Origin of the sequence: Roseicyclus salinarum (assembly GCF_029624655.1) — a bacterium.
GTDB lineage: Bacteria > Pseudomonadota > Alphaproteobacteria > Rhodobacterales > Rhodobacteraceae > Roseibacterium > Roseibacterium salinarum.
On the sequence record NZ_JARRSA010000001.1, the window covers coordinates 1 to 54,337 of the forward strand.

Below are 54,337 nucleotides of genomic sequence, written 5' to 3' on the forward strand. Positions count from 1 at the left end.
GCCGCCCGCGATACCCATTTCGGCGTAGCCGCTGATCGCGACGTCGGCCATTGCTACGCCAGCGGTTGCCACAAGGGCAGTCGTAGCGAAGAGAACCTTTTTCATGGTTTTTCCCTCGTGTTCACTTTGAAGGTGCACCTCAAGACGGTCATCCGAATTGAGTATGCCCCTCTCTCGCCCGTGGCCCCCTTGATTGCAAGAAAGCGCCGGGGGGCCGGAACATCTTGCGGGAGTCATGGTGCAGACATGTCACACACCCCTCCGGCGCACACCGGCGGAAGGTCCGGGTTGCGGGACATGTCCATTCGGCGGCCGCGTCCGCTCGCTGCCTGAGGCGCGCGCGGCGGCGGTCCGGGGCGGGATTCTCTCGACCCTTGCCGCCTTGCGCCGTGTTCTGTAGCTAGGGGCGCACAGATCGAGAGCCGGGGCAGAACCATGACGCGACCGCATATCCGCAAGACCAGGGCCATCGCGGCGGGGCTCACGGCCTCCGCCCTCCTGCTTACGGGCTGCGGCGGCTTCGGCCAGAACGAGATGTCGCCCGAGACGCGCCGCCAGCTGGAGGAAGCCGGAGCCATCGCTCCGAACGACCGCGACACGATCTGGGACCTCTTCAACAACCGCGACGATCCCAACGTCACGGTCGAGGTGAACCGCTACCTCTGGCAGGCCTCGCTCGAGATCCTCGATTTCATGCCGATCGAGGCCGCCGATCCGTTCTCGGGCGTGATCTCCTATGGATACGGTACGCCGCCCGGCGGCGGGCAGGCCTACCGCGCCACCGTCTTCGTGACCGACCCGGCGCTCGAGGCGCGCTCGCTGCGCGTCGCGCTGCAGTCGCGCAACGGCGCGGTCAGCCGGGAGACCGCGCGCCAGATCGAGGACGCCATCCTCACGCGCGCGCGCCAGATCCGCATTCGCGATGGCGGGCTCTAGACCCTTTCCACATCGCACCGTAAACACGCGCCGGGCCTGCAAGCCCGGCGTTTTCGTTTGATCCGAGGAAGTCCGATGTCCCGCTACGACCCCGCGACGCTGGAACCGAAATGGCAGAAGGCCTGGGACGAGGCCGGAACCTTCGTGGCGCGAAGGGACGAAAGCCGGCCCAAGTATTATGTGCTCGAGATGTTCCCATACCCCTCGGGGCGCATCCATATCGGCCATGTGCGCAACTACACGATGGGCGACGTGATCGCGCGCTACAAGAAATCGACGGGGCACAACGTGCTGCATCCGATGGGTTTCGACGCCTTCGGGATGCCGGCCGAGAACGCCGCGATGGAAAATGGCGGCCATCCCGCCGACTGGACCTACCAGAACATCGACGCGATGGTCGCGCAGATGAAGCCGCTGGGCTTCGGGCTCGACTGGAGCCGCATGTTCGCCACCTGCGACCCGGAATACTATGGCCAGCAGCAGGCTTTGTTCCTCGACTTCCTCAAGGCGGGCCTGGTCTACCGCAAGAACGCCGTGGTGAACTGGGATCCCGTGGACATGACCGTGCTCGCAAACGAGCAGGTGATCGACGGCAAGGGCTGGCGCTCGGGCGCGGAGGTGGAGAGGCGGGAACTCACGCAGTGGTTCTTCAAGATCTCCGACCATTCCGCCGAGCTTCTGGAAGCGCTCGACAGGCTGGACGACTGGCCCGCGAAGGTCAAGCTGATGCAGGCCAACTGGATCGGGCGCTCGCGCGGGCTGGAATTCGCCTTCGGCATGGTCGAGCCCACGAAGGGCCACGACCGGATCGACGTCTACACGACGCGGCCCGACACGCTTCTGGGCGCGTCCTTCGTCGGCATCTCGCCCGACCACCCGATCGCCAAGGAGCTCGAGGCGCACGACCCCGCCGTCGCGGCGTTCTGCGCCGAGGCGCGGCGCGGCGGCACGACCGAGGAGGCCATCGAAAAGGCCGAGAAGCTGGGCTTCGACACCGGGCTGAGATGCCGTCATCCCTTTGACACGTCGTGGGAATTGCCGGTCTACATCGCGAACTTCATCCTGATGGATTACGGCACCGGCGCGATCTTCGGCTGCCCCGCACACGACCAGCGCGACCTCGACTTCGCGCGGAAATACGGGCTGTCGGTGACCTCGACCTTCGAGCCGCTTGCGGGAGATCACCAAAGGCCCGAGGACGGCGGCGCGGCTTACGTTCCGCCCAAGACCGAGAAGGTGCGCTGGACGCTGCCCTTCGCATGGGACGCGGAGGCCACCGGCAACGAGGCCATCGACGCCGCGATTCGCTTCTGCGAGGAGAAGGGCGTGGGCCACGGCGTGACCAAGTTCCGCTTGCGGGACTGGGGCCTTTCGCGGCAGCGCTACTGGGGCGCTCCGATTCCCGTCGTGCATTGCGACGACTGCGGCACGGTCCCCGAGAAGAAGGAGAACCTTCCGATCGAACTGCCGCGCGACGTCTCGTTCGACGTGCCGGGCAATCCGCTCGACCGGCATCCGACGTGGCGAGACGCGCCCTGCCCCGCCTGCGGCAAGCCGGCGCGGCGCGAGACCGACACGATGGACACCTTCGTGGACTCGTCGTGGTATTTCGCCCGCTTCACCGCGCCCCGCGCCACGACGCCCACCGACATGGCCGAGGCCGAATACTGGATGAACGTGGATCAGTATATCGGCGGGATCGAGCATGCGATCCTGCATCTTCTCTATTCGCGCTTCTTCGCGCGGGCGATGCACATCACCGGCCACCTGCCCGAGAAGTGCAAGGAACCCTTCGACGCGCTCTTCACGCAAGGCATGGTCACGCACGCGATCTACGTCACGCGGGACGAGAAGGACCGGCCGGTCTACCATTTCCCCGAGGACGTGGAGGTCACGGAATCGGGGGCGCGACTGGGTGCGACGGGCGAGCCGGTCGAGGTGATCCCCTCGGCCAAGATGTCGAAATCGAAGAAGAACGTGGTCGACCCGGTGAACATCATCGCGACCTACGGCGCCGATACCGCGCGCTGGTTCGTCCTGAGCGACTCGCCGCCGGAACGGGATGTCGAGTGGACGGCCTCGGGCGCCGAGGCGACCAGCCGACACCTCGCGCGCGTGCATCGCATCGCCACCGAGATCGCGGCGGACGAAACGCCCGAGGGGCCCGGCGACGCGGCGCTCCTGCGCGAGATGCACCGGGCGATCTTCGACGTCACGAACGGCATCGAAAGCTTCGGGTTCAATGCGGCGATCGCCAAGCTTTACGCCTTCACCAACACACTTGGCCGGGCCGAGGCCGGGGCCGACGCGAAACGGGAGGCGATGAAGACGCTGGCGCAGCTGATGTCGCCGATGACCCCGCACCTGTCCGAGGAAATCTGGCACATGCTGGGCGGCGAGGGCCTGGTCGCCGAGGCGCCCTGGCCTGCCGCCGACGAGACCATGCTGGTCGAGGACACGGTCACGCTGCCCATCCAGGTCAACGGAAAACGCCGCTCGGAGGTCACGGTCGCGAAGGACGCGTCGAAGGAAGAGGTTGAAAAGGCGGCGCTGGCGGACGACGCTGTGCAGAGGGTCCTGGATGGCGGGACCCCCAAGAAGGTGATCGTCGTGCCGGGCCGGATCGTGAATGTCGTCCTCTGACCGCCGCAGCTTCCTCGCGCTTCTGGGCGCGCTGCCGCTTGCGGCCTGCGGCTTCACGCCGGTCTACGGACCCGGCGGGACGGGAGGCGCGGTGCGCGGCCGCGTGGACTTCGCCGATCCCGACTCGGCGCTCGAGTTCAGCCTCGTGGCGCGGCTGGAGGACCGGATCGGCCGGGCGGCGGGCGCGCAATACCTGCTCGACTACACGATCCGAACGAGGGAATCGGCGCTCGCCCTCACCGGGGCCGAGGACATCAACCGCATCAACATCAACGGAACGGCCACCTTCACGGTGACCGACACGGCGACGGGCGCGCAGGTGCAGTCGGGCGAAGTCACGACCTTCACCGCCTTCGCGAGTTCGGGTTCGCCCGTGGCGACGACCGCCGCGCGACGCGATGCCGAGCAACGCCTGATGATCGCGCTGGCGGACCAGATCGTGTCGCGCCTGCTGGCCGGGGCCGACGACTGGCCATGAAGCTGTCGTCGCGCGACGCCGGCGCCTATTTCAGGAAACCGGACGCCGAGGCCGCGGGCTGCCTGATCTACGGCGAAGACGCGGTGCGCGTGGCGCAGCTTCGCTCCGGCCTCCTGTCCGCGCTACTGGGACCGAACGCCGAGGAGGAGATGCGCCTGACGCGCATCGCCGCCGCGGATCTTCGCTCGGACACGGCAGCACTTCTGGATGCGGTCAAGGCCGTCGGCTTCTTTCCGGGGCCGCGCGCGGTGCTGGTGGAGCAGGCGACGGACGGGCTTGCCCCGGTCTTCGAGGGCGCGTTCTCCGAGTGGAAACCCGGCGATGCTCAGATGATCGCGACGGCGGGCGTGCTGACGAAACGCTCGGCCCTGCGAAAGCTGTTCGAAGGGGCGCGGAACGCCTACGTCGCCGCGATCTACGACGACCCGCCGGGCCGCGCCGAGATCGAGGAGCTTCTGCGCGCCGCCGGCGTGCCCGAGGTCGGCCGCGAGGCGATGGCCGACCTCGAGACGCTGTCGCGCACGTTGTCGGCAGGCGATTTCCGGCAGACGATCGAGAAACTCGGCCTGTACAAGCGCGGCGACGCGACGCCGGTTGTCCCCGCCGACCTCGACGCCGTGGCGCCGCTGTCGCGCGAGGCCGAGCTCGACGACATCCTGCACGCCGCCGCCGAGGCCGCGCCGGGCGCGATAGGACCGATCCTGACGCGGCTGAAGGCGCAGGGCGTCGCGCCCGTGACACTGTGCATCGCCGCCCTCAGGCATTTCCGCGCGCTGCACGCCGCCGCCTCCCATCCCGGCGGCGCGGAATCGGGCCTGTCCGCGCAGCGCCCGCCCGTCTTCGGCCCGCGCCGTGACCGGCTCAAGCGGCAGCTCGGACGCTGGCGGCGGCCGCAGCTTGAGACGGCGATCTCGATGCTGGTGGAAACCGATCTCGCCTTGCGCTCCTCGACCGAGGCACCGCAGATGGCGATCATGGAGCGCACGTTGATCCGGCTGGCGATGATGCCCGCCCGGACCCCGAGATGACGGCGCGAAAGCGGGAGGAAGGCATGACGGCTTATCAGGTCATTGGTTCGGTAAAGAGCCGCACGATGCGCGTCCTGTGGATGCTCGAGGAAATCGGCGCGAGCTACGAGCATGTGCCGGCCGCCCCGCGTTCGGACGAGGTGACGCGCTTCAATCCGGCGGGCAAGGTGCCGGTCCTCGTCGCCGACGGCGTGCCGATTTCCGATTCGGTGGCGATCATGACCTTTCTCGGCGACCGGCACGGCAAGCTCACCCATACGCCCGGCACGATCGAGCGCGCGCGGCAGGACAGCCTGACGCAGGCCATCATCGACGAATTCGACGCCCCGCTGTGGATGGCGGCGCGGCATAGCTTCATCCTCCCCGAGGACATGCGGATGCCCGGGATCAAGGACAGCCTGCGCTGGGAATTCGAACGCTCGCAGGAGCAGTTCCTGCCCCGCATGGCCGAGGACGGGCCGTTCCTCATGGGTGAGGAGCTGACGATCCCCGACATCCTGCTGGCGCATTGCATGGGCTGGGCGGTCGGCGCGAAGTTCCCCGTGACGGAACCCTTCCGCGAACACGCCCGCCGGATGCGCGAGCGCCCGGCCTTCGAGCGCGCCTCAGCCGCCTGACCTGGGCCAGCCGGCCGCGTGGCGGCCGGCATGAAGGCCCGTCGCAAGGCAGCCCGTGATGAGGTAGCCGCCGGTCGGCGCTTCCCAGTCGAGCATCTCGCCCGCGGCGAAGACGCCAGGCAGCGCGCGCAGCATCAGCCCCTCTTCCACGGCCTCCCGAGCGACGCCGCCCGCCGTCGAGATAGCCTCGTCCATCGGGCGGGGGCCCTGATGCGGGACCGGCAGCGCCTTGATCAGCGCCGCAAGCGCGGCGCCCTGGGGCAGGGGCCGCCCGAACTCCTGCAGGAGCGCGCGCTTGACCGGGTCGAGGCCCAGCGCCTGCGCCAGATGGCGCGACAGCGTGCGCTTGGCCGGCCTCGCCGCGAGACGCGCGGCGACATCGGACACGCTGCGGTCGGGCAGCAGGTCTACGAGGAAGGGCGCGCCGTCGCGGATGTCCGACGAGATCGCGTAGACGCCGCCGCCCTCCAGCCCCCGTTCCGACACGACGGCCTCACCGCGCACCGACCGGCCGCCCGCAATCAGGCGCACCGCCTTGAGCGGTTGGCCGAAATGCGGCGCCATGTGCGCGCTCCATGCCACGCGGAACCCCATGTTCGCGGGCCGGAACGGCGCAATCCGCACGCCCCTGTCCGCGAGGAACGGCGCCCATGCACCATCCGATCCAAGCCTGCGCCAGCTTGCCCCGCCCATCGCCAGCACAACCACGCAGGGCCGCAGACGGCGCCGCCCCTCAGCGGTCTCGAAGGCCCAGCAAGCGTCGTCCCACCCTGCCCAGCGCCAGCCCAGCCGAAGCTCGGCGTCGATCCGACCGAGCCACGCGCGCAGCAGCGGCGACGCCTTCATGACCTCGGGAAAGACGCGCCCCGTGGAGCCGGTGAAGACCGGCTGGCCAAGACCCTCCGCCCACGCGACCGCCTGTTCCGGGCCGAAGACGTCCAGCATGGGCCCGATCCAGCCGGACGCGGCGCCGTAGGCGGCCCGGAACGCCTCGGGCGGCTCGGATTTCGTGAAATTGAGACCCGATTTCCCGGCCATCAGGAACTTGCGCCCCGCGCTGGGTTTCGCCTCGGCGATCAGCACGCGGCGGCCTTCCCGCGCGAGGGTCTCGGCAGCCATGAGGCCGGCGGGTCCCGCGCCGATCACCAGCGCATCGATCGCCTCGGGGTTGCCGGGCGCGGGCGGCGATCCATGATCCCTAGCCATGACACCCGCCCCGCACAGCACGATGGACGAAGCGCCCGTATGCCCGCTTTGCGATCGCCCGATCCCGGCGCACGCGAAACAGAGCCTGCATCACCTTGTCCCGCGCCTGCGCGGCGGCAAGGGCGGGTCCACCGTTCTTCTGCACCAGATCTGCCACAACGAGATCCACGCCACCCTCTCCGAATCCGACCTCGCGCGGAGCTACAACACCGTGGAAGCGCTGCGCGCGCATCCCCGCATCGCGCGATTCGTGGACTGGATCGCGAAACGGCCGCCCGATTTCCATTCGAGGACGCCAGGCGCGCAGCGCGGATGGAAACGGCGCTGACATCGCCTCAGCCGTCGCACATCACCTTGATCCGGCGAAGGACATCCACGTCCCCGGCGCAGGCGTCCTCGGCGATGTCGCGCACGGTGGCGGCCAGATGCTCGTCCAGCACGATGCGGTCCACGAGGCCGAAGTCATAGGCTTCCTCGGCCGAGAACTTCTGTCCACCGAGCAGAAGCAGCTTGGCGCGCGCAGGGCCGACGAGATCGCGCAGCCGCCCCGGATCGGAGGGCTGCGGCAGGAACCCCAGCTTGGCCACAGGGTAGAAGAAGCGCGCGTCGGGCACGGCAACGCGGAGATCGCAGGCCAGGGCCATGCCGAAGGCGCCACCGGCGAGCGTTCCGTTCAGGGCCGCGATGGTCAGGCAGGGCAGCGCCGCGATCCCGCCCGAGACCTGTTCCCACAGCGGCGAGGTGGCGAGGCCCGCGCGCGCCTCGTCGAGGTCGGCCCCGGCCGAGAACACCTTGTCGCCCGCGCCGGTCAGGACCAGCGCGCGCAGCTCCGGCGCGCCGGCGGCCTCCTCGATGATCCCGACCATGCGCTCGAGCATCGCCGCGGTGAGCGAATTCGCCTTCTGCGGCCGGTCCAGGGTCACCGTCCACAGCGCGCCGTCCTTCGCCAAGCCGATCATGCGACAAGACCCAGATGCGCCCGGATACCGGGATCGCGCAGCGAGATTTCCTCGCCGAGGTGGGCGTCGGCGTCGCTCGTGCACATCCACGACAGCGCGACGGCCGGCCATTCCGGCGGGATGTGGTCGGTCCACTCCAGCCGGCTGACCGCGTTCACGCCCGAGGCCTTGATCTCCTTCTGCATCTGCGTGGCGACAGTTCCCGGCGACAGGCCCATCGCGCGGATCCCGGACTGCCCATGCTCGAGGTGCAGCGAGCGCGTCAGCATCGCCGCCCCGGCCTTCGACGCGCAATAGGCGCTCCAATGCTCCAGCGGATTGTGCGCGGCGCCGGAACTGACGGTGACGATCGTGCCGCCGCCCTGGCCCAGCATCGCGGGCAGAACCGCGCGCATCCCGTGGAAGACGCCCTTGAGGTTGATGTCGATGACCTGGCCCCAGCCGTCGGGATCGACCTCCTCGATCCCGGCGATAGGTTCGATGGCGCCTGCATTGTTGACCAGGATGTCGACGCGCCCGAACGCCTGCGCCGCCGCGCTGACCGCGGCCTCCACTTCCCAGTAGCGGGTGACGTCCACCGGCACGGCCAGCGCCGTCCGTCCGATCTCGCCGGCGAGTTCCGCGATCTCGTCGCGGCCCCGCGCCATGAGGACCACGTTCGCGCCCTGCCGCGCGAAGGCGCGCGCCGCCGCCGCGCCGATGCCTCGGCTCGCCCCCGTGATCAGCGCGGTCTTTCCGGACAGGTCGAAGCTTGATGTCTGCGCCTCTGCCACCTTGGCCTCCCGTAGCGGTTTTCGCATCTCCAACGTCAACTGCTACCGCTCCCGCCCCGCGGGAGCCACCCCATTTGCGGACGCCCCTATCCGGTTTTCCGGGTTGACGCAGCCAGCGGCGCGGGCCGAACATCCCGACGAAGTTCATTTTACCGAACGGAGCCCGTGACCGTCATGCCCCGCCTTTCTTCATGCATTTCCGCCCTCGCCCTGACGCTGGCCTCGCCCGCACTGGCGCAGGTCAGCGCCGAGGACATCTGGTCCGAGTGGCAGGCCGCCTCGGACGCCACCGGACAGGAGATGACCGCCGACGTCACGCAGACGGAGGATGGCCTCGTGCTGTCGAACCTGACCACCCGGATGGAGCAGGACGGCACCACCAGCATCGGCCGCGTCGAGCGCGTGACGCTGACGGAGCTGGACGACGGCACGCTGTCGGTCGAGATCGCGGATCCCTACACGCTCGAGGTCACGTTCCCGACCGAGACCGGGGGAGGCGAGGCGACGATCGAATTCCTGCTGTCGTTCGAGGAGCTCGACATCGTGGTGTCCGGCACCGCCGATGCGCGAAGCTATGCCTACAGCGCGGACGTTCTGAGGATCGTGAACGGCGCGATCTCCGGCCCGCAGCCCGGGCGCGCGCCCGAGATGGACCTCGAGATCGTGATGCGTGATCTCGCCACGACCTACGACCTGTTCGGAACGCCCGGCGACGCCCAGCGCTTCGAAAGCGACGGCACGGTCGGAAGCCTCGCCGCGCGGCTCGACCTTGCGCCGCCGCCGGTCGAGGACGGGCGGCTGAAACTCGCCTTCTCGATCGGCGGCATGAGTTCGACCTCGTCTGGCACGATCGTGGCGCTGGCCACGCTTCCGCAGTCGGCCAAGGGACTTCCCGAGGATTTCGAGGTCGCGGGGTCGGTCAGCTATGACTGGACGCGATTCGACGTCTCCTTCGACAGCCCCGCGGACAGCTTCGCCGCCGCATATTCAAACGAAGGCGGCGAGTTCGGCATCGAGCTGTCGAACGAGGCCCTTGCCTACGACATCTCGGCGACGGGGATCGAGGCGCGCGTCTCGGGCAGCGAGATCCCGGTTGCCGTCGCCGTGTCCGCCGCGTCGAGCGAACTGTCGCTCAGCCTGCCCCTCGCCGCGAGCCCAGAGCTTTCGGAGGCCTCCGTTCGCCTGGACTACCGCGACCTCGAAGCGGGCGACGAAGCCTGGGCAATGATCGACCCGACAGGCAGCGTGCCGCGCGACCCGCTGACCGTGATCCTTGATGCAAGGGCGCAGGTTCTGATCATGCGCGACATGATGGACCCCGCCTTTGCCGAGGCGCCGACGCCGCCGGGCGAGGTGCGGTCGCTGACCGTGTCTGAGCTGGAGTTGCGGTTCGGCGACACGTCGCTCACCGGGCTCGCCGATCTTTCCTTCGCCGCAGGGCAGGCGGTCCCGCAGCCGGTCGGCGACGCCTTCCTGCGCCTCGAAGGCGGCAACGCGCTGCTGGATCGGCTTCAGGCGGCAGGCGTCATCGGTCCCGAGCAGGCCGGGATGGCGCGCGGCATGGTCGGAATGTTCGCCCGGCCCGGCGCGACGCCCGACACGCTGGAGACGACGATCGAGTTCGGCGAAGGCGGGTCGATCACCGCGAACGGAATCCCCCTGCGATAAGGCCGGGGCCTCGCCGACTTGCGCCCGGCGAGGCCCCGCCCTAGGTGCTGGTTGCGGCCATTCCGGCCGGAAGGACAGCCCGCATGACAGACCGCCCCACCGACCTCGCCACGCTCGCCGCCGCCATTCTCGACGCCGCCGGCAAGGCGGGCGCGGACGCCGCGGACGCCCTCGTGGTGGACGGGGCGTCGCTTTCGGTCGATGTGCTGAACGGTCGGCTTGAACACGCGGAGCGCGCGGAGGGGATCGAGATCGGCCTGCGCGTGATGCTGGGCCGGAGACAGGCGAGCGTTTCCGCGTCGGACACGCGGCCCGAGACGCTGGCCGAGATGGCCGAGCGTGCGGTCGGGATGGCGCGGCTCGCCCCGGAGGATCCGACCGTCGGCCTCGCCGATCCCGAGCAGCTGAGCGATGTGCGCGACGCCGCCGGCCTCGACCTCGTCGATCCGGGCGACGACCCCGATCCCGCCGCGCTGCAGGAGGCCGCGCTGCGCGCCGAGGCCGCGGCGCTCGCCATCCACGGCGTGAGCCAGGTGCAGTCCGCCAGCGCCGGATACTCGCGCAGGCGCATCCACCTTGCCGCGACCAATGGTTTCTCGGGCGGATACGGGCGGACCAGCCATGGCCTCTCGTGCGTCGCCATCACGGGCGAGGGCCTGAAGATGGAGCGCGACTATTTCGGCGACAGCCGGACCTACGCCGCCGACCTCCCCGCCCCAGAGGAGATCGGGCGCATCGCCGGCGAACGCGCGGTGGAGCGCGCCGGCGCGCGCAAGCCCCGGACCGGCGCCTATCCGGTGATCTACCACGAGCGCATCTCGTCGGGCCTGATCGGGCACTTGCTGGCGGCGACCAACGGGACCGCGATCGCACGCGGCGCGTCATGGGCCCGCGACCTTCTGGGCGAACAGGTGCTTCCAGCGGACCTGACGCTGACCGAGGATCCGCTGCGCCCGCGCATCGGCGGCTCGCGTCCCTTCGACGCCGAAGGTCTGGCCGCGCGCGTGCGCGACATCGTCTCGGACGGCGTTCTCACCGGATGGACGCTGGACCTCGCGACGGCCCGCAAGCTTGGCCTTCAGTCCACGGCGAATGCCGCGCGGGGCACCGGCGGGGCGCCCTCGCCATCCGTCGGCAACGTGGCCCTGACGCAGGGCGGCCAAACCCTCGAGGAGATGATGCGGGAGATGGGAACGGGGCTTCTGATCACCTCCATGATCGGCTCGTCCATCAACGCCAACACCGGCGATTACTCGCGCGGGGCCTCGGGCTTCTGGGTCGAGAACGGCGAGATCGCCTATCCCGTCAACGAGTGCACGGTCGCGGGCAACCTGCGCGACATGCTGCGCACGATCCGCCCGGCGAACGACGCCCGGACGCATCTCAGCCGCGTGATGCCGTCGCTTCTGGTCGAGGGTCTCACGATTGCCGGGGCCTGAGGCGGACCTTGCGCTGCTGGTCGAGGCGGCGCAGGTCGCGGGCGACATCGCGCGCACGCATTTCCGGCGCGATCCCGAGATCTGGACCAAGGGCGACGACAGCCCGGTGACGGAGGCCGACATCGCCATCGACCGGGTCCTGCGCACCGACCTGCTGGCCGCGCGGCCCGACTACGGATGGCTCTCGGAAGAGACCGAGGACGACGCCGCCCGCCTCAGGTCCGAGCGCGTCTTCATCGTCGATCCCATCGACGGCACCCGTGCCTTCATCGACGGTCAGACGAGCTTCGCTCATTCCATCGCCATCGCCGAGGCGGGAGAGATCGTCGCCGGCGTCGTCTACCTGCCGATGAAGGACAAGCTCTATGCCGCCGCGCGGGGCTCGGGCTGCACCCTGAACGGGCAGGCGGTCCGCGCCTCGTCGGTCGAGGACGAACGCGGCGCCCGGATTCTCGCCACGAAGCCCAATGTCCAGCCGAAGCACTGGCCGGGCGGGGTGCCGCCCTTCGAGAGGGTCTACAGGCCCTCGCTCGCCTACCGCATGGCGCTGGTCGCCGAGGGGCATTTCGACGGGATGGTGACGTTTCGCGACACCTGGGAATGGGACATCGCGGCGGGCGTCATCCTCGTGCAGGAGGCCGGCGGCGCGGTCACGGACGGGCGCGGAGAGACGGTCTGGTTCAATGCGCCGGTGCCACAGGCCGCCGGCGTCATGGCAGGCCCCGCCACGCTTCACCGGACGCTTCTACGGCGGCGAATGGGCGTCTAGGCGGAGACCGCCGCACGCCCTTCGGGCATCAGGCGCGGGGGCGACGGCAGAGGTCCGTCGGCCCCCTTCGCCCCCGGCGCGCCAGTCGAGACGGCCGCCATGGCCGAGACCAGAAGCAGGGCGGCAAGCGTGATCAGGCTGAGGCGGATGGGCATGTGCGGACCATGTCTGGGAACGGGAAAGGCGCGGCTTGCCACGCCGGCCTAGCGCCAAGACGTCAACGAACTGCCCAACATCCCCCCGGCGGGACACGGCCGCGCCGCGCGGGTGCGAGACCCCGGCTTGACCGTGGGCGGCAGACCCGTAGGTTGCCCGCGCGGACCGCACGGCGCGCCGGTCCATTCACCCGGCATTCGAGGCGGCGGGATCATGGGACATTCGATAGCACTCGGCCTCTACCTGGCGTGGTCCGGCCGCGGAGGGCTGTCCTACGCCAACCGCAAGCTTTCGCAGCGGCTGGAGGAGGGCAAGGAGGACGCCAGCCGCATCGCGGAACGCCGCGGCGAAGCAACACTGCCGCGCCCCGACGGCAGGCTGATCTGGTTTCACGCCGCGAGCGTGGGCGAAAGCCTCGCGCTGCTGGAGCTGATCCGGCGCATCCTCGACGAGCGTGAGGACATCCACGTCCTCGTCACCACGGGAACAGTCACGTCAGCCGGCGTCATGGCCGAGCGCCTGCCCGAGCGCGCGTTCCACCAGTATGTGCCGCTGGACGCGCGCGCCTTCGTGACGCGGTTCCTGGATCACTGGAAGCCGGACCTCGCGATCTGGTGCGAAAGCGAATTCTGGCCCGCCCTGATCTGCGAGACCCACGCACGCGGCGTACCCATGGTGATCGTCAACGCCCGCATGTCGAAGACGAGCCACGACCGCTGGCGGTTCCTCAAGGGCATGGCGCGCAGCCTGCTGGAGAGGTTCGGCCATGCCATGGTGCAGGACGACATCACGGCGATGTATCTGCGCAGGCTGGGAATGCCGCCCGAACGCATGGAGGTCACCGGAACGCTGAAGGAAGGGGCCGCCGCCCTGCCCTGCAACGAGGACGAGCGCCGCGAGCTTGCAGAGCACCTCGGCGGGCGGCCGGTCTGGCTGGCCGCCTCGACCCACGACGGCGAAGAGCGCATCGTGCTGGAGGCCCACGACCTCGCGCTGAAGGTGAACCCGAGGCTCCTCCTGATCCTGGTGCCGCGCCATCCCCAGCGCGGTGACGAGATCGCGCATATGCTCCAGGCCGAGGGCTGGCGCTTCAACCGCCGCACGGCCGACGAGATGCCGGACGCCGATGCGCAGGTCTATCTCGCCGACACGATGGGCGAGCTGGGGCTTTGGTATCGGATTTCCTCAATCAGCTTCGTCGGCGGCTCGCTGCAGCCCATCGGCGGGCACAATCCGTTCGAGCCCGCCGCCCTCGGCTCGTCGATCCTGCATGGGCCCTACGTCACCAACTTCGTCGATATCTACCAGCGCCTGACCGAGGCGAAGGCCGCGCGCCTGGTCTCGGGCCCCGACACGCTGGCGGAGGCGGTGCACGAGCTTCTCAACCCCGACCGCGCCGCGGCGATGGCGCACGAGGCCTGGGAGGTCGTGTCCGCCGGGGCAGAAGTCACGGACCGCGCGCTCGACATGATCCTCGGCACGCTCGACACCGACGCGGCGGGGCGCAGGGCCTGAGATGCGGGCGCCCGCGTTCTGGTACCGCCCGCCGGGCCTCGCCGCGTCGCTTCTGTCCCCGCTCGGCGCGATCTACGCGGCGGGAACGCGGCGCCGGCTGGCCAGGGGGCCACGCGCGCGCGCCGGCGTTCCGGTCGTCTGCATCGGCAACATCAACGCGGGCGGCACCGGCAAGACGCCCACGGCCATCGCGCTGGTCGAGAGGCTGACGGCCCGCGGCGTGGCGGTCCACGTCGTCACGCGCGGCCATGGCGGGTCGCTGGAAGGGCCGGTCCGCGTCGAGGAACGCAGGCAAGTCGCAGCCGAGGTCGGAGACGAGGCCCTTCTGCTGGCCGCCTTCGCGCCCACATGGGTTGCCAAGGACCGGCTGGCCGGAGCGCGGGCGGCGGTGGCGGACGGGGCGCGGGCGATCGTGCTGGACGACGGGTTCCAGAACCCGGCCCTGGCCCACGACCTGTCCATCGTCGTCGTGGACGCGGCGCGCGGCTTCGGCAACGGGCGTGTCCTGCCTGCGGGACCGCTGAGGGAACCGGTGCAGCGCGGCATAGCGCGCGCGGATTTCGTGCTGGCGATCGGCGCAGCCGAGGCCCAGTCGCGCTTCGCGGAACGGCACGGGCGAGAGGTTTCCCGCCCGCTCCTGCGGGGGCGCCTCGAACCGTTGCAGACGGGCCTGCCCCTTGCCGGACTGCCGGTCCTCGCCTTCGCGGGCATCGGCCACCCCGAGAAGTTCTTCGCCACCCTGCGCGACATGGGCGCGGAGTTGCGCGCCACGCACGCGCTGTCGGACCATCAGCCGCTGTCGGACGCCCTGATGACGCGGATGCTGCGCGAGGCAGCGTCGCTCGGCGCGCAGGTGGTCACGACCGAGAAGGACGCGGTGCGCCTCGCGCCCGCCCTGCGGCCAAGGGTGATGACGCTGCCCGTGCGGCTGAGGATCGACGACTGGTCAGCGCTCGACGCGGCGCTCGACCAGCTGTTCGACTGAGGCGGAAGGCCGCCCCGTCAGGACCAGCCCTTGATCGCGTCGTCCTCGCCCAGTTTCGGCGCCGGACGCCCCGCCGCGATCTCGGCGTCGGAGAACCGGAACGGCGGCCGGACGCCCGGAACCCCGTCGAGTTCGGTGCGCATCCCGCGTGCGACGACCTGCGGATCCGCGAAGACCTCGGACAGGTCGTTGATCGGCCCGGCGGGCACACCTTCGGCCTCGCAGGCGGCGAGAAGTTCGGCCTTCGATCGCTTCAGCGTCGCCTCGGTCAGGCGCCGGGTCATCTCGTCCCGGTGGGCGATGCGGGCCGCATTTGTCAGGTAATCGGGATGCTCGGCCATGTCCGGCAGCCCCAGAAGACCGCAAAGCCGCCGATACTGCGCATCGTTGCCGGTGGCGATGATGATCCAGCCGTCCGAACAGTCGAAGACCTGGTAGGGCGTCAGGTTCTGATGCGCGTTGCCGATGCGCGCGGGGGCCTTGCCGGTCGTCAGGTAGTTCATCGCCTGGTTCGCCATGAAGGCCGTGGCGACATCGAGAAGACCCATGTCGATGTGCTGGCCCGTCCCGGTCGATTGCCGCAGATGCAGCGCGGCGAGGATCGCGTTCACGGAATAGAGGCCGGTCAGGATGTCGGTGACGGCGATCCCGACCTTCTGTGGCTGCCCCTCGGGCGCGCCGGTGACGGACATGATCCCGCTCATGCCCTGGATGATGTAGTCGTAGCCCGCGCGGTGCGCATATGGCCCGGTCTGCCCAAAGCCGGTGATCGAGCAGTAGATCAGGCCCGGATTGAGCTTGCGCAGGCTTTCGTAGTCGAGACCGTATTTCTCGAGGCCGCCGAGCTTGAAGTTCTCGATCAGGATATCCGCGCCGGCGGCGAGGGCGCGCACGCGGGCCTGTCCTTCCGCGGTGCGGAAATCGGCGATGACGGACTTCTTGCCCCGGTTGCAGCTGTGGAAGTAGGCGGCCGACGCGTCGCCGTCACGCTCCACGAAGGGCGGGCCCCAGCGGCGGGTGTCGTCGCCCTCGGGCGCCTCGACCTTGATCACCTCGGCGCCAAGGTCGGCAAGCGTCTGACCGGCCCAGGGGCCGGCCAGGATACGCGCGAGTTCGAGGACGCGGACGCCCGCGAGCGGTGCCGTCATTCCGCCTCGGCCAGCGCCGCGTCCAGCAGCTCGGCGAGATCGGCGTAGCTCATGTTGCCGTGCAGTTCGTCATTGATGACAAGCGAGGGCGTGCCGGGGATGTCGTGCACCTCGGTGTTGGCCTCGTAGGTCGCCAGCATCGCCTCGGCCATGGCCTGGTCGGTCAGGCAGGCGTCGAGTTCCTCGTTCGTCAAGCCGGCCGTACGCCCGATCCGGCGCAGGTTCTCGGCGACCTCGGCGGGGCTGCCCTGAACCCACTCGGACTGCTGTTCGTAGAGCAGGTCGGAGATCCCGAAGTAGCGCATTGGCCCGCCGCAGCGCGCGACCATCCCTGCCCAGAGACCGAACCGGTCGAAATAGACCTCGCGGTAGATGAAGTTGATGCGGCCGGGGTCGATGTAGTTGGCCTTCAGGTCGGGCATCACCCGCTCGTGGAAGGTGCGGCAGTGCGGGCAGGTGAACGAGGCGTATTCGATCAGCGTGACCGGCGCGTCGGGATTGCCCATCGTCATCTCGACGACCTCGAAGCCATCGCTCGCCTCGGCGGTCTGCGCGTTCGCGGCGCCGAAGGGCAGCAGCGGCTGCGCGCCCGCGTCCGGCCGCCACTGCGCATTTCCGCCCACGGCGAGGGCGCCCACTCCGGCAGCCCCGATAAGCATCTTCCTACGGTCCATCGAAAACCTCCAAATTCCTGTGCTTGTCTTATCTGGCGACGACATTGCGCGCCAGTGCCTCGAGCGCCGAGCGAAGTCCCTCGTCTTCGATGTCCTCGAGCCCCGAGGTCGCCGCGGCGAGCCGTTCGGGATCGGGCGTCCTGGGCGCCTGCGTCTCGGCGTGGCGAAACGCCACCCGCCCTTCCGAAAAACCCGTCCGCGCGGTCTGCGTGACCTGGATGCGCGCAACGGCGCGGTAGCCGTAGCAGGCGTTCACCAGCTCGACGATCTCGGCGCCGCGCATCTCGAGTATCGGCGCGTTGGCGCCTGTCGTCAGAAGCACGAGCGTCCCGCCGAAGCCGCGCCCGTAGCTGATCCGTAGCGGCACGGCGATGTCCGCGATGTCGGCACCGACAATATCCGCCCAATGCGTCAGAAGCCGCGCCTCGGCAAAGCCGCGCTTCTCGGCCGCCGCGCGCAGATGCGACGACACCAGCGTGGACGCGCGTTCGAAGCCGCGCTTGCGGCGCGCGTTCGGGGCTTTCGTGTCCTGCCGCGGCGTGACCATCTGCTGCCTTTCTCGGGGTTGCCTTTCCCGGTCCGACGGCAATCTATGCCGACACGGCCTGTTAACCAATAACCAGCCGGATGGGGGCGGATAACTCTTGCGTGACGCGGATATCCAAGGCGCGCTGATGCAATGGTATGACACCCATGCGCGGGATCTGCCATGGCGCGTCCCCCCGCGCGCGCTCGCGGCGGGCCAGCGTCCCGACCCCTACGCCGTGTGGCTGTCGGAGGTGATGCTTCAGCAGACGACGGTTGCAGCGGTGCGCGACTATTTCCACCGCTTCACGACCCGATGGCCGACCGTGACGGACCTCGCCCGCGCCGCGGACGCCGATGTCATGGCCGAGTGGGCTGGCCTCGGCTACTACGCACGGGCGCGGAACCTGCTGAAATGCGCGCGCGTCGTGGCCTTCGAGATGGACGGCGTGTTCCCCGGCACCGAGGAGGGACTGCGCGACCTTCCCGGGATCGGCCCCTATACCGCGGCGGCCGTCGCGGCGATCGCCTTCGACAGGCCCGCCCCGGTGCTCGACGGCAATGTCGAGCGGGTGATGGCGCGGCTTTTCGCGGTGACGGACCCCCTGCCGGGATCGAAGCCCCGGCTCATGGCGCTTGCCACGCGGCTTACGCCCGCGACGCGCCCCGGCTGCCATGCGCAGGCGGTCATGGACCTTGGCGCGACGATCTGCACGCCGAGATCGCCCGCCTGCGGGATCTGCCCGGTCATGGCGGCCTGCGCGGCGCGACGCGAGGGCATCGCGGCGGACCTTCCCGCCAAGACCCCGAAAAAGGCCAAGCCCACGCGATACGGCATCGCCTATCTCGTCCGGCGCGAGGACGGCGCCCTCCTGCTGGAGACGCGCCCGCCCAGCGGCCTTCTTGGCGGAATGCTGGGATGGCCCGGCAGCGCATGGACCGAAGGCGCGCCCGACCCCGCCGCGCCGGTCGATGCGGACTGGCACGATCCGGGGCTCGAGGTGCGTCACACCTTCACCCATTTCCACCTGCATCTGTCGCTTCGCCTCGCCAGCGTCGGTGTCGGCGCTGCACCGGATCGCGGCGCCTTCGTGCCGCGGCACGATTTCCGCCCCTCGGCGCTTCCGACCGTCATGCGCAAGGCCTTCGATCTGGCGCGCGACCGATGGCCCGACGGCGTGTCCGGGGATTGACGCAAGGCCGCACGCCGAGGATTCTGCGAACCATCCTCGTCGAAGGGAAAGAGACGACCATGGCGCTTGCGGCACGGCTCGGCGCGGCGAAGGCGGCGCTTCCATTCTGGCTTTCGCTGGCGCTGGTGCCGCTGATCGTCCTTGCCGCCAGCCTGGGCGGTTGGTGGCTTCTGCTGGTGCCGCTCAGCACATGGTGGCTATTTACGATCCTCGACGCGGTCGGGGGCCTCGACATGGAGAACGCGGACCCCGCGACACCGGACGGGGACCTGTTCTGGCACAAGCTCGTGACGCTGGTGTGGTTCCCGCTTCAGGCAAGCGTCGTTTTCGGAATGATCTGGTTCGCGCAGACCTCGGGAACCCTGAGCCTCGCGGAAAAGCTGGGTCTCTTCTTCGGCGTCGGCGTCCTGTCGGGAACCATCGGGATCACCTATGCCCACGAGCTGATGCACCAGAAAAGCAAGCTGGAGCGGCGCCTTGCCGACCTTCTGCTGGCCTGCGTGCTCTATTCGCATTTCCGCTCCGAGCATCTTCTGGTCCATCACCGCTACGTCGGCACCCGCCGCGATCCGGTGACGGCGCGCTACAACGAGGGATTCCATCGCTTCTTTCCCCGCGTCCTGCGCGAAAGCCTCGTCTCCGCCGTCCGGGCGGAAAAGGCCATGCTGATGCGCAAGGGCCTGAGCGCGTGGCACCTGTCGAACCCGTTCTGGCGTTTCGCGGCCTACCAGGGCGGTTTCCTTGCGCTGGCCTACATGCTTGGCGGCTGGGGCGGCGTGGGGCTGTTCGCGTTCCAGGCCTTCGTCGCGGTCTGGCAGCTGGAGCTGACGAACTACGTCGAGCATTACGGCCTGACGCGGAAGCACCTCGGCGACGGCCGCTACGAACACGTCCTTCCGCGACATTCGTGGAACGCGTCGCACAAGGTGTCGAACTGGCTCCTGATCAACCTGCAGCGTCATTCCGACCACCACTACAAGCCCGACAGGCGCTTTCCGCTTCTGCAGACCTATGGCGAGGACGAAGCGCCGCAACTGCCCTTCGGCTACCCGCTGATGACGATGGCGGCGATGGTCCCGCCCCTGTGGAAGCGCATGATGAACCCGCGGGTCAAGCAGTGGCGGCGCGCGCATTATCCCGAGATCGAGGATTGGCACCCCTACAACAAGGCGCTGAACCCCGCGCCGCGCTGAGGCGCCGGATCAGCGCTGAAGCGCGGGTGTCTGGTGCACGAAGGACCCGTCCTCGGCGGCCCGCACGAGGAAATGCGCCACGTCGGACCGGCTGACGATGCCCTGCCTCCAGGTCGAGGGTTCCACCAGGACGTGGTATTGCCCGGTCATCCGGCCATCGGTCAGGATGCCGGGACGGGCGATGGTCCAGTCTAGGCCGGAACCCCGGATCAGCTCTTCCTGCAACTCCTTGTCCGCATAGGCACGGCCGAGAAACGCCTTCATCGTCAGCCGCTCGGGCGTCGAGAGCCGTGCGTTGCTGTCGCCGGTCCCGAAGCCCGTGACGGTCAGAAGCCGCCTCACGCCAGCGTCCTGCATCGCCGGGATCAGGGCCTGCGTGACCGACGAGAACAGCGTCGTCGGCTTCAGCACGCGCAGATCGCGCGGAACGCCGAGCGTGAGGATCACGGCGTCGGCGCCCGCGACGGCGCGCGCGAGCACTTCGGGGTCGGTGGCGTCACCCGGCAGCTTCTCGAGCGCCTCGCTGTCGATCTCGATCCTGTCCGCGCTGCGGGCAAGGGCGCGGACTTGGTGACCGCGCTCCAGCGCGTAGTCCACCACCTTGCGTCCGATGCCGCGGCTTGCGCCGATGACTGTCAGTTTCATGCCGATGCCTCCGTGTCAGCGCCCGGGCAGCGAGGGCCCGGGCCTCGACGGTCGAATGTCAGGCCGCCATCGCGTCCGCGAGGTGCCCGGTCTTGACGTAGAGCAGGCAGCCCTCGTCCGTCGCCGGCGCGTGCCGGAAACCGTCGGGGTTCCTGATCCAGGTCCCGGCGGGATACGTTCCGTGCTCGTCCGAGAACGAGCCTTCGAGCACGAAGACCTCCTGCCCACCGGAATGGGCGTGCGCGGCAAGCCGCGCGCCCGCGTTCCAGCGCTGCAGGGTCACGTCCTCGCCGGGCACGGAATGGAGCGGCAGGATGGCCACGCCCTCCTCGTCGGCGTCCGCGAACCGCGCCGCGCCGGTATCGACGACCTTCTGTTCGGTGTCTTCGGGGTCGAACTGGTGAAGCTTGACCAGGATCGTGGCGCCCTCCGGTCCGATATGCGGGCGGTGCGACGTGCCGATGGGATTGCGCACGTAGGTGCCCGCCGGATAGTCGCCCGCCTCGTCCGAGAACACGCCTTCCAGCACCAGGTATTCCTCGCCGCCGCCGTGGGTATGGGCGTCGAAGGCGCTCATCGGCGCGAAACGGACGAGCGAGGTGGCGCGCGCCACCTCCTCGCCGATGCGGTCCAGCATCATGCGCTCGACGCCGGCGGCGGGCGAGGTGACCCATTCGCGGTCCTCGGGCCGGATCACCACGCGGCGGGAAAAATCTGCGTTCAGTCTCATCGTCTGCACCTCCGTCTCCCTCAGGGAGATGGGGGCCGACGCGCTGCGGGCAAGGCCCCCGTCAGGCCGTCATCTCGGATCGCACCTGCTGGCGCAGGACGTCGATGGGCACCGTCTTGCCTTCGCGGCGGAAGTGCCAGTACGTCCAGCCGTTGCACGAGGGCGCGCCCTCCAGCTCGGCGCCGACCTGGTGGATGGACCCCTTCACCTGATCCGCGATCAGGGTCCCATCGGCCCGCACCTTGGCCATCTGGCCACGCGCGTTCACCAGCATCTCGCCGGGACGCAAGAGACCGCGCTCGACCAGCTGGCCGAAGGGAACGCGCGGCTCGGCGCGCTTGGACGTGCTGACCTCGAGCGCCGAGGTGTCGTAGGGCCGGACGCGCGCGAGGCGCTTCTCGGCGATCTCGCGATAGGCGGCCTCGCGCTCGATCCCGATGAAATCGCGGCCGAGCATCCGGGCCACCGCGCCCGTCGTCCCCGTTCCGAAGAACGGGTCGAGCACCACGTCGCCGGGCTTCGTCGTCGCCACGAGGACCCGGTGCAGAAGCGCCTCGGGCTTCTGCGTGGGGTGTGCCTTCTCGCCGTTGGCGTCCTTCAGGCGTTCGCCGCCGTTGCAGATCGGGATCACCCAGTCCGAGCGCATCTGGATGCCCTCGTTCAGGGCCTTCAGCGCCTCGTAGTTGAAGGTGTATTTCGCGCCTTCCGCCTTCGACGCCCAGATCATCGTCTCGTGCGCGTTGGTCAGGCGCTTGCCGCGGAAGTTCGGCATCGGGTTCGACTTGCGCCAGACCACGTCGTTCAGGATCCAGTATCCCTGGTTCTGCAGCTCCGCGCCGACGCGGAAAATGTTGTGGTAGCTGCCGATGACCCAGATCGCGCCGTCGGGCTTCAAGAGCCTGCGCGCGGCGGCCAGCCACTCGCGGGTGAAGCGGTCGTAGGTGGCGAAGCTGTCGAACTGGTCCCAGTGATCGTCGCAGGCATCGACCATCGTGTTGTTCGGACGGTGCAGCGTGCCCTTGAGCTGAAGGTTGTAGGGCGGGTCCGCGAAGATCAGGTCGACGGACGCCTCGGGAAGACTGCGCATCGCCTCGATGCAGTCGCCATCCAGAATTTCATTGAGCGGCAGGGACACTGCCGCGGCTTTCTTCGTTTTCGTCATCACTGCCTCTGATCCGGCGCCTCTTCGGGCGCGTCTTGTTGCCCACAGAATCGCGCAAAGGCGAATCGGCGTCAATTTCTTTTTTGGAATCAGGAGGTTGCGCGATCAGTTGCACAACATCTGGTGTACCGGCGCGAAAGAACGCCTATGGTGCGGGGTAACCCCCAGATGTTGGAGGGCGCGCCTGTGCTCGACCGTGGCGTAGCCCGCGTTCTTCGCCCAGCCGTATCCGGGATAGGCAGCGTCAAGTTCGGCCATGACACGGTCGCGGGCGACCTTGGCGACGATCGAGGCGGCAGCGATCGACACGCAAAGGCCGTCGCCGCCGACGAGCGGCGTGGACGGGCACGGCAGGTTCGGCGGGCAGCTGTTCCCGTCGATCAGCACGTGGCAGGGCCTGTTGGGCAGCGCCTCGATGGCGCGGCGCATGGCGAAATGCGTCGCGTTGAGGATGTTCAGCGCGTCGATCTCCTCGACGCTGGCCCAACCGATACCGACTTGCGCGGCACCCTCCAGTGACGAAAGCAGCTCTTCGCGGCGCCCGCGGGCGAGCACCTTGGAATCGTTCAGCCCCTCGGGAATGCACGTCGCGTCCAGCACGACCGCGGCGGCGGTCACGGGACCGGCGAGCGGCCCGCGCCCCGCCTCGTCCACGCCGGCCACGAACCGTGCGCCGGCCGCAAGGAGCGAACCTTCATGCGCGTAGTCGGGTGTGGGCGTCGCTTTCGGGGCCATGCGGTCTCATCACATGCCACGGCGCTCCGCACAAGGAAGGGCGGCGATGCGCCGTGCACCGCCGCCCTTTCGGCCAACCTTCGGATCGGCGAACGCCCGTCAGGGACGGAACCCGGCCTCCCGCTGCCAGCCGTTCTGCGCAAGGCAGCGACCGCCATAGATCATCCGCGGGCCGCGCTGCGTCTCGACGCGGCGAAGGCAGTTCTGCGGAAGCGCCGCCGGACGGGCGACGTTGTTCTGCATGCAGCGCCGGACATAGCCGCGGAAGTATCCGTTGCGGTCATGGCCCTCGATGAAGCAGCGCGCCGGCGCGACCAGCGGCTGCGGTCGGTGCGGCTGCTGCGGCCGGTGGCCGTAGTTGCGGCGCGGGGTGGCGTCCCGGTCGTCGTTCCGGATCGCCTGCCCGATGGCATAGAGGGCGATGAGCCCGCCGATGATGGCGACGACCTCGTCGTTGTTGGCGCGGGCGGGCGCGGCCGAGGCCGTCACGCCGCCGAGCGCGAGGCTCAGGGCCAGGCCTGCGGCGGTCAGGGTTCGTGCGATACGGTTCATGGCAGTGCTCCTGTCGTGGTCTGCGGGGTCCGCGCCAGCGCTCGGCGAGCGCCGTGGCGGGCGATGCAGGCAGGGTCGCGCCGGCCGTCGCGGGCACGCAATAACGGCGCGGGGCTATCCGATAACCGGCGCCGGCCGGGTCTTTGTCATTGAGTGTCGGGCCCCGGACGTGCCTCTGTCGGCGGCAGGACCTGTGGACGCAGAACCCCGCTTGCAGTACGAGGGCAGCCCATGACGACACCGTTTCGAACCATCCTCCTGTCGGGCCTCGTGGCCGGGATGTCGGCCTTCGCGGCGACGCCTGCCGCGGCCGCGTGCTACGCGGATTACCGCGCCCGAACGGAGGATCCGCTCAGGCTTCATTACGGCGTGATCGAGGTGCCGGACGCGGCCTGTTCCGTTTCGGCGGCAGCGCCCTTGATCGCGCAGCGCATCGGCGCCGACGGCTGGCAGCTTCTGCAGGTGATCTCGGTCTTCGACGAAAGCGGTCTGGATGCGAGGAGGCCCGATGCCGGAGCGTACTTCCTCCGTTACTGAGGCGCGGATCGCCTCGTCCCGCGTCATCCAGATCGGCATGGTCGCGATCGTCGCGATCCTCGTGGTGTCGGCGGTGGTCCTGTTCGTGAACCTGCCCGACGCGGACGCCTTCAATGCCGCCGTGACGGACATTTTCGTGAACGCCGACGTGCGCGACCCCGACGCCACCCGGATGCTCGAGATCCTCGCCGCGACCGGCACCACGTTCTCGGGCGTCCTCGCCAGCTACCGGGCAGTGATCTTCGTCCTGATGGTCTTCGCCTCGGCGCTTCTGATCGCGTGCCTCGTGTTCCTGGCCACGATCGTCACGCTCAACCGCCGCATCCGCGAGATCGAGCGCCAGGGGATACAGGTCTCTTCGCTGATCCTCAGCCGCGAGGAACGGGTTGTGCTGATCAACAACCTCGAGTTCAAGCTGACCGACGCCGCGATGGAGACCCTGTCGGTCCTTGCCGAGGCGCGGCTGGACGACGAGGTCCTGACCGGCGCGCAGATCGAGGCGATGGTGTCCGGCAAATCCGAAATCGACGTGGACGAGGCGTCTGGCGCGACCCGGATCAAGCGGCTGCGAGACACGCTGGGCAACCAGATGGTCAGCGAGCTTCTGGTGAAGAACATCGCCCGGCGCGGCTATGTCCTCGCCATCGATAAGGACGTGATCAAGATGCTATGACGGCCCATGGCCTATCGCGGCCATTACGCCGCGAAGCTCGGCGAGGCCCCGCATCCGGCCGACGAGGGGATAGCCGGGCTGCCCCCTGCGCCGGACGTCGTCGAGCAGGTCGTGCCCATGATCGGGACGCATCGGGATCTCGGCGTCAGGCCGCCCGGCGGACCGGCGCCGCGCCTCTTCGGCCATGAGCGCGCGGATCGTGGCCACCATGTCCGTGTCACCGTCAAGGTGCGCGCTTTCCTGAAAGCCGACGCGAAGGCCAGCCGCCCCGGCATCGCGCCGCGTGTTGCGCAGGTGCACGAAGTGGATCCTGTTGCCCAGCGCTTCCACGAAGGCCACCGGGTCGAAGTCCGCCCGCACCCCGAGGGACCCGGTGCAAAGCGTCGCGCCGTTGGCCGGTGACGGCACGGCGTCCAGCACCTCGCGGTAATCGTCGAGCGTGGACATCACCCGCGGCAGGCCCAGAAGCGGAAACGGCGGATCGTCCGGATGACAGCAGAGCTTCAGTCCAAGCTCTTCCGCCACGGGCACCACCTCGCCGAGGAAAGCCACGAGGTTCGCGCGCAGGCCGCGGGGATCGACGCCGTCATAGTCCGCGATGCGGGCGCGCACGTCGTCGAGCGTCCAGCTTTCGTTGGAGCCGGGCAGGCCCGCGGTGACGTTGGCGGCAAGCGCCTCGGCGCGCGCGCCGTCGATGTCGGCGGCTCGGCGCGTGGCCTCGGCGACGACATCGGGGGAATAATCCGCCTCGGCCCCAGCACGCTTCAGCAGGTGCAGGTCGAACAGGGCGAAGTCCACGAGGTCGAAGCGCATCGCCGTCCCGCCGTTGGGCAGTGGCTCGCGCAGGGCCGTGCGCGTCCAGTCGAGCACCGGCATGAAGTTGTAGCAGATCACGCGCGGGCCGCCGGCGTCGGCCACGGCGCGCAGGCTGGCGATCCAGGCCTCCACATGCGCCTTCCACGGGCCGGTGCGCGTCTTGATCGGTTCGGACACAGGGATGCTTTCGATCACGTCCCAGTCGAGGCCCGCAGCCTCGATCAGGGCGCGCCGCCCGGCGATCTCGGAGGCCGTCCATGCCGTGCCCGACGGGACGTGGTGCAGTGCGCTGACGATGCCGCGCGCACCCGTCTGGCGGACTTCGTCGAGGGTGATCGGATCGGGCGGGCCGAACCAGCGCCAGGTCTCCTTCATGTCGTCCTCTCCGGTTGCCAGCCGTTCCAGAACGGGTGCGCGGGGCCGAGCGGGAGGGAAACCGCCTCGCCCGTTCGCGCGGAGGCGTAGATCGCCGTGACAAGTTCGATCGACGCGCGTCCGTCCTCGAAACTCACGGCGGCGGACGCCCTGCCCGCAAGGCTTTCCGCGACCGCGTCGAGGTATCCCGCGAAGCCCGGTCGCGCCCCCGAATGCGCCGCGACGATCCGGTCGACCTCTTCCTGCCGCTCGGGGTGACGCGTATCGAAGCGCCAGACGCCCGTCGCCGGGGAATAAGGAACGGTGTCGCTGGTCGCCGTGAGGTCGCGAAACACGAGCCGCATCCGGGTTTCGTCCCGCGCCGCGCCCAGCGTCACCGACGACGTGGCGAGCGATCCGTTCGCGAAGCGCAGCGCGATGGCCGCGCAATCGTCCGTCTCGATGGGGTTCGCCAGCGTGGCAAGCTGCGCCTGGACCACCGCGACGGGCCCGAAGAAGCGGCACAGAAGGTCGTGCGAGTGGATGGCATGGCCAAGCACGGCGCCACCCGCCTCGCCGGCCCAGGTTCCGCGCCAGGGCACGGCGTAGTAGCCGGCGTCACGGTTCCAGTGCGTCTCGAGGCTCGCCGCGACGGGAGGGCCGGCAAGGCCCGCTTCGACGAGGGCGTCCAGCGCCGCGAACGCGGGCCCGAAGCGGTACTGGAAGACCGGAAAGAGCATCTTGCCGGACCCCATCATGGCCGCGCCGATGGCGTCGACCTCGGACAGGCTCCGGGCGAGCGGCTTTTCGCAGATGACGTGCTTTCCGGCCTCCAGCGCCGCGATTGCGACCCTCGCGTGCAGGTGCGGCGGGAGGCAGACGTCGACAAGGCCGATGTCGGGATCGGCGAGCACGGCGTCGATGTCCCCGGTCAGACGGATCGCGGAATCGGCGGCCGTGACCACCCTCGCCCGGTCGAGGTCCAGATCGCATAGCGTGGCGACCTCGAAACGGTCGGGAAGGGCCCGGTAGCCGGTCAGATGCTCGGCACCGATGCCGGCGCCCAGGATCGCGACGCGGATCATGCCGCGCCCTCGGCCATGGCCTGCGCCTGCAGCGCAAGCTCCATCACGGTGAAGGCATGGGTCTGCGACATCGCGGTTTCCGTGCGGCCCCGGACATCCGCGACGATCCGGCCGAAATAGGGCAGTCCGGCATCCCGCGCGTCGATCGCCTCGCAGCGCGCGCCGTTCACGAGGATAAGGGTGTCGGTGCCCTCGCGCCCTGCGACGTCGACGTATTTCCGCAGCTCGATATACCCCTCGGTGCCCAGGATCGTCAGCCGCCCGTCGCCCCATGTGGGCAGAGCGTCGGGCGTGAACCAGTCCACGCGGACATAGCCCCGCCCCCTTTCCGACCGCAGGGCGATCTCGCCGAAGTCCTGCAGGCCGGGGTCCTCGGGATGGGCGTAGTTGTCGACGGCGGCGTGGACGATCTCGGCGGTGTCGGATCCCGTGAAATGAAGGAACTGGTCGATCTGATGGCTGGCGATGTCCGTCAGGATGCCGCCATAGGCCTCGCGGTCGAAGAACCATGCGGGCCGCGTCGCGCGGTTCAGCCTGTGCGGCCCAAGGCCGACGGTCTGGACGACCCGGCCGATCGCGCCCTCCGCGACGAGTTCGGAGGCAAGCGTGACCGACGGCACCTCGAAGCGCTCGGAGAAGTCGACGGACCAGATCCGCCCGGTCTCGGCCTGCACGCGGCGCAGCTCGGCAAGCTGTTCCAGCGTGGTGCAGCCTGGCTTGTCCACCATGACGTCCTTGCCGGCCCGCATAGCCTCGATCGCGAGGGCGGCGCGGTCCCGCGGAATGGCGGCGATCACCACCAAGTCGATGTCCGGGTCATCGAGAAGGGCGTGGCGATCCGCGGACCGGGAAAGATCGGGAAAGCGCTTGCGATACCCTGCCTCGGTCTCGGGATGCCCCTCGGTCCACCAGCCGGCGCATCCGGCGCCGGCGGCCAGAAGATGCTCGGTCATGCCGAATGCATGCCGATGGTCGATGCCGATGACGGCGAAACGGATGCTCATGATCCCCGGCTTTCTTCTATAAGATTTACGCTTCGTCCGTCCCGCGCCGAGCGGGTGATCGCGTCGATCAGGCGGTGCGCGGCAAGCGCGTCGGACCCGGTGACGGCGGGAGGGCGGCCCTCCCGCAGGGCGGCGGCGAAATCCTCGAGGATCGACCTGTGCCAGTCGTGGGTGAAGGCCATCGGGTCCGCCCCGCCGCCGGTGGTCGCGGCCGCGCCATGCCGCTCGCGGGTGCCGTCGCGCCAGGCGACGTCGAGGACGCCCTCGGCAAGCCGCAGGCTCGCGGCGTCGAAATGCAGCGCGATGGATTCCGAGCCGCCGGGATAGCTTGCCGTGGTGGCGGCCAGCCAGCCCGCCGCCCCGCCCACGAAGCGCAGGCCCGCCACGGCAACATCCTCGGCCTCCATGTCGTGGAACCGCGTCGTCGCTGTCATCGCAGTCACCTCCGTGACGGGGCCGGCCAGCGCAAGCGCAAGGTCGATCGTGTGGATCGCCTGGCTGATCAGGACGCCGCCGCCGTCGCGCGCATAGGTGCCGCGCCCGGGCTCGTCATAGTAGGACTGCGCGCGCCACCATGGCACCGAGATCTCGACGAGGCCGAGCGCGCCGAGCGCCCCGCCGGCTACGAGCTTGGCGGCTGCGAGCGATGCAGCGCGCATCCGGTGCTGGAACACGACGCCAAGCGGCACGCCTTCGGCCCGGCAAAGCGCCACGACCTCTTCGGCCTCCGCCAGCGTGCGGCCGACGGGCTTCTCCAGAAGCACCGGCTTGCCGGCGCGGGCGAGCGGCCTGACCAGCTCGAGGCGTGCATCGGGCGGCGTCACGATCACCACGGCGTCTACACGCGGGTCGGCCGCGACGGCGTCGAGATCGGGAAAAACGTCGACCGGGGCGCCGAGCGTGGCCGAAGCGTCCTGCGCGAAGCGGGCCGCGCGGTCGGCGGACCGGGCAAGGACGCCGACCAGCCGAACGGGCGGCGTGGCATCGCGGATCGCGAGGGCGTGCGTCCCGGCGACCATTCCGACGCCGATCATTGCAACGCCGAGGGGCGCGTCTGACTGGATCACCCGGTATCCTCCCGTCCCTGGGATAGGGTCGGCCGGCGGGAATTGTCAACTGGCCCGCACACCAGTATACCGGGTTCAGTCATCATCAAGACAGGATACCGCGCCTTGCCCGCAAGCGGCCCACTGACCGATCTCGCCCCGGCGATCCTGGACTTCGATCAGCCGACGGCGGTGCAGATCCACGCAGGCCTGCGCGCCGCGATCCTGTCTCTCGTGCTGCCGCCCGGGACGCGGGTCTCCGAGGCGGAGGCAGGCGCGCGTTTCGGCGCCAGCCGCACCCCGGTCCGCGAGGCGATGACGCGCCTGCGCGACGAGGGGTTGATCGTGACCTGGCCGTCGCGCGGGAATTTCGTGACCCCCTTCTCGGAGGACGGGATCCGCACCGCGCAGTTCATTCGCGAGGCGCTGGAGATGGCGGCGGTGGCGCGCATCGCCGCGAACGGCCTGACGCCCGAGGCCGACAGCGCCCTGACCGAGGCGCTGACCGCGCAGGAGGCCGCGATGGCCGCGAGTGACGCCACGGCCTTCCAGGCCGCCGACGACGCCTTTCACGCCGCGCTCGCCGAGGCGACAGGCCTTGTCCGTGTCCGCACGCTGGTGGAACGCGAGAAGACCGCGCTCGACCGGTTGCGGGCGCTGCGGCTTCACGATCCGGGGCACCTCGCGGCGCTTCACGACGATCACCGGCAGATCCTGAAGGCGCTGCGCAAGGGCAAGGCCGAGCGGGCGCAGCGGATCCTGCGGACGCATCTCGCCGGGGTGCTCGACGTGCTGGCGGACCTCAAGACGCAACATGCGGAGTATTTCGAATGAGCAGGCCGGCACCGCGCATTGCGACGGTCACGGGAGATGCCGCCGGGATCTTCGAGGCGATCTGCGCCCTGCCCATCGTCTCGCCGCACGGGCATTGCGACCCCGCGTGGTGGGCCGAGGACGCGGCGTTCCCCGACCCGGCCGCGCTGATCGTGACCCCGGATCACTACCTGTTCCGCATGCTCCATTCGCTCGGCGTTCCGCTTGGCGAGATCGGCATCGGCACCGCGCCGGCCGACCGGGACAGTGCCGCGATCTTCCGCGTCTTCGGGCGCCATTGGGACGCCTTTCTCGGGACGCCCACACGGATGTGGCTGGAGCACACGTTCCATGAGGTCATCGGCGTCGACGTCGAATTCGCCGAGGACACGGCCGACGCCGTTCACGAGCAGGTCGCGGCATGGCTGCGCGACCCGGCGAATCGTCCCCGCGCGCTGTTCGACCGGTTCGGCCTGGAAGTCCTCGCGACGACCGATCCCGCGCTGTCTACACTGGCGGCGCACGAGACCATCGCCGCGTCCGGCTGGGGTGGGCGTATCGTTCCGACGTTCCGGCCCGACGACCTGATCGACCCCGCGCGCCCCGGCCATCCCGAAGCGATCCGGACGCTTGCCGAGATGACCGACACCGACGTGACCACCCATGCCGGGTTCCTCGACGCGATCAGGGCGCGCCGGGCCGCGTTCCGCGCGCGCGGCGCCACGGCCACCGACCACGACGTGCCCCGCCTGATGACCGCATGGCTGCCGCGAGCGGAGATCGAGGCGCTTCATGCCAGGGCACGCACCGGCGATCTCTCGTCCGGCGAGGCTGCGGCGTTCCACGGGCACATGCTGACCGAGATGGCGCAGATGGCGGCCGACGACGGCATGGTGATGCAGATCCACGCCGGATCGACCCGGTCCACGAACCGCGCGCTTGCCGACCGCTTCGGGCCGGACATGGGGGCCGACATCCCGCGCGCGACGAACTGGGTCGAAGGGCTGGACGCGCTCCTGAACCGGGTGGGCAACGATCCGCGCTTCCGCCTGATCGTCTTCACGCTCGACGAAGGCGCCTATGCGCGCGAACTGGCGCCGATGGCCGGGCACTGGCCGGCGCTCCGGCTGGGGCCGCCATGGTGGTTCCACGACAGCCTGAACGGCATAAGGCGCTATTTCGACAGGGTCGTCGAGACGGCAGGCTACCGCAACCTCGCGGGGTTCAACGACGACACGCGCGCCTTCCTGTCGATCCCCGCCCGGCACGATCTCTGGCGGCGGGGCGTGGCGCTGCATCTTGCGGATCAGATCGGGCGCGGCGTCCTGCGGAGGGCCGACGCGGACCGGATCGCGCCCCTGCTGGCGCGCGACCTCGCGATCGAGGCCTACCGGCTGGGGGACCGCTAGGGGATGGCCAAGCTCGTGCACCTGGGCCTCGGCAACTTCCACCGCGCGCACCAGGCCTGGTACACGCACATGGCAAATGCGACCGGTCCCGCGTGGCGGATCACCGGGGTCGCCATGCGGCACGGCGGGCTGCGTGACGCGATGGCGGCGTCGGGGTGGGCCTACGATCTCGGCGTTCTCGGGAATGACGGGCTTTCGGTCGGCCGCATCGCGGTTCACGACACGGTCCTCGTCGCCTCCGAGACGCCCGCCCGCGTCCTCGCGGCGCTGGCGGATCCGGTGGTCGCGGGCGTCACGCTGACAGTGACCGAAAAGGGCTACTGCCTGCGCCCCGACGGACGCCTCGACACCGGGAACGCCGCGATCCGGGCCGACCTGTCGCCGGGCACGCCTGTCGGAGCCATCGGCCTCCTTGCCCATGCGCTGCGGCTTCGACAGTCGCGGGGTGCGCCGCCGCTCACGATCCTGTCCTGCGACAACCTTTCGGGAAACGGGCGGCTTCTTCGGCGGGCGGTCGGCGATTTCATCGCGGCCGCGGACATGAAGGCCGATCTTCTCGACCATGCCGCCTTTCCCGACACGATGGTGGACCGGATCACGCCCCGGACCACCGAAGGGACGGTGCGGCGCATGTCCGAGGCCGCGGGCCGCCCGGTGGACGCGCCGGTGATGACCGAGGCGTTCACCGAGTGGGTGATCGAGGACGCCGCCGCAGGGCCGCTGCCGGACTGGGCCCGCGCGGGCGCCCGCTTCGTGCCCGACGTCGCCCCGTTCGAGCGGCGCAAGCTTCTGTTCCTGAATGCCGCGCATTCGGCCCTTGCCTATGGCGGGCTCCTGCGTGGGCACGTTTACGTCCACGAGGCCATCGCCGACCCGGTGCTGCGCGATCTTGTCCGAACGCTCTGGTCGGAGGCCGCGCCGCTTCTGCCCGAGTTCGGTCCGGCCGAGCGCGAGGCCTACCTCGGTGCGCTCGTCGCGCGCTTCTCGGTCGCGGGAATGGCGCACCGGCTGGACCAGATCGCCGCCGACGGAAGCGTGAAGCTGCCACAGCGCATCGTTCCGATCCTGAGGCATCACCGGTTCTCCTGCCCGGCCGCGACGCAGGTCGTGCAGGCGTGGTGGGCCGTGCTCGAGGCGCGCGAAGCCGCGGGGGCCGCGCTCGACGACCCGGCCGAGGATGCCTTGCGCGCCGCCCTGCGCGGGGGCGTAGGCCGCGGCCAAGGTCTTGCCGAGGGGCTACGGCAGATCGGGCTCGGGTCAGGCGACATGTCCGGGGGCTGGCCCGAGGGCTGGCCCGCACACGGCATCGGCGGGCATGCAAGCGGGCGCTCTTAAACGCCGCATTGCATTTCCGCCAAATCCCGACAAAAACGCTCCGGATGGCACATTCCACGAAACCCAGCACAGGGACCGGCGGCGCGCGGCGCCCCGGCGCACTCGGCATCGTGGCCTGGATCGCGACCGCGCTCTGCCTGCTTCCGATGATCGCCGTCGCGCTGGCGGCGGCGGGCAGCGGGCCCGGCGTCGTGACGCGCCTCGCCGAGACCGTCCTGCCGCGCTACGCGGCGACGACGGCCACCCTGGTCGTGATCGTCGGCATCGGCACGGCGGTGATCGGCACGTCCACGGCATGGCTGGTGTCCGCCACGCGCTTTCCGGGCCGCCGCATCCTCGAGATCGCGCTGGCCCTTCCGCTGACCTACCCGGCCTATGTGCTGGCCTACGCCTACACCGACCTTCTCGACCATCCGGGCTGGGTGCAGACGACGCTGCGCGACCTGACCGGCTGGGGCCCGCGCGACTACTGGTTCCCCGAGATCCGCTCGCTCGGCGGCGCGGCGGCGATGCTGACCTTCGTACTCTATCCTTACGTCTACCTGCTGGCGCGCGCCGCCTTCCTGCGCCAGTCCTCCACCGCCTACATCGCCGCACGCACCCTGGGGCAAGGACCGTGGGGCGCGTTCTTCCGCGTCTCGGTGCCGATCGCGCGGCCCGCCATCGCAGGCGGCGTCCTTCTGGCGCTGATGGAAACGCTCGCCGATTACGGAACGGTCGCCTATTTCGGCGTCCAGACCTTCGCGACCGGCATCTACGTCAGCTGGTTCGCCCTGTTCGATCGCGGCGCGGCGGCGCAGCTTGCGCTTTGCCTTCTGGTCGTCGCACTGATCCTCGCGACGCTGGAGCGTCGCCAGAGACAGCATCAGCGCCACCACGACGCCGGTCGCCGCTTCGAACGGATGGAGCCGATCACGCTGCGCGGGGGCGCCGCCGCGGGCGCCATCGCCGTCTGCGGTCTTCCGGTCCTTTTTGGCTTCCTGCTGCCCACGGGCATCCTGCTTGGCCTCGCGTCGGGGTCCGGGCAGCTTCTGTTCACGCCGCGCTATCTCGCATTTCTCCAGCATTCCGTGACCCTCGCCGGCATCGCCGCCGTGCTCACGGTTTCGGCCGCCATCGCGCTGGGGTTCAACTCGCGGCTGCATCCGACCCGCGCGGCCCGCACCGCGATGCGGATCGCGGGCATCGGTTACGCGGTGCCCGGCGGCGTGATCGCCGTGGGTCTCCTGTTCCCGTTCGCGGCGCTCGACAACGCCTTCGACCGCTTCATGGAGGGCAATTTCGGCATCGACACGGGCCTGCTGATCACCGGGTCGATCTGGCTGATGGTCGCGGCCTATATGGTTCGGTTCATGGCCGTCGCGCTGAACACCTACGAATCGGGGCTTGCAACGGTGAACCCCAATATCGACGCGGTGGCGCGCACGCTGGGAAAGTCACCCTCCGGAATGCTGCGCGGCGTGCACCTTCCGATCCTGCGGCCCTCGCTTCTGACCGCGCTTCTGATCGTGTTCGTGGACGTGATGAAAGAGCTTCCGGCGACCCTGATCCTGCGGCCGTTCAACTACGACACGCTCGCGGTGCAGGCGCACAGGCTGGCCTCGGACGAACGCCTAAGGGAGGCGGCGGTGCCGAGCCTCGTGATCGGCGCGGTCGGCCTGCTGCCCGTCGCGCTTCTGTGCTGGAGCATCGGGAGGGAGGCGCGCGTGTCGCGCGATGCCGTCTCGGCGGCGGACGCGCAGGTCGAGCGCATGACGTGACACCCCGGAGGGAACGAAAAAACGGGCGCCGGCAAGGGCGCCCGTTTTCGTCCCGCAGGCCGTAGGTGACCTCAGGCGGTCATTCCCAACCGGCGGTGTTCAGCACTTCGACCGCCGCATCGACTTTCGAGGCGATGTCCGAAAGGTCGATCGTGTCGGGCCGGAAGATCCCCAGCGCCGCGACGGACGGGGCCAGGCCGACGCCCGGAACCGCCGGATATTCGTCGTTGCCCGCCGAGAAATACTGCTGCGCCTGGTCGGACGCGAGGTATTCGAGGAACCGCACCGCGTTGTCGCGGTTCGGCGCATTGGCCGCGACGCCCCCGCCCGAGATGTTCATGTGCGCGCCGATGTCGTTCTGGTTGGGGAACACCCAGCCGATCTGGTCGAGGCTGTCGGACAGGCCCTCGACGTCGGTGCGGATTGCACGAGCGAAGTAGTAGGTGTTGGACATCGCGATGTCGCACTCGCCCGAGACGATGCCGCGCAGCTGGTCCGTGTCGCCGCCCTGTGGATCACGCGCGAAGTTCCCGACCACCGCGTTCGCCCAGTCCTGAACGGCCTCCTGCCCAAGATGCGCGATCAGTGCCGCGGTGATGTTCTGGGTGTAGACGTTCGAGGAGGAGCGGATGCAGACGAGGCCCTCGTATTCCTCGTTCGCGAGGTCCTGGTAGGTCTGCGGCGGGTTCGCCACGTCGTTCTTGTCGTAGAAGATGATCCGAGCACGCTGCGAGAAGGCGAACCATTCGTTGTCGTCGGCCTGAAGGTAGGCCGGGATGCGGGCCTCGAGGACGTCGCTTTCGACGGGCTGCAGAAGCCCCATCTCGGCGGCGCGGGCAAGCCGGACGGTATCGACGGTCAGGAAGACGTCGGCCGGGCTGTTCTCGCCCTCGGCCTGCATCCGGGCGATCAGCTCGTCGGCGTTGCCCTCGATGCGGTTGATCGTGATGCCGGTCATCTCCTCGAAGTCGGTATAGAGCCGCTCGTCGGTGTCGTAGTGACGCGAAGAATAGAGGTTCAGCTCCTGCGCCTGTGCGGCGGTGAGGGCCGAAGCGGCGATCGTCGTGCCGAGAAGGGCCGCGAGAGTGCGTGTCATGGAATGCTCCCTGAAGCTGCTGGTCCGATACCTGAGCATTTTTGTCAGGCGATGGGCGCTTTCTTTCGCAGTTCGCCGAGGGCGTCAAGAATTTCCGACAAAAAAAATCGGATACTCGTCCGCCTTGCCGCCGCCGCCGCGCTTGGGCAGGGTCGCCGGATTGTCCGTCCGAAGGGGTCCGAAGATGCGCGCCGGGATCGCGTTCCTGATCGTCGCTTACATGCTGAGCCAGTTCTACCGCGCCTTTCTCGCCGTGCTCGCGCCGGCGCTCGAGGCCGATCTCGGGGCGACGACGGGCGACCTCGCGCGCGCCTCGGGGCTTTGGTTCGCGGCCTTTGCGCTGATGCAGCTTCCTGTGGGCTGGGCGCTGGATACGCTCGGCCCCCGGCGGACGGCCTCGGTCCTCGTCCTTGCGGGCGCGGCCGGCGGCGCGGTCATGTTCGCCTCCGCCCAGAGCCCCGCAATGATCACGGCGGCCATGGTCCTGATCGGCGTCGGCTGCGCGCCCGTTCTGATGTCCACCTACTACATCTTCGCCCGCACGCTTCCCGCAGCGATCTTCGGGACGCTCGCGGGCGTGACGGTGGGGCTGTCGTCGCTGGGCAACATCCTGTCGGCCGCGCCGATGGCCTGGGCGGTGGCGAGTTTCGGCTGGCGCGAGACGGTGGCGGGCTTCGCGCTGTTCACGGCGCTGATCGCGCTCGGCATCGCCGTCTTCGTGCGCGACCCCCCGAAGCCGCAGGGCGAACCGCGCGGTTCGCTGCTCCAGCTTCTGGCGATGCCCGCGCTGTGGCCGATCCTCGTCGCGATGTTCATCTGCTACGCCCCCGCCGCCGGCCTGCGCGGCCTGTGGATCAGCCCCTATGTCGCCGACGTCCACGGCGCGACGCTGGCGCAGATCGGAACGGCGACGCTGATCATGGGGCTGGCGATGGTAGCGGGCAACTTCGCCTACGGCCCGGTGGACCGGTGGGTGGGCAGCCGGAAGATCCCGATCCTCGTGGGCAATCTCGGCGTGGCGGTCCTTCTGATGACGTTCTGGATCGCGCCGCCGTCCGGCTTCGCGGGCACCGTGGCGCTTTTCGCCGTCATCGGCCTGATGGGCGCGTCCTATCCCATCGTGATCTCGCATGGCCGCAGCTTCCTGCCCGCCCACCTGACCGGGCGCGGGGTGACGCTGTTGAACCTGTTCGGGATGGGCGGGGCGGGCGTGATGCAGTTCGTCTCGGGCCCGCTGCAGGCGAGCTTTGCCGAAAACCGCCCGCCTGCCGAGGCCTATGGCGCGCTTTTCGCCACGATCGGCGTCTGCATCCTCGTGGGATGCGCGGTCTACGCGTTCAGCCGCGATACGGCGTCCTGACCGCGCGGCCAGGGGACGGCGCGCAACGCGGTCGCGAGGAACAGGCGGCGACGGGCTTTTCTATGCCCCTGTCTTGCGGTAAGCGCGCCGCACCCGCATCCGGAAGGACAAGATCATGGGCTACCGCATCGTCGTCGCAGGCGCCACGGGCAACGTGGGCCGCGAAATGCTGAACATTCTCGCCGAGCGCGAGTTCCCGGTGGACGAGATCGCCGTTCTGGCGTCCCGCAAGTCCCTCGGCACCGAGTGCAGCTTCGGCGACAGGACCCTGAAGACGCAGGACCTCGACACGTTCGACTTCACCGGCTGGGACATGGCGCTGTTCGCCATCGGCTCGGAGGCGACGGCGAAATACGCGCCGAGGGCGGCCAAGGCCGGCTGCGTCGTGATCGACAACTCGTCGCTCTACCGCTACGAGCCCGACATCCCGCTCGTGGTGCCCGAGGTGAACCCCGAGGCCGTCGAGGGCTATGCCAAGCGCAACATCATCGCCAACCCTAACTGCTCGACCGCGCAGATGGTCGTGGCGCTGAAGCCGCTGCACGACCGCGCGCGGATCAAGCGTGTCGTCGTCTCAACCTACCAGTCCGTCTCGGGCAGCGGGAAGGACGCGATGGACGAGCTGTGGAACCAGACCAAGGGCATGTATGTCCCCGGTCAGGAGGTCGCGCCCTCGGTCTATCCCAAGCAGATCGCCTTCAACGTCATTCCCCACATCGACAAGTTCATGGAGGACGGGTCGACCAAGGAGGAATGGAAGATGGTCGCCGAGACCAAGAAGATCATGGACCCGAAGATCAAGGTCACGGCGACCTGCGTGCGCGTGCCCGTCTTCGTCGGCCATTCCGAGGCGATCAACATCGAGTTCGAGGATTTTCTCGACGAGGACGAGGCGCGCGAGATCCTGCGCGTGGCCCCGGGCGTTCTGGTCGTCGACAAGCGCGAGGACGGCGGCTACGTCACGCCCATCGAATGCGTCGGCGACTACGCGACCTTCGTCAGCCGCATCCGGCAGGATTCGACGATCGAGAACGGCCTGAACCTCTGGTGCGTGTCCGACAACCTGCGCAAGGGCGCCGCCCTGAACGCCGTGCAGATCGCCGAGACGCTCGGCAACCGGGTGCTGAAAAAGGGCTGACGCGCGGGCGTTATTGAATAGCCGCGCGTTTGGGGGAACCTTCGGGAAAAGACCGCTTCCGAAAGGTTTCCCCAAATGCGTTTCTTCGCCACCACTGCCCTCGCGCTCTGCCTGCCGGGCGCCGCGTTCGCCGACGACATCCTGCTGCGCGCCGATGTCGCGCAGGCCCTCGTGTTCGCACGGGGGGCCGAGGTCACGCGGCGCGTGTCGGCGGACCTGCCGCAAGGCCGGCACAGGCTACTCATCCCGATGCGCGACATCTCCGATCCGTCCCTGATCGAGGTTTCCGGCCCCGACGGCGTCCGCATCGGCGTTCCGCAGACCGCCGCGCGGATCGCGATCCCCGAGGGCGCGCTCGATACCGGGCCGGAAGCGGACGCGCGCGATGCCGTCGAGGCGGCCGAGGACGCCCTGCAGGCGGCGCTCGACGCGCTTGCCCGGCGCGATGCCGCCATCAGGGGCCTCGAGACGCAGCTTGCCTATCTCGATGCGATCGCGCGGGGCGGGCCCGACGGCGCCGCGACGCCGCCGGGTCCCGAGGCGCTCGCCGCGCTTCTTGGGACGCTCGGCACCGAAACGGCGCGCGTTGGCACGGGCCTGCAGGCCGCCCGCGAGGCGCGTCGGGACGACGAGGAGGCCGTGGACGACCGCAGGCGCGATCTTTCCGTCGCCCGCAGCGCCTTGCAGGACCTCAACCCGTTCGGACCGGAGGCGCCTGGCATCGAGGTGGAGATCGAGGTTCCCGAGGCCGCCCGAGGCGACATCGTGATCTCCTACCCGACCGACGCCGCGGGCTGGGCGCCGATCTACGCGCTCCGCCTCGACACGCAAGCCGAGGCCCTTTCGGTCGAACGGTCGATCGCGCTTTACCATTCGGGCGCCGCGACGTGGCGGGACGTGGCCATGCGCTTTTCCACCGCCTTGCCCGGCCGCCGCCGGGAGCCGAGCGTGGCGTTCCCGGACCCGGCGCGGATCGCCCCCCCGCCACCGATGCCCGAGCCTGCTGTCAGAAGCGAAGCCGCAGGCATGATCGGCGCGGAGACGGCGATGGAGCCCGTAATGGTCGCCGACGCCGCCGCGCGCATGGTCACGACAGGCATTTCCGTCGTTTACGAATATGCCGCGCCGGTGACGGTCGGCCCGTCGGGGCAGGTGACGCTGCCCTTCGACGACATCGCTCTCGACATCGCGCTCGAGAATCGGGCGGTGCCGCGGCGCGACGCCAACGCCTTCCTCGTCGCCATGGGCGAGAACGACAGCGGCGAGGCGATCCTTCCGGGCGCGGCCCGCTTCTTCCGCGACGGCGAGCTGGTGGGCGCGGGAGCGCTGCCGATGGTCCCGTCCGGCGCCGAGGTCGAGATCGCCTTCGGCCAGCTCGATCACCTGCCGCTGATCTGGCAGGACCTGTCGCTCGACGAGGGAGACCGGGGCATCTTCGTCAGCGAGAACGAGCAACGCCGCCGCATCGTCTTCGGGGTGGAGAACACGTCGGGCACGGCCGAGACGGTGCGCCTTCTCTACGCGACGCCCTTCGCCGAGCAGGAGGACCTGGAGCTGTCGGTCGGTTTCTCGCGCGCGCCGGACGCGCGTGACGTGGACGACCTGCGCGGCGTTCTTGCCTGGGACATCACGGTGCCGGCCGGCGCCGAGGAGCGTATCGAGATGACGGTGGACCTGAGCTGGCCCGAGGACATGATCCTCGACTGGCGGCCCTGAGCGGGCCTGCGCGCCGGGTCAGAAACGCTCGGCGCGCAAGACCTCGCAATCGACGATGCTGACGACGCCGATGTGACGCTCGACGACGCCGAAGGCCGCGTCGAGCAGATCGTCGAGCCGCTCGGGGCGGATGATGCACACGACGCTGACCATGCCGCCCGCGCGGCTGACCTGCCCCTCGCGCGTCCATTGGCCCGACCGGCCCGACCCGCCCAGGACCGGCAGCACCGTGAACCCGGTGACGCCGGCCTTGACCAGCGCCGAGGTCAGGCGCCCCTCCATCACCATCTCGATGGTGATCTCGACGCGTTTTGCCTTGTGTGTCTGCATGGCGGTCAGCCTCCGGTCAGGGCCTGCGACACCGCGAGGTAGACCGGGATGCCGAGCGTCAGGTTGAAGGGGAAGGTCACGCCAAGCGACAGCGTGAGGTAGATCGACGGGTTCGCCTCGGGCAGCGCCACGCGCATCGCCGCGGGGACCGCGATGTAGGAGGCCGAGGCCGACAGCGTCATGAACAGCATCACGCCGCCCGGGCTGAGACCCAGCAGAAGGCCCGCCGCGAGGCCGAAGCACGACCCGATCAGCGGCATGATCACGCCGAACGCGAACAGGCCCGCCGTCAGGACGGACCGCGCCTCGCGAAGGCCGCGCCCCGCGACCAGCCCCATGTCGAGCAGGAAGAGGCACAGGACCCCTTGGAACGGCGCGACGATGAAGGGCGAGATCAGCGCCATTCCGTCGCTGCCGGTGATCCAGCCGATCAGGAACGAGCCCACCAGCAGGACGATCGATCCGTTCAGCAGGATCTCGCGCACGAGGCCCTCCTCCATTTCGGCCGCGCCCTTGCCGAAGCGCGCGATGATCCACAGCGCCGAGAGGATCGCGGGCGCCTCCATCACCGCCGCCACCGCGACCATGTAGCCCTCGGACGAGAGGCCGGCCGAGGTCGCCACGGAGGTCGCCGCGACAAAGGTCACGATCGATATCGAGCCGTAGTGTCCCGCCACGGCCGCCGCGTCCGTCACCGAAAGCCGCGTCATCGCGCGCATCAGGGCGAAGGCGACCAGCGGCAGGGCGAAGGACAGGACGATCCCCGCCACCAGCGACAGAAGCAGCGTCGCGTCGATCCCGTGCGCGGCGACGCTTGCGCCGCCCTTGAAGCCGATCGCGAACAGAAGGTAGATCGACAGCCCCTTGGCCACCGCTTCCGGAACCGACAGGTCCGACCGCGCGAAAGCCGCGGCGAGACCGAGGGCGAAGAACAGGATGATCGGCGACAGGAGGTTGTCGGCCGCAAGCGCCAGAATTCCGTCCATGACAGTCCCGTCCCGTTCCCGTTCAAACGCAGATACAGGCCGCGCCCTGCGGGGTAAAGCTCAGGTCCTGACGAAGTGGCGCACCGTGCCGTCGAACGTCTCGAGGTCCATCTCGGCGATGTCCGCCCAGAGCCCGTGAAGGGTAAGCTTGCCCGCCTCGACCGCTTCCGCCACGAAGGGATAGCCCAGAAGGTTCTCGAGGCTCAGCTGGATCGCCTCCTTCTCGAGCGCCGTCTGCATGTCTTCGGGCAGGGTCAGGTCGGCGACCTGCTCGAAACCGGGCCTCAGCACGTCGAGCCACCGCCCCACGAGGCTTTCGGGACGGTCAAGCTCGGGCGCACGGCCGGAACACATCTCGATGCATCCGCGCACGCCGCCGCAGTTGGAGTGGCCCATGACGAGGATGTGGGAGACCTTCAGCGACGTCACGGCGAACTCGACCGCCGCGCCGGTGCCGTGGTGCTTGCCGTCGGGCGTGTAGGGCGGCACGAGGTTGGCGATATTGCGATGCACGAACAGTTCGCCCGTCTTCTGCCCGAAGATCGAATTGACGGCGACGCGGCTGTCGCAGCAGGCGATGACCATGGCGCGCGGATGCTGACCCTCGAGGGCCAGCTTGCGGAACCATGTGCGATGCTCCGGGAAGCTCGCCTGTTTCCAGTGCTCGTAGCGTTCCCGCAGGTAGTCGGGCAGTGATTTCACGCGATGCATCGGCCGCCTCCTCGCGTCATGGATACCCCGCATTGCAGGCGAATTGGAGATGCTTTTCGGGGCAGTCTCAAGGGTTTCTTCAGTCCGCGGCCCGAATGTCTGGATACCGCGGTGGGGGCCGAGGTGGAGTGAGACATGTTCCGAAACACGGACCGGTTCGTCGCGGAACTGCGGCCGGAAGAACCCGCGCGCTTCAACCCCGAAAGGCTGGAGGACCTGTGCCGCCGGATCGGGGAGACGCGCGCCGAGGTGGAGGTCGCGCGGGCGCTCGACCGGATATCGACGACGCTGGGCGCGCTGCCGCAGCTTTCGGACGGGGGCGATGCCTCGGTCCTGCGGGCGGGGCTGACGACGCTGATCCGCGACGCGGACCTCATCGGGATGGCGACCCTCGCGCGGGTCGCCCGCGACGTGGCGCATTGCCTCGATAATGGCGACGACCGCGGCCGCGCCGCCACGACCGCCCGGCTGATCCGCGTCGGCGACCGGTCGATCCACGCCGTCTGGGAGCTGGAGGACGTGTCTGGCTGATCCGGGCTTGCGGCGGCGCGGGGGGCCGCTAGGCTGGCGCCGATCTGCCAGGCCGACACGGGGTTCGCCATGACGCTTTCCTTCGCCGAAACCGACGGGGGACACATTCCCATCCGCCTCGTCGACAAGACGGGGTGCGACGCGGTTCTCGGTGCGCTTCCGGGACCGGCCGCGGCCTGGGCGCGCCATCACGGCTTTTCCGGCGCGCTCGGCCAGGCCTGCGCGCTGCCGGATCCGTCGGGCATGCCCGCGATGGTCCTGGTCGGCCGTGGCGATGCCGCGGACCGCGCGCGCACCCGGTTCGGCACGGGGGCGGCCATCGCCAGGCTTCCCGAAGGCGTCTACCAGATCGAGGAGTGGCCAGAGGGCGCGGAAGCCGCCGAGATCGCGCTCGGCTTTCTCTTGTCGCTCTACCGTTTCTCGCGCTACCGCGAGCAGGCGCAGGCCAAGGCGCGGCTCGCGCCGCCCGCCCACCTCGACGCCGCCCGCCTGGAGCGGATCGCGGCGGGCGAGGCGCTGACCCGCGACCTCGTGAACACGCCCGCCGAGGACATGGGGCCAACGGCCCTCGAACACGCGGTGCGGGACCTTGCGGCGCGGCATGGCGCGGAGGTGACGGCCACGCATGGCGACAGCCTCTTGGACGCAAACCTGCCCCTGATCCACGCGGTCGGCCGCGCAAGCGACCAGGAGCCGCGCCTGATCGACATGACATGGGGCGGAGAAGGTCCGCTTCTGACGCTCGTGGGCAAGGGCGTCTGCTTCGACACCGGCGGCCTGAACCTGAAGCCGGGCGCCTCGATGGGGCTGATGAAGAAGGACATGGGCGGCGCGGCGACGGTGCTGGGGCTGGCGCACATGATCATGGACGCCGCCCTGCCGCTGCGCCTGCGCGTCCTGATCCCGGCGGTGGAGAACGCGGTCGCGGGTAGCGCCTTCAGGCCCGGCGACATCCTGACCGCGCGCAACGGCATGACGGTGGAGATCAACAACACCGACGCCGAGGGGCGGCTGGTGCTGGCCGACGCGCTGTCGCTGGCGGCCGATGAAGACCCGGAGCTTCTGATTTCCATGGCGACGCTGACGGGCGCGGCGCGCGTTGCGGTCGGCGCCGACATCGCGCCCTTCTACACCGACGACGAGGCGCTGGCCGAGGCGCTGCCGCGTGCCGCGGCCACCGTCGCCGATCCGGTCTGGCGGATGCCGTTCCACGCCCCCTACGAGAAGATGATCGAACCGGGCATCGCCGATCTGGACAATGCGCCCAAGGGCGGGTTCGCGGGCTCGATCACCGCGGCGCTGTTTCTGCGCCGCTTCGCCGCCAAGGCGCGGCGCTACGCCCATTTCGACATCTACGCATGGTCGCCGTCCGACGCGCCCGGCCGTCCCAAGGGCGGTGTCGGGCAGGGTGCGCGCGCGCTGTTCGACCTGTTGCCGGAGATCCTCTCGAAATGACGAGCGACAGACGCACGACCCCGTTCAACGGCCGCGTCGCCCACGTTTCGCTCGAGGGCGAGGTGGAGGCGGAGCGTTTCGTCGAAGGCGCATCGATGACAGTGCAGCAGCCGATCGCCAACCTCGCAAGCGATCCGGGCGGCCCCCGCGAAAGCCAGCTCGTCTTTGGCGAGCGGTTTCTCGTTCTGGACGAGACGAGCGGGTTTTCCTTCGGCCGCGCGGAGCGCGACGGCTATGTCGGCTGGATCGCCACCGGCGCGCTGACCGATGCCGTGGAGGCCACGCATTGGGTCATCACGCCGGCCACGCACCTCTACCCGAAGCCCGAGGTCAAGGCACAGGCCGAGGTGGCGCTGTTCTTCGGCAGCGCGGTGCGGGTGACGTCGGAGCGCGGCGACTTCCACCGCATCCAGACAGGCCATTTCATCCCGAAGCAGCACCTCATGCCGCTCGCGGCGCGGTTCGACGACCCTGTGGGCGTGGCGGACCTGTTCCTCGGCACCCCGTATCTGTGGGGCGGGTCCAGCAGGTGGGGTCTCGATTGCTCCGGTATCGTGCAGCTTGCGCTCATCGCCTGCGGCGCCCCCTGCCCGCGCGACAGCGACCAGCAGGCCGACGCCGTGGGCGAGGACCTGCCCGAGGGCGAGACCCTGTGCCGTGGCGATATCGTGTTCTGGAAAGGTCACGTCGGCTTCATGTCCGACGCGCGGACGCTGCTTCATGCGAACGCGCATCACATGGCGGTGGCTTACGAGCCCTTGAAGGACGCGGCGGCGCGGATCGCGTCGGGCGGCGGGGGCCAGATTACCCGGCGCAAACGTGTCGGGTTCGGCTGATCCGTCAGCCCACGGCGCGGATCAGCTTGCGCTCGAGCACGCGAAGCACGGTCTTCAGGTCGTGCCCGCGCTTCAGGATGCGGCCGTCCATCCCGATGACCGCATACTGCCCCTGCATCCGGGCAAGCCTCGGCCGTTTCTCGATCCTGTAGAGAGGCTGCTCCGCGCTGCGCCGGAAGACCGAGAAGATGGCGGCGTCGGACAGGTGCGAGATGCCGTAGTCCCGCCACTCGCCCGCGGCCACCATGCGCCCGTACAGGCCGAGAATCAGGCCAAGCTCGCGCCGGTCGAAGGCGACGGTCTCGGCAAACGGCTTCTGGCCGGACGGCTGGAAGTGCATGACCATTCGGGGATGGTGGGCGCGATGGGGCCGGAAATCAAGTGATCCGGCGCCCATCGTCCTTTCGGCTTCAGGCGCGCACGAGTTGCTCGTAGGCGGCCGAGATATCCCGCGTCATGGCGCCGACCTCGAAATTGTAGTCGCCGATCTGGCCGACCGGCGTCACCTCGGCAGCGGTGCCGGTCAGCCAGCACTGTTCGAAGCCCTCCAGTTCCGCGGGCATGATGTGGCGCTGATGCACCTTCACCTGGCGTTCGCCGAGCATTCCGATCACCGTCTGGCGCGTGATCCCGTTCAGGAACACGTCCGCGGTCGGGGTGTGCACCTCGCCGTTCTTCACGAAGAAGATGTTGGCGCCGGTCGCCTCGGCGACATAGCCGCGGTAGTCCATGAACAGCGCATCCGAGCAGCCCTTCGCCTCGGCTGCGTGCTTGGACATGGTGCAGATCATGTAGAGGCCTGCGGCCTTCGCATGGACGGGGATCGTGTCGGGCGAGGGGCGCTTCCACTTCGAGATGTCGAGCTTGGCGCCGCGCGTCTTGGCGTCGCCGTAATAGGCGCCCCAGGACCATGCCGCGACGGCGAGGCGGACGGGGTTCTTCGCGGAACTCACGCCCATGTCCTCGCCCGATCCGCGCCACGCCACGGCGCGCACATAGGCGTCCGACAGGTCGTTCGCCTTCATGACCTCGTATTTCGCGGCCTCGATCTCGTCGACCGTCCACGGAATGTCCACTTCCAGCATCCTGCCGGACGCCAGAAGGCGTTCGGAATGACGGCGGCTTTCGAAGATCTTTCCGTTGTAGGCGCGCTCGCCCTCGAACACCGACGAGGCATAGTGCATGGCATGCGTCAGGATGTGGACGTTGGCCTCGCGCCATGGCACCAGCTTGCCGTCCATCCAGATCCAGCCGTCACGATCGTCGTAGGCTCCTGCCATGGGTCCCTTCCTTCGCAGCTAATCGGGCTCAGCCTTGCCCTGGCCCACCATTCTTTCGGATTGTTGCGTTTCTTAAGGCCGAAACGGACATAATATTTCGCAAAACCTGCCTGTCGCTATCAATTGATTCTTGGAAAGTCAACAAGGCTGACATAAAGTGGCGCCGTCCCCGGAACGGGGCATGGCAAGGGACTTCCCGGGAGGGCAGAAGGCCGATGGCGGAGCGCACGACAGGCGCGGTGATGGGCCGGAGCGAGAGCCTCCTGTTCCTGACCGACGATCAGCTTCGGCGCGGGATCGAGGCGATGTTCTTCGCCTATCGCGGCTTCACCGCGGACCCCGACCGGATCTTGCAGGAATACGGCTACGGGCGTGCGCATCATCGGGCGATCCACTTCATCAACCGCTCTCCGGGCACGACGGTAAACAACCTCCTGTCGATCCTCGGCGTCACGAAACAGTCCCTGAACCGGGTGCTGCGCACGCTGGTGGAGGACGGGCTGGTCGACAGCCGGGTCGGCACCCGCGACAAGCGCGAGCGGCATCTCCACCTGACGGTGAAGGGCGCGGAACTGGAACGCCAGCTGTCCGAGGCGCAGCGCAACCGGATGCGCGCGGCGTTCCGCAACGCGGGCCCCGAGGCGGTGGCGGGCTTTCGCGCGGTGCTGGAGCAGATGATGGACCCCGAGATGCGCAGGCATTTCCTCGACGGAACGGATGGCGCACCATGAGCGAACCCGGAGCGCACCTTCTGATCGTCGACGACGACGAGCGCATCCGCGGCCTCTTGCAGAAGTTTCTCGTGCGCAACGGCTTTCTCGCGACGGCGGCGCGGGATGCGGCCCATGCGCGGCGGCTTCTGGCGGGGCTCGACTTCGACCTCATCGTGCTCGACGTTATGATGCCGGGCGAGGACGGTCTCAGCCTGACACGGGATCTGCGCCAGACGCTTTCGACGCCGATCCTGCTGTTGACCGCCAAGGGCGAAGCCGGCGACCGCATCACCGGCTTCGAGGCCGGCGCCGACGACTATCTCGCCAAGCCCTTCGAACCCAAGGAGCTTCTGCTGCGGGTCAACGCGATCCTGCGGCGGATGCCCAAGCAGCCCGAGGAGGCGCAGGTGGTGCAGGTGCTGCACCTCGGGCCCATCCGCTACGACATCGAGCGCGGCGAGCTTTGGCGCGGCTCGGACTCCGTGCGCCTGACGGCGACCGAGGCCGCGTTGATGCGGATCTTCTCGGGCCAGCCGCACCAGCCCTTCAGCCGGACCGACCTCGTCGGGCTTCTGAACCGGGACAAGGGCGCGCAGGCCGAGCAGGTGCAGGAACGCGCCGTGGACGTCCAGATCACGCGGTTGCGCAAGAAGATCGAACTGAACCCCAAGCAGCCGCGTTATCTTCAAACCGTGCGCGGCGCAGGCTACATGCTTGCCCCGGACTGAGCGGAGCAGGCAGACATGACGACCCTGATCATCGAGAACGCCCACGGGCTGGACCACGACACGCCGCCCGGCCATCCCGAGCAGGTCGCGCGCCTCAAGGCGGTGTCCGAGGCGCTGTCGGCCCCCGCCTTCGACACCGCCAGACGCGCGGCGGCCGGGCCCGCGTTGCGCGCCGACATCACGCAAGGCCACTCCGAGGGCTACCTCGACCAGATCGAGGATGCGATCCCCGCCTCCGACCGTGTCGCGCTGGACGCCGACACCTATGTCAGCCCCGGCAGCTGGGACGCGGCCCTGCGGGGCGTGGGCGGCTGCATCGCGGCAGTGGACGCCGTTCTCGACGGCCACGCGAAGAACGCCTTCGTCGCCACGCGACCGCCCGGCCACCACGCGGAACGCGACCGCGCCATGGGGTTCTGCCTGCTCGGCAACGTCGCGATCGCCGCGAAGCACGCGCTGGACCGCCGGGGATTGTCGCGCGTCGCCGTCGTCGATTTCGACGTGCATCACGGCAACGGGACGCAGGACATCCTCTGGGACGAGCCGCGCGCGCTGTTCGTGTCGAGCCACCAGATGCCGCTCTATCCCGGCACCGGCGGGCCGGGCGAGCGGGGGGCCACGCGCAACATCCGAAACGTGCCGCTGTCGCCCGGCTCCGGCGGGACCGAGATGCGCGCGGTCTACGAGGCACAGGTGTTTCCGTTCCTGCGCGCCTTCGAGCCCGAGATGGTCCTTGTCTCCGCCGGCTTCGACGCGCACCGCGACGATCCGCTGGCGAACCTGAACTGGACGGAAGAGGACTTCGCATGGGTCACGCGCGGGCTGTGCGATCTTGCCGACGAGCTTTGCGGGGGCCGCGTGGTCTCGACACTCGAAGGCGGCTATGATCTTTCTTCGCTCGCGGCCTCGGTCGCGGTGCATGTCACGGAATTGATGGAGCGGCACGGATGAGCGACGAGAAAGCGATCGGGGAGATGAGCTTCGAGGAAGCGATCCGCGAGTTCGAGACCGTCGTGGGCGCGCTGGACCGGGGCGACGTGCCGCTCGAGGATTCCATCAAGCTCTACAAGCGCGGCGCGGCCTTGAAGGCGCATTGCGAGGCCCGACTGAAGGAGGCCGAGGAGCAGGTCGAACAGATCACGCTCGACGCCAACGGACAGGCCACCGGCACCAGGCCCGCCGAGGGGCTCTGACCGCATGTTCCAGGCGGCGCTGGCCGACGCGCGAAATGACATCGGCGCGTTCCTTGCCGAACGGCTCGCCCCGCTCGGGGGTGACGCGATCGCCGAGGGGATGCGCTATGCCAGCGAGGGCGGCAAGCGGCTTCGCGGGTTCCTCGTGCTCGAGACGGCGGGACTGTTCGGCGTGGATCGGGCGCAGGCGCTCCATTCCGCGGCGGCGGTCGAATGCGTCCATGCCTACAGTCTCGTGCATGACGATCTTCCCTGCATGGATGACGACGATCTGCGCCGCGGACGTCCGACCGTGCATCGGAAATGGGACGAGGCCACGGCGGTTCTGGTCGGCGATGCGCTTCAGACCTTCGCGTTCGAGCTTCTGGCCGACGCACGCGCGGGCGACGCCGCGCAGCGCGTGGAGCTTGTGGCCACGCTGGCACGGTCCAGCGGGGCGCAGGGCATGGTGCTGGGACAGGCCCAGGACATGGCCGCCGAAACGTCCGGGCAGCCGCTGACGCTGGACCAGATCACCGAACTGCAGGGCAACAAGACCGGCCGCCTGATCGAGTGGCCGGCGCGGGCGGGTGCGATCCTCGGCCGGGCGGATCCGGGGCCGTTGCAGCGCTATGCCCGCGCCATCGGCCTTGCGTTCCAGATTGCGGACGACATCCTGGACGTCACCGGCGACAGCGCAAAGGCGGGCAAGGCACTGCGCAAGGACGCCGAGGCGGGCAAGGCGACCTTCGTGTCGCTACTTGGGCTGGAGGCCGCGCGCGCGCGTGCCGCGGCCCTCGTTGACGAGGCCTGCGCGGCGCTCGAGCCCTACGGCGACAGGTCGCAGAACTTGCAGGCGCTGGCCCGCTACATTATCGCCCGCGATGCATGACGGCAGCGACGGCCCGGGAGGCCAGCGAATGAGCGAGCGACCCGCCACCCCCCTCCTCGACCGGGTGAAGACCCCGGCGGACCTCAAGCGCTTTGGCGATGGCGACCTGCGCCGCGTCGCCGACGAGCTTCGGGCCGAGACGATCTGGTCGGTCAGCCAGACCGGCGGCCATTTCGGCGCCGGTCTGGGCGTGGTGGAACTGACCGTCGCGATACACGCCGTCTTCGACACGCCGCGCGACAAGCTGATCTGGGATGTCAGCCACCAGAGCTATCCGCACAAGATCCTGACCGGACGGCGCGACAGGATGCTGACGATCCGCCAGAAGGACGGCCTTTCGGGGTTCACCAAGCGCAGCGAGTCGCCTTACGACCCCTTTGGCGCGGCGCATTCCTCGACCAGCATCTCGGCGGCGCTTGGCTTTGCGGTGGCGCGGGACCTCGGCGGGGATTGCTCCACGGGGCACGGCGACGCGATCGCCGTGATCGGGGACGGCGCGCTTTCGGGCGGCATGGCCTACGAGGCGATGAACAACGCCGGTCACATGGGCAAGCGCCTGATCGTCATCCTCAACGACAACGAGATGTCCATCGCGCCGCCGACAGGGGCGATGTCGAGCTACCTGTCGCGCCTTTATGCGGGCGCCCCCTTTCAGGAGCTGAAGGCCGCGGCCAAGGGCGCGGTCTCGCTGCTTCCCGAACCCTTCCAGGAGGGCGCGCGCCGCGCCAAGGAACTGCTGAAGGCCGCGACCGTGGGCGGGACGCTGTTCGAGGAGCTGGGCTTTTCCTACATCGGACCCATCGACGGGCACGACATGGAGCAGCTTCTGGCCGTTCTGCGCACGGTCAAGGCGCGCGCCGATGGGCCGATCCTGATCCACGCCATCACGAGGAAGGGCAAGGGCTACGCCGAGCACCGCGCGGATCGCGGCCATGCCACGGCGAAATTCGACGTGGCCACGGGCGAACAGAAGAAGTCGCCCTCGAACGCGCCTTCCTACACCAAGGTCTTCGCCCGGTCGCTGATCCGCGAGGCCGAGGACGATCCCCGGATCGTCGCCGTCACTGCGGCGATGCCCGACGGAACCGGCCTCGACCTCTTCGGCGAGCGCTTTCCCGGCCGCTGCTTCGACGTGGGCATCGCCGAGCAGCACGCCGTCACCTTCTGCGCCGGCATGGCCGCGGGCGGCCTGAAGCCGTTCGCGGCGATCTACTCGACATTCCTCCAGCGCGGCTACGACCAGGTGGTGCATGACGTCGCCATCCAGCGCCTGCCGGTGCGCTTCGCCATCGACCGCGCCGGCCTCGTGGGCGCCGACGGCGCGACCCATGCCGGAAGCTATGACGTCGCCTTCCTGTCGAACCTTCCCGGTTTCGTCGTCATGGCGGCCTCCGACGAGGCCGAACTGGTGCACATGGTGCGCACCGCGCTGGAGATCGACGACCGCCCGTCGGCCTTCCGCTACCCGCGCGGCGAGGGCGTCGGCGTCGAGATGCCCGAACGCGGCGTCGCGCTGGAGATCGGTCGCGGGCGGATGATCGCCGAGGGGAACCGGGTCGCCCTCCTGAACTTCGGCGCGCGCCTGAAGGAGGTCCAGGAAGCCGCCGAAACGCTTGCGGGCCGGGGGCTGAAACCCACCGTGGCCGACGCCCGCTTTTCCAAGCCGCTGGACGAGGAGCTGATCCTGCAACTCGCCCGCCACCACGAGGCCCTGATCACCGTGGAAGAGGGCGCCGTCGGCGGCTTCGGCAGCCATGTCGCTCAGCTTCTGGCCGAGCGGGGCGTGTTCGACAAGGGGATCAGGTATCGCTCGATGGTCCTGCCCGACGTCTTCATCGACCAGGCGAGCCCCGAGGACATGTATGCCGTCGCGAAGATGAACGCGGGCGACATCGTCGAGAAGGTGCTGACGACGCTGGGCGTGGCGACGATGGAGCGGCGGGCCTGACGGCGAAGCCCGCTATTTCTCCAGCCGCTCCTCGATCTTTCTCAGACGCTCCAGCACCTCGTCGCGATACTTGTCGGTTGCGGCGTTGCTTTCCTCGGCATGGGCGTCCTGCATCGAGTTCACGATGAGACCGACCAGCAGGTTCACCACTGCGAAGGTCGTGACCATGATGAACGGCACGAAGAAGGCCCAGGCGAAGGGATAGACCTCGAGGACGGGTCGCACGATGCCCATCGACCACGATTCCAGCGTCATGATCTGAAAGAGCGTATAAAGCGACGCGCCGAGCGTCCCGAACCAGTCGGGGAAGCTGGCGCTGAACAGCTTCGTCGCCATCACGGCGCCGATGTAGAAGATGATCGCCATCAGAAGGAACACCGAGCCCATGCCGGGCAGCGCCGTGACGAACCCCTCGACCACGCGGCGCAGGCGCGGCGCGACGGAGATCACGCGCAGCACCCGCAGGATGCGCAGCGCGCGCAGAACCGACAGGCCCTGCGCCGCCGGTATCAGGGCGATGCCGACGATCACGAAGTCGAAAACGTTCCACCCGGAGCGGAAGAACCGCGGCCCATGCGCCACCAGCTTCAGCGCGATCTCGATGACGAAGATCGCAAGGCAGGCCCGGTCGAGCGCCACGATCAGGGGACCCCAACCCGCCATCAGCGCGTCCGACGTCTCCATTCCGAGGATCACGGCGTTGAACACGATGACGCCGATGATCGTGTAGCGGACCTGCGGGCGGTCCAGCCAGTCGGCCAGACGGCCGCGAAGCCCTGCGGAGGCGGTGGTCGTGTCGGTCATGTGGTCCCTCGAACGCTTTACGCGCCGATATGGGGAAGGCTTAGCGACGCGGCAAGCTCCACATGCGGGGACCAGCGAAACTGATCAACGGGTTGCACCCAGTCGAGGCGATATCCCGCCGCCACGAGCAGTGCGGCATCGCGTGCGAAGGTGACGGGATTGCACGAGACGGCGGCGATGCGCGGCACTCGCGCCCCGGCCAGCGCGCGGGCTTGCGCCTCGGCGCCCGCGCGGGGCGGATCGATGACGACGGCATCGAAGCCCGCAAGCTCGTCGGGGCCGAGGGGACGGCGGAACAGGTCGCGCGCCTCGATCGTGACGGGCCGCAGGCCGGAGGCATGACGCGCGCCTGCGTCCAGCGCGGCCAGAAGGCCCGCGTCCCCCTCGACGGCATGAACGGCGGCGGTGCGGGCAAGCGGAAGCGCGAACGTCCCGCAGCCCGAGAAAAGGTCGGCGATCCGGGCGGCGCCCTGCGTAGCCTCGGCGACCGCTGCAAGCAGCGCCGCCTCGCCCGCCGCGGTCGCCTGCAGGAAGGCGCCGGGCGGCGGCGTCACGGTCGCGGGGCCGAACCTCTGGACCGGGGGGGCATCGGCGAAGACGGGCTCGTCGTCCCAGCTGAGGCGCGTGAAGTGCGGCGCGAACCTCGGCAGATTGGCGCGCAACGGCCCGTCGAGCGGCTTGCCGCCCGTCACGCGCAGGTCGACACCCGCCGGCGACAGCGTGAGCGAGAGGCCAAGGACCCCGCTTCGCGACGCGCCGAGGCGGGTGATCTCTTCAAGCGTAGGAAGGGTCGCCAGAAGCTCGGGCGCGAGCACGAAACAGTCACTGATCGGCACGATGGTGTCTGATTTCCGCGCGTGGAAGCCCACCATCGCGCCCTTCTTCGTGCGGCGACCGGCGAGCGTCGCGCGCCTGCGCGACCGGGGCGGCGAGGTTCGGATCTCGCGCATTGGCGCCTCCAGCCCATGCGCGGCAAGCGCAGTCGCAATGACCTGCGCCTTCCATCCGGCCACGAACGCGTCGCTGGCGTGCATCAGCGCGCATCCGCCGCAACTGCGGTAATGCGGGCAGGGCGCGGCCACGCGGTCCGGCGAGGGTGCGACGATCCGGGGGCTTTCGATCCGGTCGCCCGACGTCTCGCCGGACACGACCTCACCCGGGAGGGCCAGCGGAACGAAAAGGGGGCTGCCGTCCGGCGCGGCCGCAATGCCGTCGCCCAGGTGTCCCAACCGCGTGATCCTGACCTCGACCATGATGCCTCAGGCGTGGATCGCGGGGCTGAAGGCGTAGCCCTCTGGGCTGAGGATCGTGCATTCGCGGAGGCCGTGCGGCTTGTCGGCAGTGGGCTCGAGCACGGTGAACCCGGCGGCCTCGGCCTTCGCGGCCGCCACGTCGGGATCGACCCCGAAAAGGTAGAACTGCGCCCCCGCGCCGCGCGGCGGCGTTTCCGGCACGAGGCCGAGCAGGGGATGCGCGCCAAAGGCGCCGTCGCCGTGCAGCTGGAACGTGGACCCGTCGTGAACCGCAATGGCGAAATCCGCGCTTACCCGGTGGACCGAAAGGCCGAAGACCCCGGACAGGAACCCGGCCAGCGCCCCGACGTCCCGCGACAGGATGTTGACGCCAAGTCCGCTCAGGCTGCGCCCGAAGACGTCGGCGGGGACGGTTTCGTAATCCATGACGGCGGCCTCCTGCCGGTTCGTGCGTGGCGCAACCGGTCTATTCGGCCGCCTCGGCATGGATAAACCCGCCCGACTGCCGGTTCCAGTAGCGCGCGTAAAGTCCACCCGTCGCAAGAAGATCCTCGTGGCGTCCGTCCTCCACGATGCGGCCGCCGTCAAGGACGACGATCCGGTCCATCTCGGCCAGCGTGGACAGGCGGTGCGCGATGGCGATGACCGTCTTGCCCTCCATGACGTCCGTCAGCGTGGACTGGATCGCGGCCTCGACCTCGCTGTCGAGCGCGCTGGTCGCCTCGTCCAGCACGAGCACCGGCGCGTCCTTCAGGAACGCCCGCGCCAGCGCGATCCGCTGCCGCTGTCCGCCCGAAAGCTTCACCCCGCGCTCGCCAAGGAACGCG

At 69.2% G+C, this 54,337-nt stretch carries 57 protein-coding genes and 1 pseudogene (1 of these 58 cut by a window edge); 31 read left to right on the forward strand and 27 right to left on the reverse strand.

Features of this window, described 5'->3' with window-relative positions; all coding sequences use genetic code 11:
• A pseudogene (locus P6F26_RS00005) lies at window positions 1-105 on the reverse strand (porin); the annotation flags it as partial.
• A gap of 330 nt (window positions 106-435) precedes the next feature.
• Between P6F26_RS00005 and P6F26_RS00010 the strand changes: the two are divergent.
• The 5 genes from P6F26_RS00010 to P6F26_RS00030 all read left to right on the forward strand — a co-directional run bounded on the left by P6F26_RS00010 (window position 436) and on the right by P6F26_RS00030 (window position 5,702).
• Window positions 436-936 carry a DUF3576 domain-containing protein gene (locus tag P6F26_RS00010; RefSeq protein ID WP_430736700.1) on the forward strand — a complete coding sequence of 167 codons (501 nt, stop codon included), beginning with the start codon at window positions 436-438 and terminating at the stop codon, window positions 934-936.
• A 75-nt stretch (window positions 937-1,011) separates the two neighbouring features.
• Window positions 1,012-3,579 carry a leucine--tRNA ligase gene (gene leuS, locus P6F26_RS00015; protein WP_278026577.1) on the forward strand — a complete coding sequence of 856 codons (2,568 nt, stop codon included), beginning with the start codon at window positions 1,012-1,014 and terminating at the stop codon, window positions 3,577-3,579.
• Window positions 3,566-4,057: an LPS assembly lipoprotein LptE gene (gene lptE / locus P6F26_RS00020; RefSeq protein ID WP_278026578.1), complete on the forward strand. Its 492-nt coding sequence runs from the start codon at window positions 3,566-3,568 to the stop codon at window positions 4,055-4,057. The genes leuS and lptE overlap by 14 nt, the downstream gene beginning before the upstream one ends.
• Window positions 4,054-5,085: a DNA polymerase III subunit delta gene (gene holA, locus P6F26_RS00025; protein ID WP_278026579.1), complete on the forward strand. Its 1,032-nt coding sequence runs from the start codon at window positions 4,054-4,056 to the stop codon at window positions 5,083-5,085. Before lptE ends, holA begins: the two co-directional genes overlap by 4 nt.
• Window positions 5,086-5,108: 23 nt before the next feature.
• Window positions 5,109-5,702, forward strand: a complete 594-nt coding sequence (locus P6F26_RS00030; RefSeq protein WP_278026580.1) for a glutathione S-transferase family protein — start codon at window positions 5,109-5,111, stop codon at window positions 5,700-5,702.
• Here P6F26_RS00030 and P6F26_RS00035 read toward each other — a convergent pair.
• Complete coding sequence (locus tag P6F26_RS00035) at window positions 5,691-6,860, reverse strand: TIGR03862 family flavoprotein (RefSeq protein ID WP_278026853.1); 1,170 nt, start codon at window positions 6,858-6,860, stop codon at window positions 5,691-5,693. The genes P6F26_RS00030 and P6F26_RS00035 overlap by 12 nt on opposite strands.
• 46 nt (window positions 6,861-6,906) lie before the next feature.
• On the opposite strand from P6F26_RS00035, the gene P6F26_RS00040 reads away from it, so the two are divergent.
• Window positions 6,907-7,236: an HNH endonuclease family protein gene (locus P6F26_RS00040; RefSeq protein ID WP_430736701.1), complete on the forward strand. Its 330-nt coding sequence runs from the start codon at window positions 6,907-6,909 to the stop codon at window positions 7,234-7,236.
• Window positions 7,237-7,243: 7 nt separating this feature from the next.
• Here P6F26_RS00040 and P6F26_RS00045 read toward each other — a convergent pair whose 3' ends face one another.
• Both P6F26_RS00045 and P6F26_RS00050 read right to left on the reverse strand, forming a co-directional pair.
• Entirely contained in the window at window positions 7,244-7,867 is a 624-nt protein-coding gene (locus P6F26_RS00045; RefSeq protein ID WP_278026581.1) for an enoyl-CoA hydratase/isomerase family protein, read from the reverse strand.
• Complete coding sequence (locus tag P6F26_RS00050; RefSeq protein WP_278026582.1) at window positions 7,864-8,640, reverse strand: SDR family oxidoreductase; 777 nt, start codon at window positions 8,638-8,640, stop codon at window positions 7,864-7,866. The genes P6F26_RS00045 and P6F26_RS00050 overlap by 4 nt, the downstream gene beginning before the upstream one ends.
• Window positions 8,641-8,814: 174 nt before the next feature.
• Between P6F26_RS00050 and P6F26_RS00055 the strand changes: the two genes are divergently transcribed.
• The 3 genes from P6F26_RS00055 (at window position 8,815) to P6F26_RS00065 (ending at window position 12,516) form a co-directional block, all read left to right on the forward strand.
• Window positions 8,815-10,308, forward strand: coding sequence for a DUF2125 domain-containing protein (locus P6F26_RS00055; RefSeq protein ID WP_278026583.1), 1,494 nt, complete (start codon window positions 8,815-8,817; stop codon window positions 10,306-10,308).
• 83 nt (window positions 10,309-10,391) lie between these two features.
• On the forward strand, window positions 10,392-11,747 hold the full coding sequence (locus tag P6F26_RS00060; RefSeq protein WP_278026584.1) for a TldD/PmbA family protein: 1,356 nt from the start codon (window positions 10,392-10,394) through the stop codon (window positions 11,745-11,747).
• A complete protein-coding gene (locus tag P6F26_RS00065; protein ID WP_278026585.1) occupies window positions 11,734-12,516 on the forward strand; it encodes an inositol monophosphatase family protein in 783 nt (260 codons plus the stop codon). Before P6F26_RS00060 ends, P6F26_RS00065 begins: the two co-directional genes overlap by 14 nt.
• On the opposite strand, the gene P6F26_RS00070 is transcribed toward P6F26_RS00065, so the two are convergent.
• A complete protein-coding gene (locus P6F26_RS00070) occupies window positions 12,513-12,671 on the reverse strand; it encodes a hypothetical protein (protein ID WP_278026586.1) in 159 nt (52 codons plus the stop codon). The genes P6F26_RS00065 and P6F26_RS00070 overlap by 4 nt on opposite strands.
• 214 nt (window positions 12,672-12,885) lie before the next feature.
• On the opposite strand from P6F26_RS00070, the gene P6F26_RS00075 reads away from it, so the two are divergent.
• Both P6F26_RS00075 and lpxK read left to right on the forward strand, forming a co-directional pair.
• Entirely contained in the window at window positions 12,886-14,187 is a 1,302-nt protein-coding gene (locus P6F26_RS00075; protein ID WP_278026587.1) for a 3-deoxy-D-manno-octulosonic acid transferase, read from the forward strand.
• Between the two features lies 1 nt (window position 14,188).
• Window positions 14,189-15,172, forward strand: coding sequence for a tetraacyldisaccharide 4'-kinase (gene lpxK, locus P6F26_RS00080; protein WP_278026588.1), 984 nt, complete (start codon window positions 14,189-14,191; stop codon window positions 15,170-15,172).
• A gap of 17 nt (window positions 15,173-15,189) precedes the next feature.
• Here the strand turns inward: lpxK and P6F26_RS00085 are convergent, their stop codons facing one another.
• The 3 genes from P6F26_RS00085 to P6F26_RS00095 are packed head-to-tail and all read right to left on the reverse strand — an operon-like array spanning window position 15,190 to window position 17,541.
• Window positions 15,190-16,320, reverse strand: coding sequence for a CaiB/BaiF CoA transferase family protein (locus P6F26_RS00085; protein ID WP_278026589.1), 1,131 nt, complete (start codon window positions 16,318-16,320; stop codon window positions 15,190-15,192).
• Window positions 16,317-16,994 (reverse strand): DsbA family protein, encoded by a 678-nt coding sequence (locus P6F26_RS00090; protein ID WP_278026590.1) that lies wholly within the window; start codon window positions 16,992-16,994, stop codon window positions 16,317-16,319. Before P6F26_RS00090 ends, P6F26_RS00085 begins: the two co-directional genes overlap by 4 nt.
• Before the next feature lie 28 nt (window positions 16,995-17,022).
• Window positions 17,023-17,541, reverse strand: a complete 519-nt coding sequence (locus P6F26_RS00095) for a DUF721 domain-containing protein (protein ID WP_278026591.1) — start codon at window positions 17,539-17,541, stop codon at window positions 17,023-17,025.
• 127 nt (window positions 17,542-17,668) lie between these two features.
• On the opposite strand from P6F26_RS00095, the gene mutY reads away from it, so the two are divergent.
• Both mutY and P6F26_RS00105 read left to right on the forward strand, forming a co-directional pair.
• Entirely contained in the window at window positions 17,669-18,712 is a 1,044-nt protein-coding gene (gene mutY / locus P6F26_RS00100; protein ID WP_278026855.1) for an A/G-specific adenine glycosylase, read from the forward strand.
• Between the two features lie 59 nt (window positions 18,713-18,771).
• Complete coding sequence (locus P6F26_RS00105) at window positions 18,772-19,905, forward strand: alkane 1-monooxygenase (protein WP_278026592.1); 1,134 nt, start codon at window positions 18,772-18,774, stop codon at window positions 19,903-19,905.
• Window positions 19,906-19,914: 9 nt separating this feature from the next.
• On the opposite strand, the gene P6F26_RS00110 is transcribed toward P6F26_RS00105, so the two are convergent.
• The 5 genes from P6F26_RS00110 to P6F26_RS00130 form a co-directional block, all read right to left on the reverse strand.
• Entirely contained in the window at window positions 19,915-20,550 is a 636-nt protein-coding gene (locus P6F26_RS00110) for an NAD(P)-dependent oxidoreductase (RefSeq protein ID WP_278026593.1), read from the reverse strand.
• Window positions 20,551-20,608: 58 nt separating this feature from the next.
• Window positions 20,609-21,280 (reverse strand): cupin domain-containing protein, encoded by a 672-nt coding sequence (locus tag P6F26_RS00115; RefSeq protein ID WP_278026594.1) that lies wholly within the window; start codon window positions 21,278-21,280, stop codon window positions 20,609-20,611.
• 61 nt (window positions 21,281-21,341) lie between these two features.
• Complete coding sequence (locus P6F26_RS00120; RefSeq protein ID WP_278026595.1) at window positions 21,342-22,442, reverse strand: site-specific DNA-methyltransferase; 1,101 nt, start codon at window positions 22,440-22,442, stop codon at window positions 21,342-21,344.
• Between the two features lie 105 nt (window positions 22,443-22,547).
• Complete coding sequence (gene rnhB, locus P6F26_RS00125) at window positions 22,548-23,177, reverse strand: ribonuclease HII (RefSeq protein ID WP_278026596.1); 630 nt, start codon at window positions 23,175-23,177, stop codon at window positions 22,548-22,550.
• 99 nt (window positions 23,178-23,276) lie between these two features.
• Complete coding sequence (locus P6F26_RS00130) at window positions 23,277-23,729, reverse strand: hypothetical protein (RefSeq protein ID WP_278026597.1); 453 nt, start codon at window positions 23,727-23,729, stop codon at window positions 23,277-23,279.
• A gap of 231 nt (window positions 23,730-23,960) precedes the next feature.
• On the opposite strand from P6F26_RS00130, the gene P6F26_RS00135 reads away from it, so the two are divergent.
• Both P6F26_RS00135 and P6F26_RS00140 read left to right on the forward strand, forming a co-directional pair.
• Complete coding sequence (locus P6F26_RS00135; protein ID WP_278026598.1) at window positions 23,961-24,266, forward strand: hypothetical protein; 306 nt, start codon at window positions 23,961-23,963, stop codon at window positions 24,264-24,266.
• Window positions 24,238-24,939 carry a winged helix-turn-helix domain-containing protein gene (locus P6F26_RS00140; RefSeq protein WP_278026599.1) on the forward strand — a complete coding sequence of 234 codons (702 nt, stop codon included), beginning with the start codon at window positions 24,238-24,240 and terminating at the stop codon, window positions 24,937-24,939. The genes P6F26_RS00135 and P6F26_RS00140 overlap by 29 nt, the downstream gene beginning before the upstream one ends.
• On the opposite strand, the gene uxuA is transcribed toward P6F26_RS00140, so the two are convergent.
• From uxuA to P6F26_RS00160, 4 genes are read right to left on the reverse strand one after another with little or no spacing between them, the layout of a single operon-like run.
• Window positions 24,934-26,130 (reverse strand): mannonate dehydratase, encoded by a 1,197-nt coding sequence (gene uxuA, locus P6F26_RS00145; protein ID WP_278026600.1) that lies wholly within the window; start codon window positions 26,128-26,130, stop codon window positions 24,934-24,936. The genes P6F26_RS00140 and uxuA overlap by 6 nt on opposite strands.
• Window positions 26,127-27,194, reverse strand: a complete 1,068-nt coding sequence (locus P6F26_RS00150) for a Gfo/Idh/MocA family protein (RefSeq protein WP_278026601.1) — start codon at window positions 27,192-27,194, stop codon at window positions 26,127-26,129. The genes uxuA and P6F26_RS00150 overlap by 4 nt, the downstream gene beginning before the upstream one ends.
• The gene (locus P6F26_RS00155) at window positions 27,191-28,198 is read right to left on the reverse strand and encodes a Gfo/Idh/MocA family protein (RefSeq protein ID WP_278026602.1); all 1,008 of its coding nucleotides are present in this window, start codon (window positions 28,196-28,198) and stop codon (window positions 27,191-27,193) included. Before P6F26_RS00155 ends, P6F26_RS00150 begins: the two co-directional genes overlap by 4 nt.
• Entirely contained in the window at window positions 28,195-29,265 is a 1,071-nt protein-coding gene (locus P6F26_RS00160) for a Gfo/Idh/MocA family protein (RefSeq protein WP_278026603.1), read from the reverse strand. Before P6F26_RS00160 ends, P6F26_RS00155 begins: the two co-directional genes overlap by 4 nt.
• A 105-nt stretch (window positions 29,266-29,370) precedes the next feature.
• On the opposite strand from P6F26_RS00160, the gene P6F26_RS00165 reads away from it, so the two are divergent.
• The 4 genes from P6F26_RS00165 to P6F26_RS00180 are packed head-to-tail and all read left to right on the forward strand — an operon-like array spanning window position 29,371 to window position 34,561.
• Window positions 29,371-30,078: a GntR family transcriptional regulator gene (locus P6F26_RS00165; RefSeq protein ID WP_278026604.1), complete on the forward strand. Its 708-nt coding sequence runs from the start codon at window positions 29,371-29,373 to the stop codon at window positions 30,076-30,078.
• Window positions 30,075-31,466, forward strand: a complete 1,392-nt coding sequence (gene uxaC / locus P6F26_RS00170) for a glucuronate isomerase (protein WP_278026605.1) — start codon at window positions 30,075-30,077, stop codon at window positions 31,464-31,466. Before P6F26_RS00165 ends, uxaC begins: the two co-directional genes overlap by 4 nt.
• Before the next feature lie 3 nt (window positions 31,467-31,469).
• Window positions 31,470-32,801, forward strand: a complete 1,332-nt coding sequence (locus tag P6F26_RS00175; RefSeq protein WP_278026606.1) for a mannitol dehydrogenase family protein — start codon at window positions 31,470-31,472, stop codon at window positions 32,799-32,801.
• 44 nt (window positions 32,802-32,845) lie between these two features.
• Window positions 32,846-34,561 carry an ABC transporter permease gene (locus P6F26_RS00180; protein WP_278026607.1) on the forward strand — a complete coding sequence of 572 codons (1,716 nt, stop codon included), beginning with the start codon at window positions 32,846-32,848 and terminating at the stop codon, window positions 34,559-34,561.
• Window positions 34,562-34,640: 79 nt separating this feature from the next.
• Here P6F26_RS00180 and P6F26_RS00185 read toward each other — a convergent pair whose 3' ends face one another.
• Window positions 34,641-35,657, reverse strand: coding sequence for an extracellular solute-binding protein (locus P6F26_RS00185; RefSeq protein WP_278026608.1), 1,017 nt, complete (start codon window positions 35,655-35,657; stop codon window positions 34,641-34,643).
• Between the two features lie 184 nt (window positions 35,658-35,841).
• On the opposite strand from P6F26_RS00185, the gene P6F26_RS00190 reads away from it, so the two are divergent.
• From P6F26_RS00190 to P6F26_RS00200, 3 genes are all read left to right on the forward strand, one after another.
• Entirely contained in the window at window positions 35,842-37,017 is a 1,176-nt protein-coding gene (locus P6F26_RS00190) for an MFS transporter (protein ID WP_278026609.1), read from the forward strand.
• A 115-nt stretch (window positions 37,018-37,132) separates the two neighbouring features.
• Entirely contained in the window at window positions 37,133-38,155 is a 1,023-nt protein-coding gene (locus P6F26_RS00195; protein WP_278026610.1) for an aspartate-semialdehyde dehydrogenase, read from the forward strand.
• 75 nt (window positions 38,156-38,230) lie between these two features.
• Window positions 38,231-39,871, forward strand: coding sequence for a mucoidy inhibitor MuiA family protein (locus tag P6F26_RS00200; protein WP_278026611.1), 1,641 nt, complete (start codon window positions 38,231-38,233; stop codon window positions 39,869-39,871).
• 18 nt (window positions 39,872-39,889) lie between these two features.
• On the opposite strand, the gene P6F26_RS00205 is transcribed toward P6F26_RS00200, so the two are convergent.
• Genes P6F26_RS00205 through P6F26_RS00215 form a run of 3 tightly spaced genes read right to left on the reverse strand, consistent with a single transcriptional unit; the run spans window position 39,890 to window position 41,898 of the window.
• On the reverse strand, window positions 39,890-40,201 hold the full coding sequence (locus tag P6F26_RS00205; RefSeq protein WP_278026612.1) for a P-II family nitrogen regulator: 312 nt from the start codon (window positions 40,199-40,201) through the stop codon (window positions 39,890-39,892).
• Between the two features lie 5 nt (window positions 40,202-40,206).
• The gene (locus P6F26_RS00210) at window positions 40,207-41,187 is read right to left on the reverse strand and encodes a sodium-dependent bicarbonate transport family permease (RefSeq protein WP_278026613.1); all 981 of its coding nucleotides are present in this window, start codon (window positions 41,185-41,187) and stop codon (window positions 40,207-40,209) included.
• 60 nt (window positions 41,188-41,247) lie between these two features.
• Complete coding sequence (locus P6F26_RS00215) at window positions 41,248-41,898, reverse strand: carbonic anhydrase (RefSeq protein WP_278026614.1); 651 nt, start codon at window positions 41,896-41,898, stop codon at window positions 41,248-41,250.
• 135 nt (window positions 41,899-42,033) lie between these two features.
• Here P6F26_RS00215 and P6F26_RS00220 point away from each other — a divergent pair, with 135 nt between their 5' ends.
• From P6F26_RS00220 to P6F26_RS00230, 3 genes are all read left to right on the forward strand, one after another.
• A complete protein-coding gene (locus tag P6F26_RS00220) occupies window positions 42,034-42,429 on the forward strand; it encodes a hypothetical protein (RefSeq protein WP_278026615.1) in 396 nt (131 codons plus the stop codon).
• Window positions 42,430-42,498: 69 nt separating this feature from the next.
• Window positions 42,499-43,884, forward strand: a complete 1,386-nt coding sequence (locus P6F26_RS00225) for a leucyl aminopeptidase family protein (RefSeq protein ID WP_278026616.1) — start codon at window positions 42,499-42,501, stop codon at window positions 43,882-43,884.
• Complete coding sequence (locus P6F26_RS00230; RefSeq protein WP_278026617.1) at window positions 43,881-44,720, forward strand: C40 family peptidase; 840 nt, start codon at window positions 43,881-43,883, stop codon at window positions 44,718-44,720. Before P6F26_RS00225 ends, P6F26_RS00230 begins: the two co-directional genes overlap by 4 nt.
• 4 nt (window positions 44,721-44,724) lie before the next feature.
• Here P6F26_RS00230 and P6F26_RS00235 read toward each other — a convergent pair whose 3' ends face one another.
• Together P6F26_RS00235 and P6F26_RS00240 are read right to left on the reverse strand one after the other, a co-directional pair.
• A complete protein-coding gene (locus tag P6F26_RS00235; protein WP_430736705.1) occupies window positions 44,725-45,060 on the reverse strand; it encodes a DUF2794 domain-containing protein in 336 nt (111 codons plus the stop codon).
• A 70-nt stretch (window positions 45,061-45,130) separates the two neighbouring features.
• Window positions 45,131-46,000, reverse strand: coding sequence for a branched-chain amino acid aminotransferase (locus P6F26_RS00240; RefSeq protein ID WP_278026619.1), 870 nt, complete (start codon window positions 45,998-46,000; stop codon window positions 45,131-45,133).
• 215 nt (window positions 46,001-46,215) lie between these two features.
• Between P6F26_RS00240 and P6F26_RS00245 the strand changes: the two genes are divergently transcribed.
• From P6F26_RS00245 to dxs, 6 genes are read left to right on the forward strand one after another with little or no spacing between them, the layout of a single operon-like run.
• Complete coding sequence (locus P6F26_RS00245; protein ID WP_278026620.1) at window positions 46,216-46,731, forward strand: MarR family winged helix-turn-helix transcriptional regulator; 516 nt, start codon at window positions 46,216-46,218, stop codon at window positions 46,729-46,731.
• Window positions 46,728-47,441, forward strand: coding sequence for a response regulator (locus P6F26_RS00250; RefSeq protein WP_278026621.1), 714 nt, complete (start codon window positions 46,728-46,730; stop codon window positions 47,439-47,441). Before P6F26_RS00245 ends, P6F26_RS00250 begins: the two co-directional genes overlap by 4 nt.
• Before the next feature lie 15 nt (window positions 47,442-47,456).
• On the forward strand, window positions 47,457-48,392 hold the full coding sequence (locus P6F26_RS00255; RefSeq protein ID WP_278026622.1) for a histone deacetylase family protein: 936 nt from the start codon (window positions 47,457-47,459) through the stop codon (window positions 48,390-48,392).
• The gene (locus P6F26_RS00260) at window positions 48,389-48,634 is read left to right on the forward strand and encodes an exodeoxyribonuclease VII small subunit (protein WP_278026623.1); all 246 of its coding nucleotides are present in this window, start codon (window positions 48,389-48,391) and stop codon (window positions 48,632-48,634) included. The genes P6F26_RS00255 and P6F26_RS00260 overlap by 4 nt, the downstream gene beginning before the upstream one ends.
• Before the next feature lie 4 nt (window positions 48,635-48,638).
• The gene (locus P6F26_RS00265) at window positions 48,639-49,505 is read left to right on the forward strand and encodes a polyprenyl synthetase family protein (RefSeq protein WP_278026624.1); all 867 of its coding nucleotides are present in this window, start codon (window positions 48,639-48,641) and stop codon (window positions 49,503-49,505) included.
• Between the two features lie 28 nt (window positions 49,506-49,533).
• Window positions 49,534-51,453, forward strand: coding sequence for a 1-deoxy-D-xylulose-5-phosphate synthase (gene dxs, locus P6F26_RS00270; protein WP_278026625.1), 1,920 nt, complete (start codon window positions 49,534-49,536; stop codon window positions 51,451-51,453).
• 12 nt (window positions 51,454-51,465) lie between these two features.
• Here the strand turns inward: dxs and P6F26_RS00275 are convergent, their stop codons facing one another.
• The 4 genes in view from P6F26_RS00275 to P6F26_RS00290 are tightly spaced (at most 40 nt apart) and all read right to left on the reverse strand, a layout consistent with a single transcriptional unit that may run on beyond the window.
• On the reverse strand, window positions 51,466-52,257 hold the full coding sequence (locus tag P6F26_RS00275) for an ion transporter (RefSeq protein WP_278026626.1): 792 nt from the start codon (window positions 52,255-52,257) through the stop codon (window positions 51,466-51,468).
• 17 nt (window positions 52,258-52,274) lie between these two features.
• A complete protein-coding gene (locus P6F26_RS00280) occupies window positions 52,275-53,510 on the reverse strand; it encodes a class I SAM-dependent RNA methyltransferase (RefSeq protein WP_278026627.1) in 1,236 nt (411 codons plus the stop codon).
• 6 nt (window positions 53,511-53,516) lie between these two features.
• The gene (locus P6F26_RS00285) at window positions 53,517-53,936 is read right to left on the reverse strand and encodes a VOC family protein (RefSeq protein WP_278026628.1); all 420 of its coding nucleotides are present in this window, start codon (window positions 53,934-53,936) and stop codon (window positions 53,517-53,519) included.
• Between the two features lie 40 nt (window positions 53,937-53,976).
• On the reverse strand, window positions 53,977-54,337 hold the 3' end of the coding sequence (locus tag P6F26_RS00290) for an ABC transporter ATP-binding protein (protein WP_430736702.1). The gene runs 1,493 nt beyond the window's last position; 361 of the gene's 1,854 nt are visible here — the last part of the coding sequence; its start codon lies off the right edge, out of view — the gene reads right to left on this strand; its stop codon occupies window positions 53,977-53,979.

Excerpts from the sequence above, each read along its gene's own strand:
- uxaC (WP_278026605.1), top strand. The coding sequence starts at position 30,075 with ATGAGCAGGCCGGCACCGCGCATTGCGACGGTCACGGGAGATGCCGCC.
- P6F26_RS00135 (WP_278026598.1), top strand. The coding sequence starts at position 23,961 with ATGACGACACCGTTTCGAACCATCCTCCTGTCGGGCCTCGTGGCCGGG.
- P6F26_RS00180 (WP_278026607.1), top strand. The coding sequence starts at position 32,846 with ATGGCACATTCCACGAAACCCAGCACAGGGACCGGCGGCGCGCGGCGC.
- P6F26_RS00155 (WP_278026602.1), bottom strand. The coding sequence starts at position 28,198 with ATGAGCATCCGTTTCGCCGTCATCGGCATCGACCATCGGCATGCATTC.
- P6F26_RS00110 (WP_278026593.1), bottom strand. The coding sequence starts at position 20,550 with ATGAAACTGACAGTCATCGGCGCAAGCCGCGGCATCGGACGCAAGGTG.
- P6F26_RS00265 (WP_278026624.1), top strand. The coding sequence starts at position 48,639 with ATGTTCCAGGCGGCGCTGGCCGACGCGCGAAATGACATCGGCGCGTTC.
- lpxK (WP_278026588.1), top strand. The coding sequence starts at position 14,189 with ATGCGGGCGCCCGCGTTCTGGTACCGCCCGCCGGGCCTCGCCGCGTCG.
- lptE (WP_278026578.1), top strand. The coding sequence starts at position 3,566 with ATGTCGTCCTCTGACCGCCGCAGCTTCCTCGCGCTTCTGGGCGCGCTG.
- P6F26_RS00140 (WP_278026599.1), top strand. The coding sequence starts at position 24,238 with ATGCCGGAGCGTACTTCCTCCGTTACTGAGGCGCGGATCGCCTCGTCC.
- leuS (WP_278026577.1), top strand. The coding sequence starts at position 1,012 with ATGTCCCGCTACGACCCCGCGACGCTGGAACCGAAATGGCAGAAGGCC.
- P6F26_RS00095 (WP_278026591.1), bottom strand. The coding sequence starts at position 17,541 with ATGGTCACGCCGCGGCAGGACACGAAAGCCCCGAACGCGCGCCGCAAG.
- P6F26_RS00175 (WP_278026606.1), top strand. The coding sequence starts at position 31,470 with ATGGCCAAGCTCGTGCACCTGGGCCTCGGCAACTTCCACCGCGCGCAC.
- P6F26_RS00070 (WP_278026586.1), bottom strand. The coding sequence starts at position 12,671 with ATGCCCATCCGCCTCAGCCTGATCACGCTTGCCGCCCTGCTTCTGGTC.
- P6F26_RS00245 (WP_278026620.1), top strand. The coding sequence starts at position 46,216 with ATGGCGGAGCGCACGACAGGCGCGGTGATGGGCCGGAGCGAGAGCCTC.
- P6F26_RS00030 (WP_278026580.1), top strand. The coding sequence starts at position 5,109 with ATGACGGCTTATCAGGTCATTGGTTCGGTAAAGAGCCGCACGATGCGC.
- P6F26_RS00185 (WP_278026608.1), bottom strand. The coding sequence starts at position 35,657 with ATGACACGCACTCTCGCGGCCCTTCTCGGCACGACGATCGCCGCTTCG.
- dxs (WP_278026625.1), top strand. The coding sequence starts at position 49,534 with ATGAGCGAGCGACCCGCCACCCCCCTCCTCGACCGGGTGAAGACCCCG.
- rnhB (WP_278026596.1), bottom strand. The coding sequence starts at position 23,177 with ATGGCCCCGAAAGCGACGCCCACACCCGACTACGCGCATGAAGGTTCG.
- P6F26_RS00220 (WP_278026615.1), top strand. The coding sequence starts at position 42,034 with ATGTTCCGAAACACGGACCGGTTCGTCGCGGAACTGCGGCCGGAAGAA.
- P6F26_RS00205 (WP_278026612.1), bottom strand. The coding sequence starts at position 40,201 with ATGCAGACACACAAGGCAAAACGCGTCGAGATCACCATCGAGATGGTG.
- P6F26_RS00250 (WP_278026621.1), top strand. The coding sequence starts at position 46,728 with ATGAGCGAACCCGGAGCGCACCTTCTGATCGTCGACGACGACGAGCGC.
- P6F26_RS00215 (WP_278026614.1), bottom strand. The coding sequence starts at position 41,898 with ATGCATCGCGTGAAATCACTGCCCGACTACCTGCGGGAACGCTACGAG.
- P6F26_RS00230 (WP_278026617.1), top strand. The coding sequence starts at position 43,881 with ATGACGAGCGACAGACGCACGACCCCGTTCAACGGCCGCGTCGCCCAC.
- P6F26_RS00280 (WP_278026627.1), bottom strand. The coding sequence starts at position 53,510 with ATGGTCGAGGTCAGGATCACGCGGTTGGGACACCTGGGCGACGGCATT.
- P6F26_RS00130 (WP_278026597.1), bottom strand. The coding sequence starts at position 23,729 with ATGAACCGTATCGCACGAACCCTGACCGCCGCAGGCCTGGCCCTGAGC.
- P6F26_RS00115 (WP_278026594.1), bottom strand. The coding sequence starts at position 21,280 with ATGAGACTGAACGCAGATTTTTCCCGCCGCGTGGTGATCCGGCCCGAG.
- P6F26_RS00225 (WP_278026616.1), top strand. The coding sequence starts at position 42,499 with ATGACGCTTTCCTTCGCCGAAACCGACGGGGGACACATTCCCATCCGC.
- P6F26_RS00040 (WP_430736701.1), top strand. The coding sequence starts at position 6,907 with ATGACACCCGCCCCGCACAGCACGATGGACGAAGCGCCCGTATGCCCG.
- P6F26_RS00235 (WP_430736705.1), bottom strand. The coding sequence starts at position 45,060 with ATGCACTTCCAGCCGTCCGGCCAGAAGCCGTTTGCCGAGACCGTCGCC.
- mutY (WP_278026855.1), top strand. The coding sequence starts at position 17,669 with ATGCAATGGTATGACACCCATGCGCGGGATCTGCCATGGCGCGTCCCC.
- P6F26_RS00150 (WP_278026601.1), bottom strand. The coding sequence starts at position 27,194 with ATGATCCGCGTCGCGATCCTGGGCGCCGGCATCGGTGCCGAGCATCTG.
- P6F26_RS00045 (WP_278026581.1), bottom strand. The coding sequence starts at position 7,867 with ATGATCGGCTTGGCGAAGGACGGCGCGCTGTGGACGGTGACCCTGGAC.
- P6F26_RS00010 (WP_430736700.1), top strand. The coding sequence starts at position 436 with ATGACGCGACCGCATATCCGCAAGACCAGGGCCATCGCGGCGGGGCTC.
- P6F26_RS00260 (WP_278026623.1), top strand. The coding sequence starts at position 48,389 with ATGAGCGACGAGAAAGCGATCGGGGAGATGAGCTTCGAGGAAGCGATC.
- P6F26_RS00055 (WP_278026583.1), top strand. The coding sequence starts at position 8,815 with ATGCCCCGCCTTTCTTCATGCATTTCCGCCCTCGCCCTGACGCTGGCC.
- P6F26_RS00120 (WP_278026595.1), bottom strand. The coding sequence starts at position 22,442 with ATGACGAAAACGAAGAAAGCCGCGGCAGTGTCCCTGCCGCTCAATGAA.
- P6F26_RS00085 (WP_278026589.1), bottom strand. The coding sequence starts at position 16,320 with ATGACGGCACCGCTCGCGGGCGTCCGCGTCCTCGAACTCGCGCGTATC.
- uxuA (WP_278026600.1), bottom strand. The coding sequence starts at position 26,130 with ATGAAGGAGACCTGGCGCTGGTTCGGCCCGCCCGATCCGATCACCCTC.
- P6F26_RS00200 (WP_278026611.1), top strand. The coding sequence starts at position 38,231 with ATGCGTTTCTTCGCCACCACTGCCCTCGCGCTCTGCCTGCCGGGCGCC.
- P6F26_RS00255 (WP_278026622.1), top strand. The coding sequence starts at position 47,457 with ATGACGACCCTGATCATCGAGAACGCCCACGGGCTGGACCACGACACG.
- holA (WP_278026579.1), top strand. The coding sequence starts at position 4,054 with ATGAAGCTGTCGTCGCGCGACGCCGGCGCCTATTTCAGGAAACCGGAC.
- P6F26_RS00275 (WP_278026626.1), bottom strand. The coding sequence starts at position 52,257 with ATGACCGACACGACCACCGCCTCCGCAGGGCTTCGCGGCCGTCTGGCC.
- P6F26_RS00090 (WP_278026590.1), bottom strand. The coding sequence starts at position 16,994 with ATGGACCGTAGGAAGATGCTTATCGGGGCTGCCGGAGTGGGCGCCCTC.
- P6F26_RS00285 (WP_278026628.1), bottom strand. The coding sequence starts at position 53,936 with ATGGATTACGAAACCGTCCCCGCCGACGTCTTCGGGCGCAGCCTGAGC.
- P6F26_RS00190 (WP_278026609.1), top strand. The coding sequence starts at position 35,842 with ATGCGCGCCGGGATCGCGTTCCTGATCGTCGCTTACATGCTGAGCCAG.
- P6F26_RS00105 (WP_278026592.1), top strand. The coding sequence starts at position 18,772 with ATGGCGCTTGCGGCACGGCTCGGCGCGGCGAAGGCGGCGCTTCCATTC.
- P6F26_RS00195 (WP_278026610.1), top strand. The coding sequence starts at position 37,133 with ATGGGCTACCGCATCGTCGTCGCAGGCGCCACGGGCAACGTGGGCCGC.
- P6F26_RS00240 (WP_278026619.1), bottom strand. The coding sequence starts at position 46,000 with ATGGCAGGAGCCTACGACGATCGTGACGGCTGGATCTGGATGGACGGC.
- P6F26_RS00210 (WP_278026613.1), bottom strand. The coding sequence starts at position 41,187 with ATGGACGGAATTCTGGCGCTTGCGGCCGACAACCTCCTGTCGCCGATC.
- P6F26_RS00075 (WP_278026587.1), top strand. The coding sequence starts at position 12,886 with ATGGGACATTCGATAGCACTCGGCCTCTACCTGGCGTGGTCCGGCCGC.
- P6F26_RS00060 (WP_278026584.1), top strand. The coding sequence starts at position 10,392 with ATGACAGACCGCCCCACCGACCTCGCCACGCTCGCCGCCGCCATTCTC.